Source organism: Citrobacter sp. Cy070, from assembly GCF_030332245.1.
Classification (GTDB): Bacteria; Pseudomonadota; Gammaproteobacteria; order Enterobacterales; family Enterobacteriaceae; genus Citrobacter; species Citrobacter youngae.
This window is the reverse complement of sequence record NZ_JAOWIG010000074.1, coordinates 1-57,671: the sequence shown is the minus strand read 5'-3', so window position 1 is coordinate 57,671 and position 57,671 is coordinate 1. Positions and strand designations below refer to the sequence as shown.

53 protein-coding genes and 5 pseudogenes are annotated in these 57,671 nt (G+C 49.3%); 29 read left to right on the top strand and 29 right to left on the bottom strand.

Going from position 1 to position 57,671, the window contains the following annotated elements; genetic code table 11:
- Positions 1-104: 104 nt before the first annotated feature.
- Positions 105-230: a division septum protein Blr gene (gene blr / locus OGY19_RS14530; protein WP_040233850.1), complete on the bottom strand. Its 126-nt coding sequence runs from the start codon at positions 228-230 to the stop codon at positions 105-107.
- Positions 231-471: 241 nt separating this feature from the next.
- Here blr and OGY19_RS14525 point away from each other — a divergent pair, with 241 nt between their 5' ends.
- Positions 472-1,512 carry an oxidoreductase gene (locus OGY19_RS14525; protein ID WP_048211743.1) on the top strand — a complete coding sequence of 347 codons (1,041 nt, stop codon included), beginning with the start codon at positions 472-474 and terminating at the stop codon, positions 1,510-1,512.
- Positions 1,513-1,602: 90 nt separating this feature from the next.
- Here OGY19_RS14525 and add read toward each other — a convergent pair whose 3' ends face one another.
- The 3 genes and pseudogenes from add to OGY19_RS14510 all read right to left on the bottom strand — a co-directional run.
- Positions 1,603-2,604, bottom strand: a complete 1,002-nt coding sequence (add, locus tag OGY19_RS14520) for an adenosine deaminase (RefSeq protein ID WP_048211742.1) — start codon at positions 2,602-2,604, stop codon at positions 1,603-1,605.
- 100 nt (positions 2,605-2,704) lie between these two features.
- Positions 2,705-3,877, bottom strand: a complete 1,173-nt coding sequence (locus OGY19_RS14515; protein ID WP_101742536.1) for a MalY/PatB family protein — start codon at positions 3,875-3,877, stop codon at positions 2,705-2,707.
- A 10-nt stretch (positions 3,878-3,887) separates the two neighbouring features.
- A pseudogene (locus OGY19_RS14510) lies at positions 3,888-4,355 on the bottom strand (glucose PTS transporter subunit EIIB); the annotation flags it as partial.
- Positions 4,356-4,773: 418 nt separating this feature from the next.
- Between OGY19_RS14510 and OGY19_RS14505 the strand changes: the two are divergent.
- On the top strand, positions 4,774-5,496 hold the full coding sequence (locus tag OGY19_RS14505; protein WP_137348489.1) for a YagK/YfjJ domain-containing protein: 723 nt from the start codon (positions 4,774-4,776) through the stop codon (positions 5,494-5,496).
- 652 nt (positions 5,497-6,148) lie between these two features.
- Complete coding sequence (locus OGY19_RS14500) at positions 6,149-6,889, top strand: GIY-YIG nuclease family protein (protein ID WP_049003480.1); 741 nt, start codon at positions 6,149-6,151, stop codon at positions 6,887-6,889.
- Positions 6,890-7,084: 195 nt separating this feature from the next.
- Here the strand turns inward: OGY19_RS14500 and OGY19_RS14495 are convergent, their stop codons facing one another.
- Entirely contained in the window at positions 7,085-7,699 is a 615-nt protein-coding gene (locus OGY19_RS14495; protein WP_049003478.1) for a recombinase family protein, read from the bottom strand.
- 695 nt (positions 7,700-8,394) lie between these two features.
- Between OGY19_RS14495 and OGY19_RS14485 the strand changes: the two genes are divergently transcribed.
- The 5 genes and pseudogenes from OGY19_RS14485 to OGY19_RS14465 all read left to right on the top strand — a co-directional run bounded on the left by OGY19_RS14485 (position 8,395) and on the right by OGY19_RS14465 (position 12,019).
- Positions 8,395-9,333 carry a cation diffusion facilitator family transporter gene (locus tag OGY19_RS14485; RefSeq protein ID WP_001198019.1) on the top strand — a complete coding sequence of 313 codons (939 nt, stop codon included), beginning with the start codon at positions 8,395-8,397 and terminating at the stop codon, positions 9,331-9,333.
- Positions 9,334-9,450: 117 nt separating this feature from the next.
- Positions 9,451-9,825 carry a cytochrome b562 gene (locus OGY19_RS14480; RefSeq protein ID WP_013096889.1) on the top strand — a complete coding sequence of 125 codons (375 nt, stop codon included), beginning with the start codon at positions 9,451-9,453 and terminating at the stop codon, positions 9,823-9,825.
- 463 nt (positions 9,826-10,288) lie between these two features.
- A pseudogene (locus tag OGY19_RS14475) lies at positions 10,289-10,519 on the top strand (IS3 family transposase); the annotation flags it as partial.
- A 94-nt stretch (positions 10,520-10,613) separates the two neighbouring features.
- Entirely contained in the window at positions 10,614-11,195 is a 582-nt protein-coding gene (locus OGY19_RS14470; RefSeq protein WP_001004932.1) for a cytochrome b/b6 domain-containing protein, read from the top strand.
- Positions 11,196-11,329: 134 nt separating this feature from the next.
- On the top strand, positions 11,330-12,019 hold the full coding sequence (locus tag OGY19_RS14465) for a VIT1/CCC1 transporter family protein (protein WP_000549951.1): 690 nt from the start codon (positions 11,330-11,332) through the stop codon (positions 12,017-12,019).
- A gap of 157 nt (positions 12,020-12,176) precedes the next feature.
- On the opposite strand, the gene OGY19_RS14460 is transcribed toward OGY19_RS14465, so the two are convergent.
- The 5 genes and pseudogenes from OGY19_RS14460 to malX all read right to left on the bottom strand — a co-directional run.
- Entirely contained in the window at positions 12,177-12,773 is a 597-nt protein-coding gene (locus OGY19_RS14460; RefSeq protein WP_016537359.1) for a hypothetical protein, read from the bottom strand.
- Positions 12,757-13,125 (bottom strand): hypothetical protein, encoded by a 369-nt coding sequence (locus tag OGY19_RS14455; RefSeq protein ID WP_023280004.1) that lies wholly within the window; start codon positions 13,123-13,125, stop codon positions 12,757-12,759. Before OGY19_RS14455 ends, OGY19_RS14460 begins: the two co-directional genes overlap by 17 nt.
- Positions 13,115-13,876, bottom strand: a complete 762-nt coding sequence (locus OGY19_RS14450) for a lysozyme inhibitor LprI family protein (protein ID WP_023280005.1) — start codon at positions 13,874-13,876, stop codon at positions 13,115-13,117. The genes OGY19_RS14455 and OGY19_RS14450 overlap by 11 nt, the downstream gene beginning before the upstream one ends.
- 558 nt (positions 13,877-14,434) lie before the next feature.
- On the bottom strand, positions 14,435-16,204 hold the full coding sequence (locus tag OGY19_RS14445; protein ID WP_013096884.1) for a recombinase family protein: 1,770 nt from the start codon (positions 16,202-16,204) through the stop codon (positions 14,435-14,437).
- A gap of 85 nt (positions 16,205-16,289) precedes the next feature.
- Positions 16,290-17,420 (bottom strand): annotated as a pseudogene (malX, locus tag OGY19_RS14440) (PTS maltose transporter subunit IICB); the annotation flags it as partial.
- A gap of 169 nt (positions 17,421-17,589) precedes the next feature.
- Between malX and OGY19_RS14435 the strand changes: the two are divergent.
- Positions 17,590-18,618 (top strand): Mal regulon transcriptional regulator MalI, encoded by a 1,029-nt coding sequence (locus tag OGY19_RS14435; RefSeq protein WP_048211739.1) that lies wholly within the window; start codon positions 17,590-17,592, stop codon positions 18,616-18,618.
- Positions 18,619-18,675: 57 nt separating this feature from the next.
- Here the strand turns inward: OGY19_RS14435 and OGY19_RS14430 are convergent, their stop codons facing one another.
- On the bottom strand, positions 18,676-20,184 hold the full coding sequence (locus tag OGY19_RS14430; protein WP_115602413.1) for a YdgA family protein: 1,509 nt from the start codon (positions 20,182-20,184) through the stop codon (positions 18,676-18,678).
- A gap of 107 nt (positions 20,185-20,291) precedes the next feature.
- A complete protein-coding gene (gene manA / locus OGY19_RS14425; RefSeq protein WP_005121190.1) occupies positions 20,292-21,467 on the bottom strand; it encodes a mannose-6-phosphate isomerase in 1,176 nt (391 codons plus the stop codon).
- 263 nt (positions 21,468-21,730) lie between these two features.
- Here manA and fumB point away from each other — a divergent pair, with 263 nt between their 5' ends.
- Both fumB and fumC read left to right on the top strand, forming a co-directional pair.
- Positions 21,731-23,377, top strand: a complete 1,647-nt coding sequence (gene fumB / locus OGY19_RS14420; RefSeq protein ID WP_048211738.1) for a class I fumarate hydratase — start codon at positions 21,731-21,733, stop codon at positions 23,375-23,377.
- 141 nt (positions 23,378-23,518) lie between these two features.
- Positions 23,519-24,922, top strand: a complete 1,404-nt coding sequence (gene fumC, locus OGY19_RS14415) for a class II fumarate hydratase (RefSeq protein WP_048211737.1) — start codon at positions 23,519-23,521, stop codon at positions 24,920-24,922.
- Here fumC and tus read toward each other — a convergent pair.
- Together tus and rstB are read right to left on the bottom strand one after the other, a co-directional pair.
- Positions 24,919-25,848 (bottom strand): DNA replication terminus site-binding protein, encoded by a 930-nt coding sequence (gene tus, locus OGY19_RS14410; RefSeq protein WP_048211736.1) that lies wholly within the window; start codon positions 25,846-25,848, stop codon positions 24,919-24,921. The two genes, fumC and tus, sit on opposite strands and share 4 nt — an antisense overlap.
- A 73-nt stretch (positions 25,849-25,921) precedes the next feature.
- A complete protein-coding gene (gene rstB, locus OGY19_RS14405; protein ID WP_048211735.1) occupies positions 25,922-27,223 on the bottom strand; it encodes a two-component system sensor histidine kinase RstB in 1,302 nt (433 codons plus the stop codon).
- 334 nt (positions 27,224-27,557) lie between these two features.
- Here rstB and OGY19_RS14395 point away from each other — a divergent pair.
- The 7 genes and pseudogenes from OGY19_RS14395 to OGY19_RS14365 all read left to right on the top strand — a co-directional run.
- Positions 27,558-27,946: pseudogene (locus OGY19_RS14395) on the top strand (DDE-type integrase/transposase/recombinase); the annotation flags it as partial.
- Position 27,947: 1 nt separating this feature from the next.
- Positions 27,948-28,331 carry a hypothetical protein gene (locus OGY19_RS14390; RefSeq protein WP_233471409.1) on the top strand — a complete coding sequence of 128 codons (384 nt, stop codon included), beginning with the start codon at positions 27,948-27,950 and terminating at the stop codon, positions 28,329-28,331.
- 1,367 nt (positions 28,332-29,698) lie between these two features.
- Positions 29,699-30,177: pseudogene (locus tag OGY19_RS14385) on the top strand (transposase); the annotation flags it as partial.
- A gap of 110 nt (positions 30,178-30,287) precedes the next feature.
- Complete coding sequence (locus OGY19_RS14380) at positions 30,288-30,632, top strand: DUF1294 domain-containing protein (RefSeq protein ID WP_061068825.1); 345 nt, start codon at positions 30,288-30,290, stop codon at positions 30,630-30,632.
- A gap of 41 nt (positions 30,633-30,673) precedes the next feature.
- Complete coding sequence (locus tag OGY19_RS14375) at positions 30,674-31,198, top strand: hypothetical protein (protein WP_048211733.1); 525 nt, start codon at positions 30,674-30,676, stop codon at positions 31,196-31,198.
- 45 nt (positions 31,199-31,243) lie between these two features.
- On the top strand, positions 31,244-32,086 hold the full coding sequence (locus tag OGY19_RS14370) for an aminoglycoside phosphotransferase family protein (protein WP_115602080.1): 843 nt from the start codon (positions 31,244-31,246) through the stop codon (positions 32,084-32,086).
- A gap of 121 nt (positions 32,087-32,207) precedes the next feature.
- On the top strand, positions 32,208-33,236 hold the full coding sequence (locus tag OGY19_RS14365; RefSeq protein ID WP_061067865.1) for a HoxN/HupN/NixA family nickel/cobalt transporter: 1,029 nt from the start codon (positions 32,208-32,210) through the stop codon (positions 33,234-33,236).
- 84 nt (positions 33,237-33,320) lie between these two features.
- On the opposite strand, the gene rstA is transcribed toward OGY19_RS14365, so the two are convergent.
- Positions 33,321-34,055: a two-component system response regulator RstA gene (gene rstA, locus OGY19_RS14360; protein ID WP_162926026.1), complete on the bottom strand. Its 735-nt coding sequence runs from the start codon at positions 34,053-34,055 to the stop codon at positions 33,321-33,323.
- Positions 34,056-34,181: 126 nt separating this feature from the next.
- Between rstA and OGY19_RS14355 the strand changes: the two genes are divergently transcribed.
- On the top strand, positions 34,182-34,517 hold the full coding sequence (locus OGY19_RS14355) for a GlpM family protein (RefSeq protein WP_005121178.1): 336 nt from the start codon (positions 34,182-34,184) through the stop codon (positions 34,515-34,517).
- On the opposite strand, the gene folM is transcribed toward OGY19_RS14355, so the two are convergent.
- From folM to ydgH, 3 genes are all read right to left on the bottom strand, one after another.
- Positions 34,514-35,236, bottom strand: coding sequence for a dihydromonapterin reductase (gene folM / locus OGY19_RS14350; RefSeq protein WP_061067866.1), 723 nt, complete (start codon positions 35,234-35,236; stop codon positions 34,514-34,516). The genes OGY19_RS14355 and folM overlap by 4 nt on opposite strands.
- A gap of 37 nt (positions 35,237-35,273) precedes the next feature.
- Positions 35,274-36,656 (bottom strand): amino acid permease, encoded by a 1,383-nt coding sequence (locus OGY19_RS14345; RefSeq protein WP_115602079.1) that lies wholly within the window; start codon positions 36,654-36,656, stop codon positions 35,274-35,276.
- A 187-nt stretch (positions 36,657-36,843) separates the two neighbouring features.
- Entirely contained in the window at positions 36,844-37,788 is a 945-nt protein-coding gene (gene ydgH / locus OGY19_RS14340) for a DUF1471 family protein YdgH (RefSeq protein ID WP_005121175.1), read from the bottom strand.
- A 525-nt stretch (positions 37,789-38,313) separates the two neighbouring features.
- Between ydgH and pntA the strand changes: the two genes are divergently transcribed.
- Together pntA and pntB are read left to right on the top strand one after the other, a co-directional pair.
- The gene (gene pntA / locus OGY19_RS14335; RefSeq protein WP_048212589.1) at positions 38,314-39,843 is read left to right on the top strand and encodes a Re/Si-specific NAD(P)(+) transhydrogenase subunit alpha; all 1,530 of its coding nucleotides are present in this window, start codon (positions 38,314-38,316) and stop codon (positions 39,841-39,843) included.
- A gap of 10 nt (positions 39,844-39,853) precedes the next feature.
- Positions 39,854-41,242: a Re/Si-specific NAD(P)(+) transhydrogenase subunit beta gene (gene pntB, locus OGY19_RS14330; protein WP_005121173.1), complete on the top strand. Its 1,389-nt coding sequence runs from the start codon at positions 39,854-39,856 to the stop codon at positions 41,240-41,242.
- 45 nt (positions 41,243-41,287) lie between these two features.
- On the opposite strand, the gene OGY19_RS14325 is transcribed toward pntB, so the two are convergent.
- Complete coding sequence (locus OGY19_RS14325; RefSeq protein ID WP_048211726.1) at positions 41,288-42,139, bottom strand: aldo/keto reductase; 852 nt, start codon at positions 42,137-42,139, stop codon at positions 41,288-41,290.
- A gap of 262 nt (positions 42,140-42,401) precedes the next feature.
- Between OGY19_RS14325 and OGY19_RS14320 the strand changes: the two genes are divergently transcribed.
- Positions 42,402-43,598 (top strand): multidrug effflux MFS transporter, encoded by a 1,197-nt coding sequence (locus tag OGY19_RS14320; protein WP_115602078.1) that lies wholly within the window; start codon positions 42,402-42,404, stop codon positions 43,596-43,598.
- Positions 43,599-43,629: 31 nt separating this feature from the next.
- Here OGY19_RS14320 and OGY19_RS14315 read toward each other — a convergent pair whose 3' ends face one another.
- Positions 43,630-44,664: an AI-2E family transporter gene (locus OGY19_RS14315; protein ID WP_048211724.1), complete on the bottom strand. Its 1,035-nt coding sequence runs from the start codon at positions 44,662-44,664 to the stop codon at positions 43,630-43,632.
- 130 nt (positions 44,665-44,794) lie between these two features.
- Between OGY19_RS14315 and OGY19_RS24605 the strand changes: the two genes are divergently transcribed.
- The 3 genes from OGY19_RS24605 (at position 44,795) to mdtI (ending at position 45,754) form a co-directional block, all read left to right on the top strand.
- Entirely contained in the window at positions 44,795-44,965 is a 171-nt protein-coding gene (locus tag OGY19_RS24605; protein ID WP_086523670.1) for a protein YdgV, read from the top strand.
- Between the two features lie 107 nt (positions 44,966-45,072).
- Positions 45,073-45,438: a multidrug/spermidine efflux SMR transporter subunit MdtJ gene (mdtJ, locus tag OGY19_RS14310; protein ID WP_161958620.1), complete on the top strand. Its 366-nt coding sequence runs from the start codon at positions 45,073-45,075 to the stop codon at positions 45,436-45,438.
- Complete coding sequence (gene mdtI / locus OGY19_RS14305; RefSeq protein ID WP_040233868.1) at positions 45,425-45,754, top strand: multidrug/spermidine efflux SMR transporter subunit MdtI; 330 nt, start codon at positions 45,425-45,427, stop codon at positions 45,752-45,754. Before mdtJ ends, mdtI begins: the two co-directional genes overlap by 14 nt.
- 34 nt (positions 45,755-45,788) lie before the next feature.
- Here mdtI and OGY19_RS14300 read toward each other — a convergent pair whose 3' ends face one another.
- The 4 genes from OGY19_RS14300 to OGY19_RS14290 all read right to left on the bottom strand — a co-directional run bounded on the left by OGY19_RS14300 (position 45,789) and on the right by OGY19_RS14290 (position 48,946).
- Positions 45,789-46,610 (bottom strand): trypsin-like serine peptidase, encoded by an 822-nt coding sequence (locus tag OGY19_RS14300; RefSeq protein ID WP_048211723.1) that lies wholly within the window; start codon positions 46,608-46,610, stop codon positions 45,789-45,791.
- 100 nt (positions 46,611-46,710) lie between these two features.
- Complete coding sequence (gene ydgU / locus OGY19_RS24600; RefSeq protein WP_049259791.1) at positions 46,711-46,794, bottom strand: small membrane protein YdgU; 84 nt, start codon at positions 46,792-46,794, stop codon at positions 46,711-46,713.
- An 86-nt stretch (positions 46,795-46,880) separates the two neighbouring features.
- Positions 46,881-47,321: an acid resistance repetitive basic protein Asr gene (gene asr / locus OGY19_RS14295; protein WP_048211722.1), complete on the bottom strand. Its 441-nt coding sequence runs from the start codon at positions 47,319-47,321 to the stop codon at positions 46,881-46,883.
- Between the two features lie 137 nt (positions 47,322-47,458).
- Positions 47,459-48,946 (bottom strand): carboxypeptidase M32, encoded by a 1,488-nt coding sequence (locus OGY19_RS14290; RefSeq protein ID WP_286596691.1) that lies wholly within the window; start codon positions 48,944-48,946, stop codon positions 47,459-47,461.
- A gap of 173 nt (positions 48,947-49,119) precedes the next feature.
- On the opposite strand from OGY19_RS14290, the gene OGY19_RS14285 reads away from it, so the two are divergent.
- Entirely contained in the window at positions 49,120-49,806 is a 687-nt protein-coding gene (locus OGY19_RS14285) for a CPBP family intramembrane glutamic endopeptidase (RefSeq protein ID WP_115602076.1), read from the top strand.
- A gap of 35 nt (positions 49,807-49,841) precedes the next feature.
- Here OGY19_RS14285 and ynfM read toward each other — a convergent pair whose 3' ends face one another.
- Positions 49,842-51,095 (bottom strand): multidrug efflux MFS transporter YnfM/SxtP(Kp), encoded by a 1,254-nt coding sequence (gene ynfM / locus OGY19_RS14280; protein WP_048211719.1) that lies wholly within the window; start codon positions 51,093-51,095, stop codon positions 49,842-49,844.
- A 107-nt stretch (positions 51,096-51,202) separates the two neighbouring features.
- On the opposite strand from ynfM, the gene ynfL reads away from it, so the two are divergent.
- From ynfL to bioD, 3 genes are all read left to right on the top strand, one after another.
- On the top strand, positions 51,203-52,102 hold the full coding sequence (ynfL, locus tag OGY19_RS14275; protein WP_115602075.1) for a multidrug efflux transcriptional activator YnfL/SxtR(Kp): 900 nt from the start codon (positions 51,203-51,205) through the stop codon (positions 52,100-52,102).
- Positions 52,103-52,230: 128 nt separating this feature from the next.
- Positions 52,231-53,451 carry a sugar metabolism global transcriptional regulator Mlc gene (gene mlc / locus OGY19_RS14270; RefSeq protein WP_115602074.1) on the top strand — a complete coding sequence of 407 codons (1,221 nt, stop codon included), beginning with the start codon at positions 52,231-52,233 and terminating at the stop codon, positions 53,449-53,451.
- Between the two features lie 124 nt (positions 53,452-53,575).
- A complete protein-coding gene (bioD, locus tag OGY19_RS14265) occupies positions 53,576-54,271 on the top strand; it encodes a dethiobiotin synthase (protein ID WP_005121161.1) in 696 nt (231 codons plus the stop codon).
- Here bioD and clcB read toward each other — a convergent pair.
- The 4 genes from clcB to OGY19_RS14245 all read right to left on the bottom strand — a co-directional run.
- The gene (gene clcB / locus OGY19_RS14260; RefSeq protein ID WP_115602073.1) at positions 54,227-55,516 is read right to left on the bottom strand and encodes a voltage-gated ClC-type chloride channel ClcB; all 1,290 of its coding nucleotides are present in this window, start codon (positions 55,514-55,516) and stop codon (positions 54,227-54,229) included. The genes bioD and clcB overlap by 45 nt on opposite strands.
- Positions 55,517-55,636: 120 nt before the next feature.
- The gene (dmsD, locus tag OGY19_RS14255; RefSeq protein WP_115602072.1) at positions 55,637-56,251 is read right to left on the bottom strand and encodes a Tat proofreading chaperone DmsD; all 615 of its coding nucleotides are present in this window, start codon (positions 56,249-56,251) and stop codon (positions 55,637-55,639) included.
- Between the two features lie 42 nt (positions 56,252-56,293).
- Positions 56,294-57,148, bottom strand: coding sequence for a dimethyl sulfoxide reductase anchor subunit family protein (locus OGY19_RS14250; RefSeq protein WP_048211715.1), 855 nt, complete (start codon positions 57,146-57,148; stop codon positions 56,294-56,296).
- A 1-nt stretch (position 57,149) separates the two neighbouring features.
- The coding region (locus OGY19_RS14245; RefSeq protein WP_286596686.1) for a DMSO/selenate family reductase complex B subunit at positions 57,150-57,671 on the bottom strand (522 nt) is incomplete at its 5' end.

Sequence of the window (57,671 nt, the reverse complement as noted above, 5' to 3'; positions counted from 1 at the left end):
GATGCGGCATAATTCGCTTTTTTTTTGACAAAAAATGATCTTTTACAGCCCTACCCAGCAACCATCGCGGAGTTAACTGCCAGGCTATAACGGGCTGCGTATATTTATTTTTTCTGTACTGCAGCGACGGGTTCCGGTGGTTGGTAGTTGTCAATATGATTGGCAACACCCAACAGGATCACGGAGACCACGAGAACAATCCAACCTGTTAACTCAATAAGACGATTCATTACTGACGACATTTGCTTTGATTTATCCATAAACACAGGTAGCAAATGTTACTTATCAATAAATGATACAGCAAGAGCATTGGGAACGATTTCGATGACTTTTTCGCGGCAAGTTAACTCTAAGTGGCATATGTTTGACTTAAGTTAAGCAACAACCTTTGTAGCGCAAAGGTTATTAAACTATTGTGGCGCTACTATCTATGGTGTGAAATAGGCCAGATCTGAATTGAGAGGCAAAAACATGAGTGACAACATCCGCGTTGGGCTAATCGGTTACGGTTATGCCAGTAAAACTTTCCATGCCCCCCTGATCGTGGGCACTCCGGGTCTGGAACTGGTTGCGGTGTCCAGTAGTGATGAAACAAAAGTGAAGGCGGACTGGCCTTCGGTGGCGGTTGTTACTGAGCCTAAACACCTGTTTAACGATCCGAGTATCGACCTGATTGTGATCCCTACACCCAATGATACACACTTCCCGCTGGCGAAAGCGGCGCTGGAAGCAGGTAAGCATGTGGTTGTTGATAAGCCTTTCACTGTGACACTGTCACAAGCACGCGAGCTGGATGCGCTGGCCAGAAGCGTAGGGCGCCTGCTTTCTGTCTTCCATAACCGTCGCTGGGACAGCGATTTTCTGACGCTGAAAGCCTTGCTGGCTGATGGCGCGTTGGGTGAGGTGGCTTATTTTGAATCTCATTTCGATCGCTTCCGCCCGCAGGTCCGTGACCGCTGGCGTGAACAGGGTGGCCCGGGGAGTGGTATCTGGTATGACTTAGCGCCGCATCTTTTAGATCAGGCAATTAACCTGTTTGGCTTGCCGGTGAGTCTGACGGTCGATCTGGCACAGCTCCGTCCAGGGGCGCAGTCGACAGATTACTTCCATGCCATCCTGACGTATCCGCAGCGTCGGGTGATTCTGCACGGAACGATGCTGGCAGCGGCTGAGTCTGCTCGTTATATCGTTCACGGATCGCGTGGCAGCTATGTGAAATATGGTCTGGACCCACAAGAGGAACGTCTTAAAAATGGTGAGCGGCTGCCACAGGAAGACTGGGGTTATGACATGCGTGATGGTGTACTGACACGCATGGAAGGTGATGAGCAGGTGGAAGAAACCTGGTTAACCGTGCCAGGTAATTATCCGGCTTACTATGCGGGAATCCGTGATGCGCTGAATGGTAACGGCGAGAACCCGGTTCCAGCCAGACAAGCCATTCAAATCATGGAACTGATTGAGTTGGGCATTGAATCGGCGAAACACCGATCGACGCTGTGCCTTGCCTGATAATGCCAATGTCGGATGTCGAGGCATCTTATCTGGCCTACAATGCAATGTAGGCCAGATAAGCGTTAGCGCCATCCGGCAATAAAGCCATTACGCTGCAGCGACTTTCTCACGCAGTGCTTGTTTCTCTTCATTGCTCAGGAACGCCATTTCCAGGCCATTGATTTGCGCCTGGCGAATCTGTTCACGCGTCAATCCTGCAGCCGGAGCGGCTACGGTGTATTCGTGAATAATATCCACACCCTGAACCGCCGGGTCGTCCGTATTCAGACTGGCCAGTACACCGTGTTCAAGGAATGTTTTCAGCGGATGCGTCGTCAGTGAGGCGACGGTACTGGTTTGAATATTCGATGTCAGGCAGGATTCAATGCCGATGCGCTGCTCGGCGAGAAAATCCATCAGGGCGCGATCTTCGACGGCTTTTACGCCGTGGCCAATACGTTCTGCTCCCAGTTCTCTGATAGCTTGCCAGATGCTTTCCGGGCCTGCCGCTTCACCTGCATGAACCGTGATATGCCAGCCAGCGTCGCGTGCACGGTTGAAATGGGACAGGAACAAACTGCCCGGGAAACCGAGTTCATCGCCGGCCAAATCCAGTGCGGTGATGTGATCACGATGCGCTAACAGTGCATCCAGTTCCTGCAAACAGGCAGCTTCGCCGAAAGTACGGCTCATAATTCCAATTAAGCGAGCTTCAACGCCGAACGTTTTACAGCCTTCGCGTACGCCTGCAATAACAGCTTCAACCACACCTGCAACGGGGAGTTGATGGGCCATCGCCATATAGCCTGGGGAAAAACGTAGTTCAACGTAATGCAGACCATTACGTGCGGCATCCTCAATATTCTCAAATGCGACGCGGCGACAGGCATCCAGCGAGGCCAGCACTTTGACACCCCAGTCAAGCTTTGACAAAAAACTGACCAAATCAGGCTCAGTTGACGTTACCTGCACGTGAGGGATCAGCATTTCAAGTGTTTGAGCAGGAAGCGTTAAATTAAACTGACGACCAAGATCCAGGATCGTTTGGGCACGGATGTTCCCATCAAGGTGGCGATGGACGTCGGTTAAAGGAAGGGAAGTATCAATCATGGTCGCACTCATGTTTTTAGGTAAAGTGCGCAGTATTATAAGAATAAATCGGGATAAAAATCTATGTTGCGCAATGATTAATTTCATTGCGCAACTTTAGTTAGCGAAGAGAGCGCAGGGCGTTAATTAATCCCTGAACACCTTTCTCAAGTTTTGAGCGGGGGCATCCGGTATTCAGGCGTACAAAACCGCACCCTTCCTCTCCGTAGGTCGAACCTGGCATGATCGCCACTTTTTGCTGGTGGATAAGCGCATTTTGTAACGCCTGGTCATCAACCCTGAGCGGACGTAAATCTATCCAGGCCAGATAGGTGGATTGCGGGATCTGCCAGTTAAGTTCAGGGAACGCGGTATTAAGTTCATCAGCAACATAATGCAGGTTGCCGACAAGATAATCCCGTAAGGCATCCAACCAGCGCTCACCTTGCTGATAGGCGGCAATATGTGCGGTGAGTGCCAGCACCGCAGGGGAAGACAATCCATCGCGTCCCTTTAGCGCACTGAGATAATCGTTGCGACTATTGGCGTCTTCGATGATCCCATACGCTCCGGTTAATGCCGGGATATTGAAGCTCTTGGAGCCGGAGGTGAGTAGCGCCCAGTCGCCGCGTGCGACATTGATCCACGGGATATGCGGTTGCTCTCCCCAAACCATATCCATATGGATTTCATCGGAAATGACGTTGACACCATGTCGCTGGCATAAGTCAGCCATGGTTTCCAGTTCCTCGTGCGTCCACACTTTGCCCGTTGGATTTTGTGGGCTACACAGCAGAAGAATTTTACTCTCTGGCCGTGAGAGAGCTGCTTCCAGCTTTGCCATGTCGCAATACCAACCGTCGCTCCGCTTTTCCAGACCGACGGGGAGCACTGTGCGCTGGTTGCCCTCGATGGCCTTGTAGAATGCATCGTAAGCTGGCGTATGGACAACTACCGCGTCGCCAGCAGACGACCACTGGCGGATGAGTTCTGAGACCATATAGATAACTGAGGGGCCATATACCAGCGATTGAGGATCGATCCGGGTATTGTGACGAGTTAGAAACCAGTGGCTAATGGCCGCCAAAAACTCGTCATTTTTCCAGCGGCTGTATCCTAATACACCGTGTGACAGGCGCTGTGTCAGCGCCTCCAGAATGCAAGGGGCCGTAGCAAAATCCATATCAGAGATGGTGAACGGCAGCAGATCGGCAGTGCCAAAACGGTCGGCAACGTAATCCCACTGAGTACACCAGGTACCATGCCTGTCCACAACCTTTGAAAAATCAAACATGTCGTTGTCCTCACGCCTGTACGGTGTTCATCAGAACTGCGATTTCGTCTTTCACTGACTGGACCTGCGGGCCAATAACGACCTGAAGGTTATGCTGATTGAGCTGTACCACGCCAATGGCCCGGTTGTCTTTCAGTGCCTGGACATTTACGCGTGACATATCTTTGACCGACAAGCGCAAACGCGTAATGCAGTTATCCAGACTAACGATATTCTCCGCGCCACCCAATGCCGCCAGAATTGCCGGGACATTGTAGCCAGATTTACCGGGTGTGCCTGCCATCACTTTCTCGATATTGCTGGCAATTTCGACATCACGGCCCGGTGTCTTCAGATTAAAGCGGGTGATCGCGAAGCGGAAGATAACGTAGTACACCGCAAACCAGATGGCCGCGACAACAGGGACCAGATACCACTTGGTGGACAACCCGTGCAGGATGCCGAACACCACAAAGTCAATCAGGTTACCGTCGGTGTTCACTGAAGTGTAATGGGTATAATTGATATTTGCCGATGTACACTGTGAACAATCAGGTTACTGCAATGTTGAAAATTACAGCTCCCACTCAACTGTGTATGCCGGAAGGAAGCCAAAGACAAGATTGTAAATCCCTTTGAATTTCTCCGTTGTTACCAACACCCCACACAATCATCATCCCTCTTTTATCAAGGCATGATTTCCGTTGCCCCCTTTCACTCCTTCTGATATGATAATGAGTTATTATAAATATTTCCGTAAACTTTGTTCCGTAGTATTTCTCTCCTCGAAAACATCCCCAACGTCAGATGCAAGGCGGCTTTGCGCTATCGCAAATGCCATCGTTTTACCGTGGTTTTAGGTAGTAACTATGTAGGGGGTGTGATCTCTTTCTGAGTACAAAAAGGTTAATTTAACAATGATGCAACAATCACAAACCCTATTCGAATCGTCGGTTTTATCGGCAACAAGTTTTCGTACCGTCTACCATGAACACGGACGTTACAAAACAATTAATGGCAACTCCTTTGTTCATGATGGCCACGAATACCGTATTAACACCAGAATCGGTTCTGGTGTTCGGCATGACATACTTATGTCAACAATCAACGAACTGAAAGCAATCCAGAAGCGCTACAGTCGAGTGTTCCTTACCCGTTTTGATCTTCACCTCCCTGCGTTGACTTCTGTTGAAGCGGGTAACAAATACATACGCAAACTGTTCAAACGATTACGTGCCCGCCTGGAGTCTGGGAATAACGGCTTATCGAAACCTATCATCGATTTTGCTTACGGTTGGGTTTGCGAGCAGGAAAAGGCATTACAGCCACATTACCATTGCTGGATTGCGCTTCCACATCGTCTGGTAAGATGGTTTGGAACGCCAGAAAGAGGGATCGCTGGTATTATTACTGAGATCTGGATGAAACTGACAGGTGGTGAAGCAACGCTGGTAAACTTGTCTAAAGCTACGAAGGACTATCGCGATCACTACGTCATTCATCTTGACGATCCTTCATCACTCGAAGGTCCGATATTTTGGCTTTCTTACCTGGCAAAAGAACGCGGGAAGTCGCAAACAGGGAAGGGAACGCGCTTGTATTCAACATCAAAGTTGAGTCGTAAAGCACTGGATTCGTAAATATCGCACAGGAAGCCCGTAGTGCGTTTTTCTTTGTAAGTTATACGATTGCATTACCCATGTCATGAAAAGCGCTTAGAATCGCACTCAGGACATTTGAGGGCATGATCAATACATGATTAACTTGTTGCTTCGGTCATGTGTTTGATTACTGAATGATAATTGCTTTGCTTATAGAAGTATACATTACTTCAAAATTCCGAGCGAAGCGAGGGACACGAACGAAGTGAGTGTTAACAGCTAAACTACATAATTATATTATTATATTTTATATATAGAGAAAAATGTAGTTTTTGGGCTGGTTTTTAACCAAATGTAAACTATCCGTCTTCGCTTCGCTTGACGGAACTCGCTTCGCTCGTAATTCAGGGTATTACTTCAACATTTGAAGCGAAGGACACGAACGTAGTGAGTGTGTTATGAATTCACAACCCGCAGAATGTTTTGTTCAATGATCACTGTACGGTCAGAACCGAATAATAAAATGTATTAGCTCAGATTTGCACCGTTGGTAACATTTGTCACAAAGCCGGACCCAATTTGACATTCCGCTCCGAGTCAAGAGCGGACATTACTGACATCAAATTTTGTTAAGCTACAGTGAGGAGTTCAGCATGTATAATGCTTTTACTATTCCATATGGAACCCTAACATGAATCGTTTGACTGAGATTGGTTTTATCAAGGTGGGATTCTGGCAGATTATAGACGGTAGCCTGAAGTACCATCTCGATGACAGATTCACAGATGTTAAGAACAACCTCTATGCATTTGTTTGTGATGGTGAGGTAAAATACGTTGGTAAAACCACTCGTCTACTACGTAACAGGATGTACCATTATTCACGTCCAGGCCCTTCCCAATCTACGAATATAAAAAATAACGCTAACATCATTGAGATGCTATCTAATAATGTTGCCGTTGATATCTTAGTGCTTCCAGATTCGGGACTTATGCACTACGGGCAATTTCACTTAAATCTTGCTGCTGGTCTTGAGGATTCCATCATTAGTGCCATTAACCCTGAATGGAATGGAATTCAGAGGCCAGAACTGAAGAGTGAGGAAGTAATATCAACTGAAGCTGAAATCATCACACATAGCAGTATTAAACAATTCACTTTCAACATGACAGATACGTACTGGCGAAGAGGATTCTTTAATGTGCCGGTAGTAAGTTCTCAAAAGTTTGGTAAAGACGGTGAGAACATCAAGATTGTTCTTCATGATGGCATGTCTTCCATCACGGCAATGATTAACCGAACTGCCAATCAGTCTGGTTCACCCCGCATTATGGGGGGCGTTGAGCTTAGGCAATATTTTCAACTCAATTACACAATTGGTGATGTTGTACCTTTCGAGGTGCTCACACAAAATATGATGAAGCTAAAATGAAAGATTTTTTTCCTTCTTACAGTCGTATCAGCCTGAACGTTCCGCAGGTTGGCCTGCTCGCTGTCAATTAAATACGCAGATTTTATCAAAGTGGATCCGGTAGTAATAAACAACGAACGTCCTCTTCGCTCAGGACGGATGGTCAGATTCGAGTACGTTCTGTCTGCGCATTCATCCGGTCAGAATCGAATATAATTAGCTTACTAACTCCTTCTTGATTCGGTAAAAAGTGGCGCGACTGATATCTGCTGCTTTCATGATGTGGGCTGGTTTAACGTTCTGTGCCAGCATTTCCCGAACCACTTCACGGGCTTGCATATCTTTTTCTTTCCCCGTATACAAACCTGCCTGTTTTGCTTTTGCGATCCCTTGTGCCTGGCGTTTACGCCGGGTTTCATAATCTTGTCGTGCCATTGTCGCGAGGATATCGATCAGCATGGCATTAACTGCTCTCAAAATGCCGCTGGTTAGGTCACTACCAGACATTTCAACCATCTGCCAGCTTGTTGGCAAATCCATTGATACAATAACCAGCCCTTTACTGTTCAGCGTAGCTTTGAGTTCAGCCCATTCTTCATGTTGAAGACGACTGAGACGGTCAATCGCTTCAATAAGAAGCAGATCGCCAGGTTGTGCTTCTTCAAGAAGATGCATTAGTTCCACACGCTCCAGCTTCGCACCGCTGGCATTCTCAATGTATTCTCCGGCTACTTGCCAGTTTTTGCTTTGCGCAAATTCGCGCAGGCTAACTAATGCACGATCAGCATGTTGGCCTTCGGTAGATGCACGGCAGTAGATACGGACATTCATTATGTATTCTCTTTTAAGTATCAAATCAATACCCATATGATACATTACATTGTTTTGTAGTCAATAGGGTTGAATTTGATTGTATTGAGACTTCTTATCATGGTCTTTATCAGGTATACCTAAAAGAGATATTGTTCGGATGGTATTCAGATCTTGCTTGGGGTATACGATTTGGTCAGTTTCTGTAGCTGAAGCACTCCGGTTTCATTTCAGCAGGTCTTAATCAAATTCAGTGTGCCATACATGCGGCACGAAAAAGTCTGGCATCAATGTGACCAGTTCTATCACCCACCACAGTCACTACAGTGGCCACACAGTTGGGGACCCAAAGGATGTTGTTTACCATTTTGCAATGGTTGACAGCTACCCGAAAGCAACTCCTCTTCGAGAGCGCTCAATTCCTCAGTTAATCGGGTTTGCAATTTTAGTTTGTTGAACCCATCCACACTGGGCGTAAGTGTATAGTTGTGATAACTGTCAACTTTTCTTCTCTCTTCTGTTCAGAATAAATTAATGTTCAGGCGTTATGATAAATAGATGTTATCGCCACCATGGCGCGGTCTTTACAGGAATAAATCTCACCATTTTTATATTTTCACCACAGTACCTCAAAATTTCATATACCAAAACTGAACTTGGCCGGGTAGTATTGGCTGCTTAGTATTAACTGTAGATGCTGTTATTAGGAGTTTCAGGTGCAGGTAAACAAACTTACGGATGATATTGATATTAGTTCTCATGAGCGTTTCCTCGCGGCCCGTAAAAGCACATGGGTTAGTGTGCTTGTTAATTGTTTTCTGACATCCGGGCAAGTGATTACTGGCGTATTTTCCGGATCTCAGGGGCTTATTGCGGATGGTATCCATTCTCTGTCTGATTTAGTTTCAGACTTTGTGGTGCTTATTGCTAATCATAAAAGTAAAAAAAATCCCGATGATGACCATCACTACGGGCATCATCGTTATGAAAATGGTGCATCATTAATTCTGGGGACAATTTTATTCATTGTTGGCATCGGGATGTTATGGTCAGCAGCAAATAAAATGCAACAACCAGATGATATTCCTCAGGTACATATTGTTGCTCTGTGGGTGGCCTTAGCCGCACTGGTTATCAAAGAGCTTCTTTTTCGCTATATGCTGGCAGTAGCAACCCGAGTAAAATCCACTATGCTGGTTGCCAATGCCTGGCATGCCCGCTCTGATGCCGCCTCATCTTTGGTGGTGGCTATTGGTATTATTGGTAGTTTATCAGGGTTTAAATTGCTTGATCCGGTAGCTGCACTGGTTGTGGGACTGATTGTGACCAGAATGGGATATTCATTTATGTCAGATTCGCTTCATGACTTGATGGACAGGGCCGTGGATATTGAAACTGAAAATAGTATAAAAACAACATTATTGTCCACGCCTGGGGTCGAAGGCATCCATGACCTCAAGACCAGAAAAATGGGGGACCTTGTTGTGGTTGATGTTCATCTGGAAATTGATGGTGATTTATCAGTGAAAGTAGGACATGACATTGCTGTTTTGGCCAGGAAATCAGTTTTAGATAATCATCATGTTTTAAATGTTATGACACATGTTGACCCTTATTTTAAAGGTGATAATAGTCCTGGTTGCGGGGGCAAATAATCCTGAAAAATAATATGAATGCTGCTGTTTTTTGAGAGGATTGGGAAGGGATTATTTTTTTGCGCAATATTACCCCTTCTGACTGTGAAAACGAGAGTAAACAATATGGAGGCTATTATGAGAAAAATTATGCGTACTGTTGTGATAGGAGCCACCCTTCTTTTATCCCCCTGTGTAATGGCTGGTTCTGACGGTGTTGAACATGCCATGAAGATGATGAATAAAAGCTACCGCGCAGCACTTAAGGAGGAGGACGTTACATCCTTCAGGAAAGATATGCGGGAACTGAAAGCAACAGCAGAGTCCATCCTGAACAGCCCTGTAGAAGGGTATGACAGGGAAACGTATGTTGCAGGCATGTCACTTCTAATTGATGAGGTAACTGCCGTTGAAAGTACCGCTGAGAAGGAAGGTCTTGACGCCGGGAAAATTGCAGCACAGAAACTAGGCAGTCTGATGAGAAAATACCACAATAAACTAGGTGTTGACTGAGACCGGGAATTATTCGGTGAAGGTAGATATGCTGGAAAGATATCCCTGAACTGACATGATACACGTGCCTGTAATCAAGCAGATAGCTATGCACTGGTGAGGAAATTTCACAACGTTATCTTATCTGCAAAATACATATAAAAATGTTGGGGTAACAAACATGCATTATCAATGCTACATATTTTAGTTTGTTGCCTCAACATAAGTTAAGTACCTATTGGTGTTGCGCGGGGTGGATTCAGGGGGCCAAATTATATTTGGTGGTCACGCGTCAGTCTGTGTTTTGTTTGTTGGTCATGATGACCTGCTCCCCGTTGATTAACACACTGATGCCCGTAATGTCTTCATCATCGGTATGAGACCCTCATTAAGATGCTTTTTTCCGGCAAATAAATCATCAGTATCCTCTTCGAGGCTGGAACAGGGATTCTAAGCCATGTGCTTTGCCGTAAGAAGATCATTTCCGACGTCACCTAATGTGGCTTGGTGAATGGATTTTGTCATGGCTGCACTCTTCATCGGTCGTCGGATTAAGTGCCGTACGATCCACGTCGCTTTTGGAATTTCAAGCGTTCAGATATAAGCATTCTGTACAGCATTGCGTTGTTTCGTGGCTATCTGGCGACGATAAGAACCACTCAGGAACCTGAATTTACCTGTCGAGTACTGGGCCTTTGAACATGGTTTGGATATTACTGAGTGCATCTTGGTTTTGAGAAGTTAAGGTTATCATTAATAAAAAGGCATAATATTGAGTGGTCAACCAACCTTAAAAAAGTGGCTAAATTATGAACGAAAATTTACGTAATGCTCTTCCTCACAAAAACACACCATTTCTACGTGTGCTGCATATCATCGTAGCTGTATTGATTTTATTGCAGATTATTAATTCAAACCTTACCGAAAGCGATGCGCTTAGTGACTATACTCTCACTGGGTTCGTAACATGGTTCCATGTTATCACTGGGTTATCACTGATTGTCCTTGGGTTTGTCATGCTTGCATGGATGCTGACACAACGAGGATTTCGTTACTATTTTGCCTGGGTGGTCCTTGATTTTCGAGGTGTGGTTGAAGATATCAAAATGCTGATATCATTCCGTCTTCCTGAAGCTCATGCTGGTGGGATTGCTGCTCTGGTTCAGGGGCTTGGTGTACTTGCACTATTGGGCGTTGCATTATGTGGTGGATTCTGGTTTGCTCTCAATACTGCTCTTGGCACGTCACCTGTGCTGACAGAAACCGTCCTGCATGTGCATAAGTTTCTGACTGTATTTATTGAAACCTATTTCTGGGCACATGGTGCGATGGGGTTGCTGCATATCTTCCTCACCGTTCGTAGCCAAAGGAAAAATCCCGTTACCGAATAGTGCTGTAGGTTTATGATGGATAAGATGCCCTGTAATGGTTGGCTAAAACAGACTATAACCGCGCATTTATCCGTCAATGCATTTTCTATTTATCCGTAATTCCGATGAGTATGCGTATTTGAAGGAAAAAATATATGCATCTTGAACGACATAGTATCGAAAAAGTGGGATGGCTGAGGGCAGCTGTACTGGGGGCAAATGACGGAATTGTTTCGACAGCGAGCCTTGTTCTTGGGGTTGCATCTGCAAATAGCAGTCCTTCCGGTGTTTTACTTGCAGGTGTTGCAGGACTGGTTGCCGGAGCTATGTCAATGGCTACAGGGGAATATGTTTCCGTCTCATCTCAGGCGGATACCGAAAACGCAGCACTTGCCCAGGAAAAAAGGGAGCTGGAAACTGATTATCAGGGAGAGGTGCGGGAACTGACTTCACTTTATATGCAACGTGGACTGGAGCCAGAGCTTGCCCGGCAGGTTGCGGAGCAACTTATGGTCAAAGATGCCCTGGATGCTCATGCCCGTGAAGAACTGGGGTTGACGGATATAAATTCTGCACAGCCCCTACAGGCAGCTGTCTTTTCTGCCCTGAGTTTTTCCGCTGGTGCGGTGTTACCCTTAATCGTGGCATGGCTCTCCCCTCTGAAACTGGCTTTTTTGTTGATAATCCTTTCCACCCTTTTTTCACTGGCGGTCCTTGGCTATATATCTTCGGTTTTGAGTAAAGCCTCTCCTGTCAGGGCGATCATAAGAATTACGTTCTGGAGTACCATGGCTATGCTTTTGTCTATGGGGATTGGTCATTTTGCAGGGCAGGCCCTGCTTTAATGTTATGAAGCACAATTCGTGTACCATCTTACTGGCGATGCTTCGCAAAACAATTTGCAATGCAGCTCCCTTCAAACTCGATTCCTGCTTGCGCCAATACCTGTTGAAGGGGTGATGGAGGGGATTCTCCCCCTCCATTTCAAGGGCAAGGACAACGCTACTTCTGGCAAATTTCCCGGTCGTAAACGCCACCATTGACAACCAAAATTTGTCGTTTCTTCTTTGAAATCATATCAGTCATTATCTTCGAGTCATCAAGAAAGATACCACCAAAGGTTCCAGGTCGTGCATTCTTCCCGGCGATTATAATCAGATCCCCAATATTCAATGCAGCAACTTTATCGTTATTGTAATTCGTATCTTCAAATATGAACTTCAGGCCTTCATCTGAACCGGGAATACCCAATGTTACTACAGGATTTTTTCTGAAAGTAACAGTACCGATACCAGTTATTTTTCCTGTTACCATTAACTGACATTTTTTGAAGTCATTTGTTGCCCTGAATTCATGTTGTTCAAACCGCGCATAAACTTCCCCTGTTGTATACATTCGCGGAAGTATATCGATTATCGATGGTTTGGATGGTTGCTCAGGTTGTTGCTGAGTTACGGTATCAGCATTTACCTTGGCCTTCACTTCGGGGGTTTTAGGCTGATATGGGGGGGGCGTCAGCCCGTAAAGGAGATTGATGCCGTAGGCTATTGCGACGGTTATGACTGCTATTTTAATATAACGTTCATAGGGTGATTTCATTTCGTTCTTCCATAACTTCTATCTTAACAATACGCTCTCCATTACGATATATTTTCAGCTTGTCAGGCGGGGACTTCACTGCATTACGGATTTCGTTCATTGTATCTTTCGATAACATATCACAGCCTTCCATATACATAACCCTACGGGTATCGGTATCTGGTATGTTAGTGAAACTGCTACTGACCCATAAATCGGGTATTTCAATTCCATGTATCAGCTTCATATACACAACGATGAACGCATCTGTCAGGTGAAACCGTCCAACTGTGTATTTTCCGGTATAGGTATTACCAGAAGACGATGCTACCCAATCGTTTTTTAAAACCAAAGTCAGTGCATTATTTTCCATATTCAGACTCCAGTTCACGAATGCGATTGTTCGTCATGTCGGTAAGACATTTCTGTTCATTATTGCAGCCGGATTTGTGCTTTATCCATTCTCTTTGAGAAGGAAGCAATCGTTTTCGGGTTTCAGGGCTAAGGCTTTTCCAGACCGAATTAAGTTTCTCATCGCTTGCTTTATAACTGTGTGTATCGACGTTTGAGGTTACTGCATTGTTTTTGGGAGCTTCGCTACCGCTGCTATAGAAAACGGGTGCACGTACTCCCTGAGCGTAGTCTTTAGCTGCTTTTTCCCCCACGGCTTGCCCATTCGCAGTCAATACCTTTCCGAACTCTGTAGTGTCGAAACTGTAATTGCGGATCTCGCCATTGAAGTCCAGCTTCACGTTAACGGTTGTTGACTTCGAAATGGCAGTCAAGAAATCACCAGCTTCGGACCCGAAGGAACAAGCGACTTCTTTAGAATCACTGACATTAGGGCGTAACCCGTGCATCGTGAATCTGCCGTTATCAGTTGTAGCAGTGATATCTACCAGCGGAACGATTGATGATGATTGCTTTGTCATCGCGAAGCATATTCCCTTCAGATTTACATCCCTGTCCATCCCGAGAAACATCAGTGCGTTTTTGTCGCTGCTGGCGACACCCATTGATTTTGCCTCTGGCAAGAAATACACGGTACTGGAGGCGGTGGTTAAACCTGAAACGAAAACAACACCTGACGCCATGATTTTTAACGTTTTAATAAGAATTGTCATTCTGGATACCTTCTTTCTTTCGCACTCCATCGTGGACAGAGTATTCATTCCGTGAGTCTTGTTTACGAGAAACACTAACCGAAGAATCATGATCTTACATTGATCTATGAAATCTATCAATATCGTATAATTGATCTGTAAAAACGATCGATTAACATGGGGAGAAGAGGGGGAAGATGCGAAGGGTATTGTTTTTAAAGGGTTTTAAAATGGTTCATATGCTTGGTGTTAACGTCGGGCGGCGGGCAGCGGTTAGTCTTGAATACTGCGATTGAAAGACATAACAATCTACTTTGTGCGGGGTTTCCGGCAACCATAGAGGTGTTTCGATAAGGAGCGGTGCAATAAGTACAGTTCGTAGACAGAATGAATACGATGTAATTTTGAACCCTTGCTCTACAACGCTCTGTATCAAGTTTTACGGGGGTTTTATATTGAACGATGCCTGAAGTCTGCTTTAATCGCTCTGACAAGATACAGAGCGATTCATGGCTATATAGCGATGGATTACGCTAACATTTCTGTGGGGCAATTTTACAATGGCACTAACACTTACCTTTATTCCGTCAGTTCATCGATCAGTGTTCGGGGATGATCTAGTCGTTTTTTCGCTTCCGTCATGAACTTGTCTCGGTTGATCAATATGTCAATATGGTCATGCAGTATCAAACCTTCAGATTCAAGAATTTGAATATCGTTGATAGTCTGCGCTTCAACATAAATCTTACCCTTCTTCCAGCCTGAGTTGTTTTCGATAACGATACGCTGTTTATGCTGATCGCGGTATGTGATGGTAAACAAGTTGTGTTTCTTATCTATTCTGGAGCAATCTACGCGCATAATAACGGTCTTAATGTTTGCTCTTATTTTTGTGCGTAAAGGGTTAAGTGCGTCATCAATGTCAAACTTCCTGAACTTGTCCCAACCTTCAGTGTTCATTTGCACGATTGATTCATCGTATAGTCTTTTTTCCACTATCAGACTTTGTTTTTCTTGTTCTAGTTGATCAATTTGCGAAGTGAGGCTATTAATGATCTCAGGGCTTTTAGCTGAACCTATAGCCAATACATAGTTCTCAATTTGCGATTGTATGTCCGCTATTTTCCCTTCTAAACCAGATGGTTGATATTTCGTCTGTAAGAATATTCTATCGGCTATTAGTTGTAAAATCGTCCTTTCAAGGGTGCTTGCCCTGAATCCCCACTTATTACAATCTTGATGTAAATCTCTGGATGCACATTGGTAACGGTAAGCATGTGGATGGTTTTTAAGGGTTGATTTAGCCTTAACCATGTAACATGAGCAGTGCGCACAGTGCAAAATACCAATACCGGAAAGTAATGGTATTTCTGGATTACTCTCGCGATTCGGGGCAAATCCTTTGTTTCCAACTTGGAGCTTTAACGCTTCATATTCATCTTTGCTGATGATCGCAGGGTAATAATCATCCAGAACGTATTCTGCATTGTTTACAGTGATTACTTTTCGTCCATAAATGGCAGGTTCAAGGATTCTGGAACAATGCTGCATATTCCATATACCTTTTGATTTTTTGTTGCCAATAACCGGTCCATCGTAGTTGTTTTTCAGATGTTGAAGGATCATCCGATTTGACCAACCGTCTTGTTTTAACTGGATAATTTTTTTTGCTATGGGGAACAGGACTGGATGCGGATTGACATATCCAGTACTTGAATCTGTCCACCATTTATCCGAGCCTAACTCTTTAATTGCGACTACAGGATCACCTGGTTTCCGTTCCTGGTGACGTCTGATCTTGGACAGAGCACTTGCAATGGTGCGGTGTGATTTGGTTGAACTTTCTTCGTTTGCACGGCTGAACAACATCACGCTAAACATCAGTTGCTGCAATGTCTCGGTGTTTACTTCAGTCTGTCTGTAAACCTGTTTATCAATCCCGGTAATTACCGTGATGCCATTAAGTAATAAGCTGGTGAAAAGGTTAACCGCTTGCATGGCGTTCTGGCGTGAGAAGCGATCAAGGGATTCAATCAAGAGGAAAGACCCCTTTGGGATCAAACCGGATTCAACTTGGTCTATGAAATCCGATAAAGCTCCTTCCTGAACGTTTTTACCCTTGTACGCGGATACCCCTAAATCTTGGTATTCCTCGAAAATCTCCAGATCGTACTCAGTAGCAATCTGTTTTGCCATTTCAGCAATGTAGCTCTTCTGACGCTCAATCGAACTACCTTTACCTTGTCGTTCGCTGGAGTAACGGATATATGAATATAAGCGTGGACGATTCATGGTATTGAATTTCACTGGAAGTACTGTATTTCTTAAGATTGTAACATGTGCAGACATTGGTCATCACCTCCTTGGTAATCCATTGGGGCGACAGGTATAGCTGTTTTTACGCCTCAATTCTTAATGAGGTGTATTTTACTTTAGTGTTACCGATGGTGACGCCAAGCACTGCCATCACAGTGAAGCCAAGACCGGTCAGCAGGGCGTGGATCACATACAGAACTGGGGCAACGAACAGGAATAAGAACTCAAGGGGCTCGGTGGTACCGCCGATCACACAGGCAATAAGACCAGAAATTAATAACCCTTTAATTTTATGACGATTTTCAGGGCGAGCACAGTGGTACATAGCGAGCGCAGCCCCCGGTAAACCACCGAGGAACGCCGGCATTTTGCCCTGCGACAGGAAGCGGGTTGCGCTTTCAGAGAAACCTTGTGTTGTCGGGCAGCTCAGTTGGGCCTGGAAAATAGTCAGTGCGCCGCTCACGCTGTGGCCGCAGACTTCCTGCGTGCCGCCAGCCTCGGTGAAGCGAATGAGCGCCACCAGAATATGATGCAGACCAAACGGCAGCAGCAGACGTTCACCGGTACCAAACAGCATTGGACCAAATTCTCCCGCGCTGTTGATGATGTGGCCGAGCCCGTTAATGCCCATGGCGAAAACCGGCCAAACCAGGGGAATGACCAGGCCGACCAGTCCCATCACCACCGAAGAGATAATTGGCACAAAGCGGGTACCGCCGAAGAAGGCCAAAGCATCCGGCAGACGAATGTTGTGGAAACGTTCATGCAGCATCCAGACGATGATCCCGGCAATAACAGCACCGAGGATCCCGGTGTCGATCGACTGGATCCCCAGGATATTTTGGATGTTATTGGCCTTCAGGATTGCTGCATCAGTGGTAGGTAAAATCCCTTTCGCCGTCAACCAGAAGTTAACGGCAAGGTTCATGACTGCATAACCAACAAACCCGCCAAATGCGGCCACACCTTTGTTCTCGCGCGCCAGACCGAGAGGAATAGCAATACAAAACATCACGGGTAAGAAACTAAAGGCGAAAGAGCCGACTTTACTCATCCAGGTAAAAAGAGCCTGAAGCACCGGGTTACCCAATGCGGGGATCAGCGTTAAGACATCATGACTGCTTAATGAACTGCCGATCCCCAACATGATCCCGCAGAAGGAGAGCAGAGCCACGGGCAACATAAAGGTTTTGCCCAACTGCTGGAAAAATTCCCATAACGTTATTTTTGGTGTGGTTCTCGTCGTCATCTAACGACTCCTCGTGAAAGCTCGGTGACTAATGATGGCGAGAAGATAAAACGTTTTACCTAATTTTAGTGCGGTATAAATCACATTATCGAATGATAATACGGCGTATAACTATAACCGATTGATAAAACGTTTTATCCGTCACGTTATCAGGGAGTTTTCTGTTTTTATGGCTATAGCCAAAAAAATAACCATTCATGATGTTGCGCTGGCTGCCGGGGTTTCGGTCAGTACAGTCTCATTGGTGCTTAGTGGAAAAGGGCGTATCTCATCCGCAACCGGGGAGCGGGTAAACGCAGCCATTGAGCAGTTGGGGTTCGTACGTAATCGTCAGGCATCGGTGCTGCGTGGCGGTCAGAGTGGTGTGGTCGGGCTGATTGTGCGCGATCTGTCTGCGCCATTTTATGCTGAACTGACGGCAGGCCTGACGGAAGCATTAGAAGCACAGGGTCGGATGGTCTTTCTTTTACACGGCGGCAAAGACGGTGAGCAATTGGCTCAGCGTTTTGCGATGCTACTTAATCAGGGCGTGGATGGCGTAGTCATTGCAGGTGCAGCTGATAGCAGTGATGCGCTGCGACAACTGGCTGAAGAAAAAGGGATTCCGGTCGTATTTGCCTCACGAGCCAGTTACCTGGATGACGTCGACACGGTACGACCCGACAACATGCAGGCAGCGCAATTGTTGGTTGAGCATCTCATTCGGCACGGTCACCAGCGAATCGCGTGGCTGGGGGGGCAGAGTTCTTCTTTAACCCGCGCAGAGCGTGTCGGCGGCTATTGTGCGACGCTGCTAAAATATGGTTTACCGTTTCATAGTGATTGGGTTCTGGAGTGTTCATCCAGTCAAAAGCAGGCTGCCGAAGCCGTTGCTGCACTGTTACGCCGCAACCCGACGATCAGCGCCGTAGTGTGTTACAACGAAACCATCGCTGTTGGTGCCTGGTTTGGTTTGATGAGAGCGGGGCGTCAGAGCGGCGAAATTGGCGTCGATCGCTATTTTGAACAGCAAGTCTCACTGGCCGGATTTGCGGATGTGGCGGAAAACGCGCTGGATGACATTCCCATTATCTGGGCCAGTACCCCGGCACGCGAAATGGGTTATACCCTGGCTGAACGTATACTGCAGCGCATTGGTAATGATGACAGCCATTCCCGCAATCTGACGCTTTCCGCCCGACTGGTCACGCAGAAGTAGCTTGGCGAAGATCAAAAGCCCGATAAGCGGTATTATCGGGCCTGGTTCAGAGAAGAATTACTGTTGTGGAACTGCCGGAGCATCCGGTTCGCCAAGGGTCGGCATACCGAACATACCAACAAACTCATCCAGCGGCATCTTCTGCCCGTTGAACGTTACCTGGCCATTGGTGTACTGCAGGCTGGAGCCGATAGTGTTGTCCTGCATCGTGGTAATGCGGAACATCTGCCCCATCGCAGCCATGCCATTGACCTGCTGTTTAGCCAGCTCCGCGGCTTGCTCCTGCTGATAGCCCTCAATTTTGGCTATCTGTGTCATGAACTCAGTCGCCATATCCACAGGAATAGTCAGCTTCGCGTCCAGTGATTTGACTGAACGATCCACTTCCTGAGCCAGCGTTTGTGGCTCTTCTTTGGTCGCGGTTGGATCTTTGAGCAGCAGCGACAGATTAAACGTCGTTTCGCCTTTCGCATTTTTCCAGCTTAACGGCGCAATGGTGATTACTGGTTCACCTTTCATCAGAATGGGCAGCGCATTAAAGAACGCTTCCGTGACTTTCTGCTGATACAGCTCTGGGTTTTGGACGACATCAATCTGCGACATTAGCGCCTTGGTTTGGGCACTGTACTGCTGGCTGAACTGATGCAGGGCTTCACCGTCAATCTGACCCACTTTCAGCGTTAGCTTACCGCTACCCAAATCCTGGCCCTGTAATTTAAGGCTGTTCAGGGTGTAATCCAACTGACTGTTCACGGTTTTTCCGTCGTTAATCAGATCGGATTTACCATCAATTCCCATTCCTTCGAGCACGGCCAGTTCTTTGCCTTCGACCGATATCGACAGCTTATCGAGAGACAGCTTCTGGTCGCCGATGCGTTCACCAAAACTGGCGACACTGCTGGACCCTTCGGTTGTCAGGTTATTAAAGGTAATTTGCACCTTCTGATCGTATTCGTTGACTGCATTAACCTGACCGCTTTGCGCAGTGCCCGTCAGGGAAACCGCGTTGCCGTCTTTATCTGCGGCGAACTGGAATTCCCCACCGCTAAAGGCCACTTTTTCGTCGCCTTTCTCGTAGTTCAACGGTTTAAGGGAAAGATCGGAACGGGTGTCGCCACTATAGCTAATACGGGAGTTGATGACGAAAGGAGACTCGCCTTTGGCTATATCAAACAATGGCTTAGTGACATCGTTATTCACCAGTGTTGTTCTCACCGAAGCCATAGCAGGAATGAGGTTCAATGACTTAAGCTGGGTTAACGGGAAGGGGCCGTGATCCACCGTTTCATCCAAAACGATAGTTTGGCCTGCTTTCAGCCATGCGTTTTCCTGTCCGGCGATGGGCTTCACTACCAGTTGCAGTTGGCTATTGAACACGCCGCGCTGGTAGTTTTGATAACTCAGTTCAATTCCTGCCTCAGGTGAGTAGCGTTTGATCTGATCATTTGCCTGCGTCACCATCTCAGCGAGATGCGTTTCCAGTTTCTTTCCGGTGTACCAGGCGCCGCCCGTCCAGACGATACCCAGCGCAACCACCACACCCGCAGCTACCAGCGATTTTTTCATTTCGATATCCATAAAATAAAACCAGGCGTTTGAAGACGCCTGGAGGAGTGACATGTTTTTAACTCTCTACTAGCTTAGCAAGAGTTGTCAAAAATATCAGTATCTTGCTAGAGCTTGTTGTAAACACGCGCTAAACGGCCGACGCCGCTGACACTTATTGGCGATTCATTCGCACTAATAAATGCGGATTCACCCGGTTTTAGTACCAGACGTTGATCGCCTTTACTCAGTAGCGCTTCACCTTCGATGCAGAACAAAATCGCCGCACTGTGCTGGCTAATTACGGCTTCTCCGGCAGACAGTTCATGCAGGGAGAAGGCGAAATCATCAACCGGGATCGGGAAGTCGAGTTCACCACCGGTTTTGACCGGCGTGGTCAACAGTTGGTTCGCCGGTTTTGCGACAAATTTAACGTTGGCCACCAGCTCCGGAATATCGATATATTTCGGTGTCAGCCCTGCACGCAGCACGTTATCTGAGTTTGCCATGACCTCAAGTGCCACACCTTGCAGATAGGCGTGCGGCGTTTCGGCGAACAGGAACATCGCTTCGCCAGGATTTAGCTTCACCACATTCAGCAGCAGTGGGGAGAAAAGACCGCTGTCGTTCGGGTAGACATCAGCGATAAGGCGAATAGTCTGCCACGGTTCGCCTTGCTGGCTGTTAAGGGCTGATTTCAGTATTGCCAGTGCATGCGATTTTTCCTGGTCCTGCATATTTAACAGGCTGGCGAAAAGGTAGCTCAGGCGTTCGGCACCGGGTTCCTGCAAAAAGTGAGCAATGGCAGGATGTGCGCCCGCAACCGGTTGTAACAACGCAACGATGTCAGAGAACTCGCGAAACGCATTCATCGCCAGGAATGGCGTCAGGGCAAAAACCAGTTCTGGCTTGTGGTTCGGATCTTTGTAGTTACGCTCAGCGGCATCCATCGGGATCCCGGCAGCGTTTTCTTTGGCGAAACCTATCTCAGAGTTGTGTTTGTTTGGATGGACCTGAATAGAAAGGGGTTGAGCGGCGCAGAGCACTTTAAACAGGAAGGGCAGTTCGCCAAAGCGTTTTGCTACCGCATCGCCCAACAGTGCGGATTTATCGTGCTCGATAACATCGCGCAGAGCAACGGGTTGGCCATCGGCCCCTTGAACCTGAGAGCTGCTTTTCGGATGAGCACCCATCCACAGCTCGGCCATTGGCTGCTGGGTTGGGTTGGCAATGCCATAAAGTTCCGTTAACGCAGTTTTACTTCCCCAGGCGTAGTGTTGCACTGAGTTGATCAGTTTTTGCATTATCAATGCCCTGTTTCAATGTTGAAAAATCTCTGGCTATTAAACCAAGAAACCCCGGTCGAAGTAACCTACACGTGCAAAAAGTCGTACTAGTCTCAGTTTTTGTTAAAAAATTGTGTAGGATATGGTGACTCGCTTTTAATACCCTGAGTAATTCTGGTTGCAGAAAGCCATATCTTCTACAACCCGATCTGCGGCAGGGAAGCAGGGCAATGGAACATCTGCCCAGAGAATAACCAGACCGAGCAGTAAGTGAGAGCACAATGTCAAACAAACCCTTTCATTATCAGCATCCTTTTCCCCTCAAAAAGGATGATACCGAATACTATCTGCTGACCAGCGACCATGTTTCCGTTGCCGAATTTGAAGGGCAGGAGATTGTCAAAGTTGCGCCTGAGGCTTTAACTTTGCTGGCTCGCCAGGCGTTTCATGACGCATCGTTTATGCTGCGTCCTGCTCATCAGCAGCAGGTTGCAGACATTCTGCGTGATCCGGATGCCAGCGAAAACGATAAATATGTCGCCCTGCAATTCCTGCGTAACTCTGATATCGCGGCAAAGGGCATTCTGCCGACATGTCAGGACACCGGCACGGCGATTATCGTGGGTAAAAAAGGACAGCGTGTCTGGACTGGCGGCGGTGACGAAGCGGCGCTGGCGCGTGGGGTTTATAACACCTACATCGAAGATAACCTGCGCTATTCACAAAACGCCGCGCTGGATATGTACAAAGAGGTGAACACCGGTACCAATCTGCCAGCACAGATTGACTTGTATACCGTCGACGGCGATGAATATAAATTCCTGTGTATTGCCAAAGGCGGCGGTTCGGCGAACAAAACCTATCTGTACCAGGAAACCAAAGCGCTGCTCACGCCAGGCAAATTAAAAAATTACCTGGTGGAGAAGATGCGTACGCTGGGAACAGCAGCTTGCCCGCCGTACCACATCGCGTTTGTGATCGGTGGAACATCCGCAGAAGCCACGCTGAAAACGGTGAAACTGGCGTCGGCGAAATACTATGATGAGCTGCCGACCGAAGGTAACGAACATGGCCAGGCATTCCGTGATGTGGTGCTGGAAAAAGAGCTGCTGATTGAGGCACAGAATTTAGGGCTGGGCGCGCAGTTTGGCGGAAAGTACTTTGCTCATGATATCCGTGTAATCCGCCTGCCGCGTCACGGCGCGTCGTGTCCGGTCGGTATGGGGGTCTCTTGCTCTGCTGACCGTAATATCAAAGCCAAAATCAACCGTGAAGGGATCTGGATTGAGAAGCTCGAACACAATCCTGGCAAATATATCCCGGAAGAACTGCGTCAGGCAGGCGAAGGCGAAGCCGTGCGTGTCGACCTGAACCGTCCGATGAAGGATATCCTGGCACAGTTGTCGCAATATCCGGTTTCTACCCGCTTGTCGCTGAATGGTACGATCATCGTTGGACGTGACATAGCGCATGCGAAACTGAAAGAACGTCTGGATAACGGCGAAAGTTTGCCGCAGTATGTTAAAGATCACCCAATCTATTACGCCGGACCGGCAAAAACGCCGGAAGGTTATGCATCTGGCTCGCTTGGTCCAACCACTGCCGGACGTATGGACTCGTATGTTGACCAGCTTCAGGCCGCGGGCGGGAGTATGATCATGCTGGCAAAAGGAAACCGCAGTCAGCAGGTTACTGACGCTTGCCATAAACATGGCGGTTTCTACTTAGGCAGCATTGGTGGGCCAGCGGCCGTGCTGGCTCAGGGCAGTATCAAGAGTCTGGAGTGCGTGGAATATCCCGAACTGGGGATGGAAGCCATCTGGAAAATTGAAGTGGAAGATTTCCCGGCGTTTATCCTGGTGGATGACAAAGGGAACGATTTCTTCCAGCAAATTCAGACGTCGCAGTGCGCACGCTGCGTTAAGTAACGTCAGCCGCCCTACGGGGCGGTTTTTTTTACCGCACGAACCACCAAACGACAGTTTTTTCCTCGTTAATACTCATAAGACCAATGCAAGTGGGCAATGTCGAAACATAACCTAATCAATCGTTAATATAAGGAGCAGGTAATGGTAACGGTACGCCGCGAGAATGATTCAATGGGTGCGATCGATGTCCCGGCCGATAAACTCTGGGGCGCGCAAACGCAACGATCGCTGGAGCATTTTCGCATTTCAACAGAGAAAATGCCGGTTTCGCTGATCCACGCGTTGGCGCTGACTAAACGGGCCGCTGCGAAGGTTAACCAGGATTTGGGGTTGCTGGCTGCGGAAAAAGCCTCCGCCATCATGCAGGCTGCAGACGAGGTTCTGGCAGACAAACATCGTGATGAGTTTCCGCTGGCTATCTGGCAGACCGGCTCCGGCACGCAAAGCAATATGAATATGAATGAGGTGCTGGCAAACCGGGCCAGCGAATTGTTGGGCGGCGTGCGGGGGATGGAGCGAAAAATACATCCGAACGATGACGTCAACAAAAGCCAAAGTTCAAATGATGTTTTTCCCACGGCAATGCATGTCGCCGCGCTGTTGGCTTTGCGTGAGCATCTGATCCCTCAACTGAATGTGTTGACCACCACGTTACGTGAAAAATCGCATGCCTTCGCCGACATTGTCAAAATCGGCAGAACCCATTTACAGGATGCGACGCCCCTGACGCTGGGTCAGGAAATCTCAGGCTGGGTGGCCATGCTGGAACATAACCTGAAGCATATTGAACATAGTCTGCCACACGTTGCTGAACTGGCGTTGGGCGGTACGGCGGTAGGGACCGGGCTGAACACCCACCCGGAATATGCCGAGCGGGTTGCGGATGAACTGGCTGTGTTGACCTCTGCACCTTTTGTCACCGCGCCGAATAAATTCGAAGCGCTCGCCACCTGCGATGCCCTGGTTCATGCCCACGGCGCGCTCAAAGGCCTGGCTGCATCGCTGATGAAAATCGCCAATGATGTACGCTGGCTGGCATCCGGTCCGCGCTGCGGCATTGGCGAAATTTCTATTCCTGAAAATGAGCCGGGCAGTTCCATCATGCCGGGTAAGGTTAACCCGACACAATGTGAAGCCCTGACTATGCTGTGCTGTCAGGTTATGGGTAACGATGTTGCCGTTAATATCGGCGGGGCGTCAGGGAATTTTGAACTGAACGTCTATCGCCCGATGGTTATCCACAATTTCCTGCAATCGGTTCGCCTGTTGGCTGATGGTATGGAAAGCTTCAACGAACACTGTGCGACAGGGATCGAGCCAAATCGTGAACGCATTGATCAGCTGCTCAACGAATCACTGATGCTGGTAACCGCGCTAAACACCCATATCGGTTACGATAAAGCGGCTGAGATTGCTAAAAAGGCGCATAAAGAAGGACTGACCTTAAAAGCGTCAGCCCTGGCGCTGGGATATTTAACCGAGGTCGAATTCGACAGTTGGGTCCGCCCGGAACTGATGGTCGGTAGCATGCGACCGGGTCGTTAATCCGCTACATACAGGTGCAGCCGTGGGATAATCAGTCTTAACGGTTGTGCCTGAGGTTTAAAACGGTGCTGAACATTGTCAGCATCGTAGTTCAGTAATCCTCCGATATCCGGCACCGTCATGCCGTTTTCGTTATTTACTAGCGCAATTAATGGCGTCGGGCAGGCATATTGAACCTGTTTTTGCTGCCCTTTGTACCAGACTCGGGCGATGGGTTGTACTTTGACCGGGCGTTTGATCTTCAATTTTGCCTGCTGTGGCAGGGCAGCAATGTCCTGGTATTCATGCTCAAGCCTGGCCTGCCACTCTTCGCGTGTCCACGGATGTACGCTGCGTGGTGATGTCAGGCTCTTTTCCAGTTGTTGCAGTACCTCATCACGTGTCAGGTTCTTAATAATATGCTTGTTGGCCCAGCCAAATCGCAGGGTAGCCGGATTTCTGACGACCGTTAGCGTCCGATAGGCGTTCAACGTAATCAGCCCCGGTAGGTGGCGGTGCACCCATTCAAAACGCGCCGCCGATGGCAGACCAGAATCTACGGTGACAATACGCTCAAAGGTGGTTTTAAGCTGATTAATACGTTGTATTTGCTCTTCCAGCACGACTTGTGTGCCGGTATTCACCTGATAGCAGAGTACCCCCGGCAGGCGGACAGCCGCTTTGCTGCTGCGATTCTCGGACTGCTGTTGAATAAACAGGTGGCGAAAGTGGCGTAGTGCCAGGGTTTCCGCCTCTTTACCCAAGTGCTGTTTAACGTCGATGGTTTCCAGTGGCGCGTGTTCTGCCTCTTTCACCACTTCCGGCAACGAGAACACGCGAGCAATTAGCAGCGCCTGCTGTTGCAATTGCCCAGTGAGGTGTGCCAGTTCTTGTTCCATCTGGCGAAAGGTTCCGTTTAAGCGTTCGACAAGATCATAGCGAGACATAGGCTTACCATTTTAGTTACAACATACTTTTTTATAGCACAAGACACTCAACCTGACCACCGAGCGGTGTAGGTCAGGCAGCTGAAAATTCAGGTATGTTATGCCAGACAGGCCAACTGAAGGAGAAGCGGGCACCACCGAGTTCACTTTCACCACAGACCACAGTACCGCCCATAGCCAGAGCAATGGAGTGGACGATGGCGAGGCCAAGTCCGCAGCCACCTGTCGCCCGGTCACGGCTGGGGTCCAGACGAACGAACGGTTCAAAAATCTGCTCGCGCGCAGCTGGCGCGATGCCGGGTCCATCATCTTCGACGATAAGCGTTGCCTGACTCCCATTGAGTTGCAGGCTGGCTTGCACAGTAGACTGGCAGTAACGCAGAGCGTTGTTTAACAAATTATCCAGCACACGCTCCATCAAACGCATATCCAGTGCGCCGTAGTCTCCGATTTGAAGATGGCGCAGGCGTACCGCACGATCGGGATTGACGCTTTGTACATCTTCCAGATGGGTTGTTAGCCACATAGGCAGGTCCGGAACACTGAGTTTTAGCTCATTTTGCGGCCGATCCAGACGAGCATAGGTGAGCAATTCTTCAATTAACGCTTCCAGTTGACCAATATCGCGGTTTAGCGCCTGCGATTCCTGCTCGGTGAGGTTATCGCTCATTTCCAGGCGGTAACGCAATCGCACCAGCGGTGTGCGAAGCTCATGGGCAATACCGTCAATCAGCTGTTTTTTACTGGCAATCAGGGCATTGATATTGTCTGCCATTTGGTTAAACGCCACGCCCAGACGTTCAAAGCTTGATCCGCTGTCAAAGTGCAACCGCTCATTAAGATGCCCTTCACCAAAACGCTGCGCAGCGGCCTCCAGTCTGAGCATCTCTTGCCAGTGTGGGCGCATCCAGATCAGCACAGGGAAGGCCAATGAAATAGCAATGAAGGCCATCAGCGCGACGTCCAGCAAGCGCATCTGGTGCAGGAAATAGAGATAAGGTACCGGGCCGACGGCTAGTACATAGTGGCTTCGCGGAATTCGTTGAATAAAGGTGTACTGATCGTCGAGCGCAACGATATCACCTTCCCGTAAGCGCTGCATGGTGGGAGCATCCAGATGGTATTTATTCAACGGTTCTACGCGAAGATCAAAAGACAGATTTAAATCCATCTCTTTCAGGGTTTTCCCCCAGTCACGCGGCGGGATTTCGCGTAATTCGCTGCGCATCAGATACAACGAGCTTTTCATCAAGTCGTCGAGCGACTGTCTACCCGCACGTTCTGCGGTGAATTTGTACACCAGGCCAACCAGCAGGGTCATCACCAGAAAACAGACAAACAATAAGAGATAAAACTGCACAAACAGCTTTTTCATGAAAAATCACTCAATGTTCAATATGTTAGCTATTGCGCGTTTCCCTCTGGGGCACCAGGGGACACTGTTGTATCCGCTGATGCGCTGGTTCAGAAAGGCTATTTGATCACCATCAAGCGCGTATATCCAGGCAGAGTACACTGTATAAACCATTTCTGCATTCTCATGACCCATCTGATTTGCAATAAACGCAGAGTTGGCTCCAGCGGAGAGCATCCAGCATGCATAAGTATGCCGGGTTTGCTATGGGCGACGGCGGCGCACGCCAGAACGCCTTATGGTTGTGTTCCAGAGTGAGCTTATCGAATTAGCAGTGAATCGCCACAGGTTTAACAGACACCTCAGAGTCATCCTGCGAGATAGCGGGCAACAATGTGGGATTAACCGGGTCTGGCGGCTGATGAAACGTGCCGGGATAAAGGCTCAGGTCGGGTATCGCAGCCCACGAGCGCGTAAAGGTGAAGTCAGTATCGTGACACCCGACAGGCTCCATCGGCAGTTCAACCCGGAAGCTCCGGATGAACATTGGGTAACGGACATAACCTACATCCGAACCCACGAAGGCTGGCTGTATCTGGCCGTCGTTGTTGACCTGTTCTCGTGCAAAGTTATCGGCTGGTCAATGCAACCCCGGATGACAAAAGATATTGTTCTGAATGCGCTTTGATGGCCGTGTGGCGACGTAATCCCCAAAAACTCCTGGTTCATTCTGACCAAGGTAGTCATGGTTACGGATGCGGTGCTGCTTACGGGGCTGTATAGGGGTATATTCATTGCCACTAATGTTTTTTTACGACGAAAAGATATGATTGATTTGGCGTATTATGTGAATGCTATTAAAAGCGGAAAGGAAGTAATTTGTATTCAAGAATCTTGTGAATGCGATGATTTGGCTGAGGTTGAGACTATAACCATGGAATGGAGACATGATAGTGGTGTGGTAATCCGCTGTACTCATGAACTTGAAGCTACACAACATCCCAATGATGTTTGCCCTGAATGTTGGATTTGTTGGGAAGTGATAGATGCGGCAGGGCAGGAAATCAGGCCAATGAAGAAGAATTTTTATAATGTTTGTCAGGAGTCATTCTGGTTGAGTATGAATTGACAGTCTGTACTACATTTCACTTTTTGCAACACTGCAAGCAATCGCTCCTTTTTATGAGATGACGCTCGCGGCCAAAGCAGGTTAGTGAGAAATAAAATGAGCACAGAAGCGGCTATCAAAATCTTCGATCCCGGGATAGCTAAGCTGGAACCACGAGGCGGTAAGTCGTCCATCCACTGGGATGATAGGTGGACGATCGAAGTGGCGATATTTAGTACAGGCATCTCGCAGTAATAGCTATTGTGAAGCTCATCTGCGGATAGGTTTGATAGTGGAAATGAGTTATCAATGATTTTGACAAAACATCCAGAGGATAAGAATTATCATCTTCGGTAACTGGTTGGATAAAATATTATAATCTTTCTCGGTTAGATAGTGCTTCAACAGGTGATGATTTATAGTCTTATTTAACATGAAATTAACTTTGTATGACGTGTATAATATTTTGATGTGAATAAATTGACCGATATTGCCATTATGAAATTCGCTTAGGTGGGGCGGTTAGTAAAAAACCCGCACCCATAGCTAAAATTACCTAAAAGATAATTGAGTAGAATGTGTTTGCGGTGAATCCCCCTAAGCGGTGGGGCATAAACAGCAAAGTGTAATTAATTTTACATGGTCCAAAATTGGTGCGAGTCACGGAGGCTGTCCAAAGACTCACCGGGAGGCACCCGGCACCATACTCAATTAGCCCCGACTCCCCTGCCGGGGCTTTTTCATACCTGTTTTCTGCAAATTCCATAATTAGCCGTCAACCAGTGAAGAATACTGCTATAGCATTTGCTTACATGACTCTCAATTGCTCTGCATTAACCGCCCATACTGAAAATACTTGGCACACCGAATCCACGTCGGCGAACGATAACGCGTTAAGCGTGTTTCTATTGCTGCCAACATAAACGAGACCGCAAGCCCCAGTGCCTGTATTAATGCTGATAGTAGTATGAGTGAACAGCAGAGTGCGACAATCTACGAAATGATTAAAAGGCCGGGGGATGGACATCATCATCCCCGGTAACCGGTTGGCAAGCTGTTGTTGTTTTCTCCAGATTAGAGAGTGGACTGATAGCTGTGATTACACAATATGATTTAACATGAAATTAACTCATCATTAGTATATCTAATATTTTTATTATGAATATATTGGTAGTCAAAAAATTGAATGCGGCCTGTAAAATAGTGGTTATTGCCCTGCATAGACGTTGAGCAATGATTATTTGGTGATGTTATGCCGAAAATGGACTGGGAAAATCTGGAGCAGGAATTCCAGCGTGCGCAGGTATATTAAAACGCGCAAGAGTGCGCAGAAAAAGAAACCAGAAGCCAGTTGTAGTGGCACAGTAAATTTGGCCACCTGATTAAAAGTGATATTCTCACCACTACCTAAAACAGGTGGCTTAATGAACAAGAAAACTAAGCGTACTTTCACCCCTGAGTTCAGGCTGGCATGTGCACAGCTGATTGTTGATAAGGGCTACTCAATCGACAAGCCAGTGAAGCAATGAATGTCGGTTCTACCACGCTTGAAAGTTGGGTTCGTTAGCTCAGGCGAGAGCGTCAGGAGGAACAGAATACGATATTAAAAAAGGCTACCGCACTCTTGATGTCCGACTCACTGAACGGTTCACGATAGCCGCCAGACTGAGTGACAGCCACACGGTTGTAAGCCTTTGTTCCGCACTGGAAATACACCGTAGCAGTTACCGGTACTGGCGAGAAGGCGAAAACGACGCGATACTGTCAATCCGGCGCGAGTGAGGCTGTACAGCTAAGTACGCCGGCGTGGAACCGGACAGGGGCGCGCACTCTGGCTGAAATGCTGACCCAGAATGGCATTCCGATATTACACTGTATCCACTATTTCTGCATTGCCATCCTCCGCTCGGCGCTTTGGCATGTATGACGTATAATGCGGCTTTGATGCATTCTGATCTATTCCACACAACTAATAAAATGAACCTCAATCGTTTCTGTTACTTGCTACTGATTTTGGCTGCGTCAGGCAGTATATTCACCCCACATCCCTTGGTCATGTGGTGCCTGCTTGTTAATGTTTTGACGCTGGTGATTTACGGCGCAGATAAAATGGCGGCGCGTAAGGCCTGGCGCAGAGTGCCAGAATCCACTTTGCTGGTGTTTGGCGTGGTGGGCGGGTGGCCTGGCGCGATTGCGGGCCAACAACTTTTTCGTCATAAAACACAAAAACAGCCATTCAAAACCTATTTCATAATCAGTATTTTATTGAGTGTTTCAGCGATGGCAGCTGTTTATTGGCTCTTAGCATTTTCATCTTCCTGAGCATCAATCACGAGTATCAAAAACAGCGGAGACAGGATGATATGAAGATCTATATTATCGACCAGAATGGCGATTTAGCCTTACAAAATGGTCGCAGTATTGTTGTTGAGTTTGCTGATGGCAAATCGCTTGAACTGGCTGGTAGCCCACAACCGTTACCGGAGGGAATCCCTGACGGGATCCATATTTGGGGCGGCAGAATTCCGTATCAAACGTCAGAAGAAGTGAAGACCTCGCAACTGGATTTCAAACCGGTAGCGGCCAATGGCATGATTGTTTCACCGCTCCCGATCAAAGAATCTGATTCCTGTGTAACAGAGATGTTTATTGCAGATGATGACGGTTCCCTGCAACCGCTAAAAGGGAGCAGGGTGGTTATTGCGCTTGAAAATGGCAAAACCCTGGAGTTCATGGAACATTATGCCAACAATGGGCTGCTGGTTTGGGGAGGACGAGAGCCCGATTCGCAACTTCCTTTTGAAGAAGTTAAGCAAAGAACCGAGAGTCTTGGAGTGTATCTACTGGCAGGCAACGTTGTTCATGTATTTCCCTATAAAGTGGAGTAACAATATGGTTTATCGCCTCAAGGCTCAATCAAATAAGAGGCCGCATTGGATAAATCTGTAGTCAATGGCTGGCTCAGCCGATGGGGACTCACTCCTGATGGCGAACAGATTGCAACGCACACATCGCAGCTTTTGCCCGTTACCGTTATTAAAAATGGACAAAAAGCGATACTCAAACTCACCACCGATGATAGTGAACGAAATGGCGGCGAGCTGATGGTTTGGTGGAGCGGGAATGGCGCAGCGAGAGTGCTTGCTCATGCTGATGGCGCGATTCTGTTAGAACGAGCGACAGGGTCAAGTTCTTTAGCTGACATGTCCCGCTCTGGCAAAGATGCGCAGGTTTGTCGCATTATTTGCCATACTGCCAGCCGTCTCCATCTCCCGCAAAATACGTCTACACCCGCGCTAACGCCGCTACATCATTGGTTTGGCGATCTTGCCCCTGCGGCGAAAATCTATGGTGGAGTTATGACGCGCTGTGCAGAGATCGCAAACGAATTGTTCTCATCTCCTCAGAATGAGGTCGTATTGCATGGTGACTTACACCACGGCAATGTCCTCGATTTTGGCCCGGCAGGCTGGCTGGCAATTGATCCCAAGGGACTACTGGGTGAGCTAGGGTTTGATTACGCCAATATATTCACGAATCCTGACCTTGCCGATCCCTGTGTTGCTATCGCGACAGACCCAAACATTTTTAAGCAACGCGTGCAACTTGTCGCTGAGATAGCCGGGATTGAACGACAGCGACTGCTGATGTGGATAGCCGCATGGTGTGGTTTATCTTCTGCATGGTTTCTGGAGGATGGGGAAAATGCGGCGATAACCTTGCGTGTCGCGGAGTTAGCGATTGCTGAACTGGACGAAGAGAGCAGGCAACTTTGATCTAAGACACTGGGCTGGTAATTCTTAAACGTTATCATTAGGCTGGTAAACGTTTTATTAATCTATCAGTGAACGGCGGTGATGTTGTGTTGTTTATTACAAAACGAGTGGGCCGGAAATAATGACTTCGTTGTATTCATTAATAAAAAAACGGCCAAACCTCATATTGCTGGTGGTTTTTCTCATCGGAGCAAACATAGTCGCCTGGCTTTGGGCATTAACCGCGTTTAGTCATAATACGTCACTTCTGGCGCTGAGCCTGATCGCGTGGTGTTATGGTTTGCGTCATGCAGTCGATGCCGATCATATTGCTGCCATAGATAGTGCGACGCGAAAGCTCATGCAGCAAAAGAAACGCGCACTGACGACGGGGGCATGGTTTTCTCTGGGACACTCCACCATCGTTGTGCTGGCAAGCATTGGTATTGCTCTGACCACCAGCGTATTTAAGCAACATATGGTATGGTTTCAGAATATTGGTGGAATTATCGGAACCACCGTTTCTGCCGCATTTCTGCTGATTCTGGCTACCATCAACCTCATCATTTTCTGTCAGGTCTGGAAGGCGTTCCGCCATCTGAAACGTACCGGTATTTATGATCTCTCCACGGAAGATGTCACGGTTTCAGGTCCGCTGAATTGGCTATTCCGCTCAGCCTTCAGGTTGGTTGGGAAAGACTGGCACATGTATTTTGTTGGTTTCTTATTTGGCCTGGGCTTTGACACCGCGACTGAAATCTCGTTATTGGGCATATCGGCTTCAAGCGCCTCCAACGGGATGTCTGTCTGGTCCATTTTAGTCTTCCCGGCGCTGTTTACCTGCGGTATGGCGCTGATTGACTGCCTCGACAGTATTCTGATGGTTGAGGCCTACGGTTGGGCATTCAATAAGCCGCAGCGTAAGCTGTATTACAATATGACCATTACCGGAACCTCAGTGATTGTGGCGCTGTTTATCGGTGGACTGGAGGGGTTGGGCCTGCTGTCTGATGCTTTTTCGTTACAGGGCGGGCTGTGGGACACGGTCAGTAACTTAAGTGACCACATGGGCAACGTCGGGTTTGTCATTATTGGCGTTTTTATTGCCTGTTGGATTATTTCCGCGTTGAACTACCGCTGGAAAAAATATGACGGTCTGACGTTCAGTTGAGGTAGAAAATCGGTATGCAACTCAACGTGACGCTGTCACGTTGAGTTGCATTCACGCGATAGGTTATGCGCCTCATCCGGTGGGTTATTTCTGAGATTCGTCGTCCCAGGCGTGCGGCGCGAACAAATAACCTTTGTTGCGTACCGTTTTGATTCGATAGGGTTCAGTCGCGTTATCGAGCAGTTTTTTACGTAACCGGGAAATTGCGACATCGACACTGCGGTCCATACCGTCGTAACTTACGCCGCGCAGATTCTTCAGCAACGCATCACGGTCCATAATCTGCCCGGCATGGGTTGCCAGTTCCCAAAGTAACTCAAAATCCGCCGTAGAGAGGGCGACCAGCTCACCGCCGAGCAGCACAGACCTATTCGTTGGGTCAATGGTCAGTGCGCCAAAACGCAGAGTGGTGTGCGGGGTGATGGTGGCAGCCTGAATCCCTTTAGCCTGGGCTGAATGTTCGTTTTGGCGTAAATGCAGGCGCAGGCGAGCCAGCAGTACTGCCGGTGGTGTGGTTTTCAGGATATAGTCGCAGGCACCCATTTCGAGAGCCAGAATATGGTTCATGTCACTGTCCAGCGAAGTCAGCAGGACAATTGGACCTTGCCAGCGCCCACGCAAATCACGGCAAATAGTCATACCGTCCTTACCTGGAAGCATAATATCTAACAACACCAGATCGGGTTGCACTTGCAGAATTTTCTCTTCGGCCAAATCACCACGAGGTTCAACGATAACCTCAATATCATGCCGGGCCAGATAGGCCGCAATCAGCGAACCTACTTCGGGATCATCTTCAACAAATACGATGGTGTTCATATCATTCATTTTGAATATAAAACGCCAACATACACCGCCATCGTTTTTCCTTCCATTAATCTTTTCTAAACGAGAACGCTTCCGTTATGCTAGAGGCTGATGTTATTGATGTGTTAAGGCAAAACGATGGGGCTCGTAGTAAAAGCGGCGCTGGGTGCGCTGGTAGTGGTGCTGATTGGTTTACTGGCTAAAACAAAGAATTACTATATTGCCGGATTAATTCCGTTGTTCCCAACCTTTGCGTTGATTGCCCACTATATTGTGGCCAGTGAACGTGGGATCGAGGCGCTGCGTACAACGATTGTATTCAGCATGTGGTCGATTATTCCCTATTTTGTCTACCTCATTTCACTGTGGTACTTCACCGGTTTTATGCGTTTACCCGTCGCGCTCATTGGCTCGGTAGTCTGCTGGAGCCTGAGCGCGTGGTTGCTGATCTTTTGTTGGATAAAACTGCACTAGCGCAGGTGGCGACCACCGTCAACGGCAAAGCTACGGCCGGTGACAAAGCAGCTGGTAAACAGGTAGTCTATTAAATCAATGACTTCTTTTTCACCGGGCGCGGTTTTCATCAACGATTTATTCAGCGCCTGCTGACGATATTCTGCATCGTCACCCTCGTTAAACAGGATTAGCGAGGGGGCGATTGCGTTAACTTTCACTTCCGGGGCCAGTTTGCGGGCAAATGAGCGGGTCATATTATCCAGAGCAGCTTTACTGGCAGCATAGGCAATATGCTTGTCGCTGCCACGCTCTACGACGTAATCAGTAAAATGGATAATATCGCTGGCCGCATGCCCATGTCCGCGCAGCAGGCCTTCCAGCGCGTGATTAAGCAGGTAAGGGGTATTCACGTGGATCTGCATCATGCTGGACAGCACCTCAGAAAGCGGCAGCCCCGGTTTTTCGGCAAGCCAGGCGCTGGCATTATGCACAATAGCGCGTAAACCTTCGGTACGGGCTTTCACTTCCCTGGCAAAATCGAGGACGCCTTCGTCGGTCGCGAAGTCAGCCTGAATACATTGTGCCCCCGCCTCTTGCAGGCCATCAATCGCCGGGTAGTGTGTCCGGTAACTGACGATCACCGGCTGCTTTTGATTCAGAAAATGCCACGCGATGGCGAGACCGATACGACGGCCCCCTCCGGTGATAAGTATTGGCAAAGCGGGCTTTTTACCCATCGAGATCTCCATGAGTCGCAAACGATGGGTCAACTATTTAACCCATCAGCATCCAGGTCGCTGGAACAGCTGCTACAAGAAGCAGGCCGATCAAAGCCATTTCCTGGCGTTTTAATACGTTGTCATGCGCGTGAGTTTTGCGGGCATAAAGGAAAACCAGCAACCCCGGAGCATACAGCACCACGGACAACAGCAGGTGCATCGGACCTGACGCGTACAGTAACCATAAGCCATAAATGCATGCACCGACACCAACAGCCTGATGAATTGGGCGGGTCGCTATTTTCAGCAAAAATGCGCCGACGAGGAAATAGGGCACCAGAATCATCTCAGAGGCAATAGTCAGCAGCGTATTGTAGTCAGAACCTGTGAGCCAGATCAGCACCAGACAGACCTGCACGCAGATGTTAGTCAGCCACAGTGATGCAGATGGCGCACCTTGCGCATTCTGACGGGCAAAAATACGCGGGAATGCTTTGTGCGTGGATGCCAGAAACGGGACTTCCGCCGCCATAATCGTCCAGCTCAAATAGGCGCCGCAGACAGAGACAATCAAACCCGCGGCGATAATGATTTCGCCCCATGGCCCCATCATTTTAACCATCAGACCAGCCATTGATGGATTGCGGACCTCAGCCAGTTCCGGGCGTGCGACCACGCCAAGAGAAAGCAGGGTCACCAACAGGTAGACGCCAAGCGCGGCAAGTACTGCCAGCAGTGTCGCGCGCCCAACATCGCGTTTGTTCCTCGCCCGTGCGGACACCACGACAGCGCCTTCCACGCCGATAAACACCCACAGGGTGATAAGCATGGTGTTTTTAACTTGCTCCCAGACAGGAACACCCAGTTTCACACCGGTAAAGTCCAGGCTAAAGGTGTCGAGCTTAAATAACATAAATGCCAGAACGATAAACAGGCCAAGCGGCAGTAGCTTCGCCAGCGTCGCCACCAGATTAATGCTGGCGGCTGTCTGTACACCACGTAACACCAGAAAATGCACGACCCACAGCAGTACCGATGCGCCAACAATAGACTGCCAGGTATTCCCGTCGCCAAACAGACGTAACGCAGGTGTATCGGTAAAGAAGCTAAGTGCGGAAAAGACGATAACCAGATAGGAAACGTTAGCGATAACGGCGCACAGCCAATACCCCCACGCGGAACAGAAACCGATCAGTTCTCCGAAGCCTTCACGCGCGTAGGTAAAGATACCGCCGTCCAGTTCCGGGCGGATACGCGTCAGGATAAGCATGGCAAACGCGAGCAGCAGGATCCCCGCGCCCGTAATCGCCCAACCAATCAATAACGCTGCCGGGCTGGCTACTGCAGCCATATTTTGTGGCAGGCTGAAAACACCGGCGCCAAGCATTGAGCTTAGAACCAGCGCTGTCAGTGCGCTCAGACCCAATTTCTTTTCCATTTGTATCCAGTTACAAAAACGAGAGTGAGAGAATAATTATTTTGGCAAATCGCATAAAAATGGTGAAAGCGACTCAAGGCGCGGGATTTTACGGAGAGAAGACAGCGCATGCAATGGGGATAGGCAGATTTGTGACTAAAAATGCTAAAGGCGGCATAAAGCCGCCTTTTATTGTTACAACTGTCTGTTACTTATACAGGTCGGCGCTGATGGTCATGTTGTTACCACGTTCCGACCACTGGCGGGTAATGTGGTAGTACTTGGCACCTTTTTTCGCTGCACGTTTAGCAACCTGGTAAGAGACTTCGGTCATGTTGCCATAGTTACCGGTGAACTTGATGCTGTCGAACGGCACCATCATCGCGGCGGTAGCTTTGTTCAACTCCTCAACTTTAGTACCGTCAGGCAAGGTGACAGTGTAACGTCCGCCTTTAGTTGACTGAGTTTCGAAGAAACGACCCACTTCGGCACTCGGAGACGCGGTTGTTGCCACGCCTGGGATTTCAACTTTCTTCGCGGCTTCGCCACCGGCTGCTAAAGCGGCACGTCCGGCATCAGAATCGGCAGGGATCGCATCAGGGCTTTGAACAACACGTTTTTTCGCATCTTCTTTGTAGATGAATGCGGTAATACGTTGGTTACCCCCCTGGTTGGCATCAACCTGGCGTACGATATAAAAAGAGTAAGCCCCTTTTTCTTTCGCCACTTTGGTGATGGCATCATTTACTTCAGGCTGGCTGCGGTAGAAACCCTGAACCGTAACGGTATCGAAAGGTTCAATCAGAACAGCCTGGTCTTTCGGTAATTCCATAACGCCGTTGATGACGCGATTTTTGGTGACTTCTGCTTTTTCAGCGTCGGCTTTATAGATATCGGCGACGACGCGCCAGTTACCGCCACTGCCAAAATCTGAGGTATCAACAACATAAAAGGAGGCTGCACCGTCTTTATCTGCACGACGGGATACGGCGTCTACCGCATCACCGATAGCATTAAAACGACCGGTAACCACAATGCGGTCATAGGGTTTCAGGGCAGCTGCTTGCTCCGGCGTCAATTCTGTCGCTGCATTTACAGAAAAAGCAGTCGCAGAAAGAAGAGCGGACGCCAGGAGAGTGTTCTTAAGCTTCATAAAAATAATCCTTCGCCTTGCGCAAACCAGGTACTGGTATTGTTATTGACTAGAAACGTGGCTGATTATTGCATTTAAATTGTGTCAGTGTCTGCGTGATTTTTCACTCATCGTGCCACCCATGCTAACAACATCGATAACATTTAGTGATATGTCTAAAAATTCGGCGTTTGGCGGCTAAAACTGATAAAGCAGTTGAATTTCATAAGTTAATTTAATGTTAATCAATTGTTCTACGGTGGCGCTTAATCATGTTTTGCCGCTTCGCTTGAGCGAATTATCGGCCTTTGCGGGCTATTTAAAGGGCATTATCCCTGCTTGCGAATGAATTCATTCCTGTTTTGCAAATTTCATAATAAATACTGTTTTTTGGCGCTAGATCACAGGCGTCATTTTCAGTAGCTTATACAGAGTTTGTTACTGTTTTATTTTATTGGGGTAACACTGAGCTCTCTCGGGAGTGTGCGCATGCCTCTTGCGAACATTGATAAACCATCATCAAAAATACAGATGGAAGGGAACATTATGCGAATTGGCATACCAAAAGAACGGTTAACCAATGAAACCCGTGTTGCAGCCACACCGAAAACGGTTGAGCAGCTGCTGAAGCTGGGTTTTAGCGTCGCGGTTGAAAGCGGCGCAGGTCAACTGGCTAGTTTTGACGATAAGGCGTTTGTGCAAGCAGGCGCAGAAATTGTTGACGGGAATGCTGTCTGGCAGTCAGAGATTATCCTGAAGGTCAATGCGCCAGAAGCGTTTGAGATTCCGTTGCTTAATTCGGGTACCACGCTGGTGAGTTTTCTCTGGCCTGCGCAGAACCCTGAGCTACTGCAAAAGCTCGCTGAGCGAAATGTGACGGTCATGGCGATGGATTCCGTGCCGCGTATTTCGCGTGCGCAGTCACTGGATGCCTTAAGCTCGATGGCCAACATTGCCGGGTATCGTGCAATTGTTGAAGCGGCACATGAGTTCGGACGGTTCTTTACCGGGCAAATTACCGCGGCGGGTAAAGTTCCACCTGCCAAGGTGATGGTGATCGGTGCTGGCGTGGCGGGATTGGCCGCTATCGGTGCAGCAAACAGCCTCGGGGCGATTGTTCGCGCCTTTGACACGCGCCCGGAAGTAAAAGAACAAGTTCAGAGTATGGGCGCTGAGTTCCTCGAACTGGACTTTAAAGAAGAAGCGGGCAGCGGCGATGGCTACGCCAAAGTGATGTCCGAAGCGTTTATTAAAGCGGAGATGGAGCTGTTCGCCGCTCAGGCAAAAGACGTCGACATCATCGTTACCACCGCGCTGATCCCGGGGAAACCAGCGCCGAAACTGATCACGCGTGAGATGGTTGATTCGATGAAGCCCGGCAGCGTGATTGTCGATCTCGCCGCGCAAAACGGGGGTAACTGCGAGTATACCGTTGCCAATCAGGTGACCACCACCGAGAACGGCGTCAAGGTTATCGGCTATACCGATTTGCCGGGACGTTTGCCGACTCAGTCTTCACAATTGTATGGCACCAACCTTGTAAACCTGCTGAAACTGTTGTGCAAAGAGAAAGACGGCAACATCACCGTTGATTTTGACGATGTGGTGGTGCGCGGCGTGACAGTGGTTCGCGATGGTGAAATTACGTGGCCTGCACCACCCATCCAGGTTTCTGCTCAGCCACAAGCGGCGCCTAAAGCTGCACCTGCACCACAGGAAGAGAAAAAACCTGCATCCCCATGGCGCAAATATGCGCTGATGGCGCTGGTGGTGATTTTGTTTGGCTGGCTAGCCGACGTCGCGCCAAAAGAGTTCCTCGGACACTTTACGGTGTTCGCACTTTCCTGCGTGGTGGGTTACTACGTGGTGTGGAATGTCTCGCATGCGTTGCATACCCCGCTGATGTCCGTGACTAACGCTATCTCCGGGATCATCGTCGTGGGGGCATTATTACAAATTGGCCAGGGCGGCTGGGTGAGTTTCCTGAGTTTTATCGCGGTGCTTATTGCCAGCATTAATATTTTCGGTGGCTTCACCGTGACTCAGCGCATGCTGAAAATGTTCCGGAAAAACTAAGGGGTAACATATGTCTGGAGGATTAGTTACAGCTGCATACATTGTTGCCGCAATCCTGTTTATTTTCAGCCTGGCGGGACTTTCCAAACACGAAACGTCTCAACAGGGTAACAACTACGGCATCGCCGGGATGGCGATTGCGCTGATTGCCACGATTTTTGGCCCGGATACCGGCAACGTCGCCTGGATTCTGGTTGCAATGATCATTGGTGGTGCAATTGGTATTCGTCTGGCGAAAAGAGTCGAGATGACCGAGATGCCGGAGCTGGTGGCGATTCTGCACAGCTTCGTCGGTCTGGCCGCCGTACTGGTTGGTTTCAACAGCTACCTGTATCACGATACCGGTCTGGAACCGATCCTGGTGAACATTCACCTGACTGAAGTGTTCCTCGGCATCTTTATCGGTGCAGTAACCTTCACCGGTTCTATCGTGGCGTTTGGTAAACTGCGCGGCAAGATCTCATCTAAGCCGCTGATGCTGCCGAATCGCCATAAGTTGAACCTGGCGGCACTGGTGGTTTCTTTCCTGCTGCTGGTGGTGTTTGTTCGTACCGAGAGCGTGGGCCTGCAGGTTCTGGCGCTGCTGGTGATGACCATTATCGCACTGGCGTTTGGTTGGCACCTGGTAGCATCCATCGGTGGGGCCGATATGCCGGTCGTCGTCTCTATGCTGAACTCCTATTCAGGATGGGCGGCAGCAGCGGCAGGCTTTATGCTGAGCAACGATCTGCTGATCGTTACGGGTGCGCTGGTCGGTTCCTCGGGTGCGATCCTGTCTTACATTATGTGTAAGGCAATGAACCGTTCTTTCATCAGCGTTATTGCGGGTGGGTTTGGCACCGATGGGTCCTCAACCGGTGATACCGAAGAAGCAGGTGAACATCGCGAGATTAATGCCGAAGATACCGCTGAAATGCTGAAAAACTCTCATTCTGTGATTATCACCCCGGGCTACGGTATGGCGGTGGCGCAGGCGCAGTATCCGGTGGCGGAAATCACTGAGAAACTGCGCGCCCGTGGTATCAAAGTCCGCTTTGGTATTCACCCGGTAGCAGGGCGCTTGCCTGGTCATATGAACGTGCTGTTGGCGGAAGCAAAAGTGCCGTATGACATCGTGTTGGAAATGGATGAAATCAACGATGATTTCGCCGACACCGATACCGTGCTGGTTATTGGCGCCAACGATACGGTGAACCCGGCAGCGCAGGATGATCCGCGCAGCCCGATAGCCGGAATGCCGGTGCTGGAAGTGTGGAAAGCGCAGAATGTTATCGTGTTCAAACGCTCAATGAACACCGGTTATGCAGGCGTGCAGAACCCGCTGTTCTTTAAAGAAAACACCCATATGCTGTTTGGTGATGCCAAAGCCAGCGTGGATGCGATTCTGAAAGCGTTGTAATGCGTTCTTAAAAGTAAGACGGCCTCTGCGGAGGCCGTTTTTTTGTTAAACATCCAGTTTACGCTGGGTTATCCATTCCACGCGCGCCGGATCGCGATGCGAGAAAAATGCGCTGATCCCGGCGTCCATGGCGGCGATTTGCGTCATTTCCTCAGTCGTTAAGGTAAAATCCAGTATCTGAATATTCTCTGTCATACGCGCTTTACGCACGGTTTTCGCCAGAGAAATAATTCCGCGCTGATAAATCCAACGCAGTACTACCTGACCGATGCTTTTCCCGTACTTTTTACCAATCGCGGCCAGTGTCGGATTTTGAAACAGGTCATTGCGCCCCTCGGCGAACGGCGCCCAGGCTTGTGGTTGAATATTGCGGCTCTGCATCCAGGCTACGGCATGCGGTTGCTGGTGGAAGGGATTCACTTCTATCTGATTCACCGCCGGGATGATGCGGTTGAAGGCCATCAAATCTGCCAGACGGTCCGGGTGAAAATTGCTGACGCCAATTGCGCGAATTTTCCCTTCCTCGTAGAGTTCCTCCATCGCACGCCAGGCACCGTGTACGTCGCCATAGGGCTGGTGGATTAAATACAGGTCAAGGTAGTCAAGTTGAAGGCGCTGCAACGAACGCGCAAACTGAGCTTTCGCGCCAGCGTAGCTGGTATCCTGTAACCACAGCTTGGTTGTGATGAAAAGTTCATCGCGGGGTACGCCGCTTTGTTTCAGCGCATTGCCGACCTGAGTTTCATTCAGATAGGAGGCGGCGGTATCGATCAGGCGATATCCTGTTTCGATGGCATCCCGCACGGCTTGCTCACACTCGTTCGCTTCGGTCATTTGGTATACACCAAAACCGAGCAGAGGCATCTCAACACCGTTATTTAAGACCGTTGTATTCATGGAACGCTCCTGAACATCATTTTTTGCATTGCCAGCAGATTAGCAAGAATCTGTTCACACCATTAGTCGGTTAAATCAGCATAGACCTATGAGCTAAATTCATTTTTAGCAGGCTAAAATGCGAAGGTTGTCGCATGTGTTAGCGGGGAGAGGGCGTTACTCATGATTGGCGTTCATAAACTTATGCTTCTTCGGCTATCTAATCACTGTCATTCACCCCGTATATACTGCCACCTGACTTTTCCTAAGATAACAGGACGCTATGCGTACACGTGAACAGTGCTTGCCGGCTGCTACTGCAAGCCAGACCGGTCTCTCTTTTATTCTCATCCTCAGCGGCCTGATGGCCTTTACTTCACTTTCAACCGATATCTACCTCCCGGCGATGCCGACCATGGCGGGGGATTTAAATGGCAATGTGGAGCTTACTGTTACCGGTTTTTTGGTGGGGTTTGCTATTGCGCAGCTGATCTGGGGACCGATCAGCGATCATCTGGGCAGACGTACACCGTTGTTCATCGGCATGGTGCTGTTTATCATCGGTTCTGCGGGGTGTGCGCTGTCCACGGATATCACGCAAATTGTTTTCTGGCGGGTCTTTCAGGCGCTGGGGGCCTGTACCGGACCGATGCTGGCGCGTGCCATGATTCGTGATCTCTTTGCTCGTACTCGTGCGGCGCAAATGTTGTCAACCCTGGTACTGGTTATGGCGATTGCCCCCATCGCAGGGCCATTGATTGGCGGGCAAATTATTCGACTGAGCACCTGGCACTCTATTTTTTGGTTACTGGTGGCCATTGGCGTGCTGATGTTTATCTCGTTGCTGTGGTTACCGGAAACACTCCCTGAAGAAAGACGCGTAAAAGCCTCACTGGCAGGCGCATTCCGGCATTACCGCGCGCTATTAACCAATGGTCGATTTATGCGCTACACCCTGAGTCTGACCTTTTATTACGTGGGTGCGTATGCGTTTATTACCGGTTCGCCATTTGTTTACATTCGCTATTACCATGTCGATCCGCAGCATTATGGCTGGTTATTTGCGTTAAATATTGTCGGCGTTATGGCGATGAGTGCGGTCAACCGCCGGCTGGTGCAACGGCACGCGTTAGAACAGTTGCTTAAGTACGCGACAATGTTGGCGGCACTGGCTGCTGTTGCATTGGCACTGCTGGTTCAGCTGGAAATAGGGGGGGTTATTGCCATTATCATCACTGTGTTTCTGCTATTTTCGATGAATGGGATCATTGCAGCAACGTCGACGGCCGCCGCGCTGGATGCGGCCCCCAATATCGCCGGGTCAGCTTCGGCGCTGATTGGTTCATTACAGTATGGCAGTGGCATCATCTCATCGTTACTGCTGGCGAGATTGAGTGACGGCACCCCCTGGACCATGGCCTGGATTATTGCGCTATTCACACTGATGAGCGCCGCACTGGTGTTCCGAGACAAACAGTAGTTGAACAGCTCCGCGATAGCGGGGCATACGCTTATTCTTTGTTAAGATCGCTCAGCAGGACGGCAATGCTTTGACCACCATTTGTTTGCTCAAGGGCAATCTTTACAATGATGGTCAGCGGTACTGAAAGCAGCATCCCAACGGGACCGAGCAGCCAGCCCCAAAAAATCAGCGACAGGAATACCACCAGCGTAGAAAGTCCTAGCCCACGCCCCATGATGCGGGGTTCGAGGATATTGCCGAATACCAGGTTAATCACCAGATAACCTGCCAGCACGAGCAACGCGTCGTAAAAACCGCTGAATACCAGCACCTGAGCAATAGGGGGAATCGCTGCCAATACCGAACCGATGTTAGGAATATAATTCAGGGCAAAGGCCAGTAGTCCCCAGACAAACGCGAAGCGGACATCCAGTGCGGCAAGCATGCCCCAGGCGACCAGGCCGGTGACGATGCTGATGGCGGTTTTTAGTACCAGATAGTGTGAGACACTGTCGATAGCGCGTTGGATCGCGGCCATTCCCTCAAGAGGGCGGCTCATCATTTGTTTGAGTTTTCCGGGGAGTTGCGGTACTTCCAGCAGCATAAAAACCACGGTCAGCAACAGTAGAAATATCGAGGACATCGCATTAGAGAGTTGCGTCAATAAATTGGTGACCAGCGTCATCGCAGCGTTCGGATCGACATATTTCACCAACTCGTCTACGGAAACGCCGATCCCCGCACGTTGTAGCCACGGTTCGATATTTTTCAGTGGGATAACCAATGACGAACGATACTGCGGCAATGTCCGTGCCAGCTCATTTAAGGATGTACCTAAATAAGCCAGAAGCAGCACCATTAGCATGACAATAATAACAACCAGCAATGACACGGCAAATACACGCGGTATGCGGAGCTTAACCATGCGCTGTACTACGGGATTAAGCACGACGGCGATAAATAACGCCAGAATAAACGGTACGATGATATCGGCGGCAAATCGGATACCGGTTAAAATGATAACCAACATGCCGAGCATAATAACTATTTTTAGGCCGTTAAGCGTGATGATCGGTTTTGCCATGTGAATCCCTGAGTTTTTTATCAATATAATAATGTGATCTGCCTCGAGCCGTTATAACAAAAATCAAACGAGTCGGGTAAAGAAGTGAAAAGATTTTGAGTTCGCATTGAACCTATGATACAAATCACCTGTGTTTAACTACCGAGGACAATTATCATCCGCGATGATGAGAAGCAACACTGCGGATAATTGTAATATTATGGACAATACGTTCAGGATGTTTTTGCGTTTACCTACACTTCTTCGTACCTCCTCCACTTTCTTGCTTGCGGGTGAGCAACACTGGCGCAACGCGCTTTAGTCCCTTCTTCTGCCTGAGCTGGCGTTATGCGCTGAGCTATCTGATTCTATTTTTTGGTTTACTGCATGCAGTAGGCCCAAAGGACTATATTCTCAAGCAGGAGAAGCATCATGTTTTACTGGATATTATTAGGTCTGGCCATTGCGGCTGAAATTACCGGTACGCTGTCAATGAAATGGGCCAGCGTAGGCCATGGTAATGCGGGCTTTATTTTAATGCTGGTAATGATCGCCTTATCGTATATTTTTCTCAGTTTTGCCGTTAAAAAAATCGCCCTTGGTGTGGCCTATGCCTTATGGGAAGGTATCGGAATTTTATTTATTACGCTGTTTAGCGTGTTGTTATTCGACGAAACCTTGACCACGATGAAAGTTGCTGGACTGGTCTCGCTGGTGTTAGGCATTGTGTTGATCAAATCGGGTACCCGCAAGCCGGCAAAAGCGAGGAGGGAGGTGACCCATGCAGCAGTTTGAGTGGGTTCACGGCGCGTGGCTTGGAATGGCCATCGTTCTTGAAATCGTTGCTAACGTCTTCTTAAAATTTTCCGATGGTTTCCGCCGTAAGGCTTATGGCGTGTTGTCGCTGGTGGCGGTGTTAGCGGCCTTTAGTGCGCTGTCCCAGGCGGTAAAAGGGATCGACCTTTCTGTCGCCTACGCGCTGTGGGGAGGATTCGGGATCGCCGCAACGTTGGCCGCAGGATGGGTGCTTTTTGGTCAGCGCCTGAATAACAAAGGCTGGATTGGCGTCGCCTTGCTGCTGGCCGGAATGATAATGATCAAACTTGCCTAATCTACGTGCTGCCCGCAAACGTGGGCAGCATGCGTCATCCCTTCGCCAGTGCTTCGAGTTTATCGCGAAAACCCGTCACAGAAATGGCGCGATTATCTGCCCGCCAGCGATCTTTTGCTGCTGGAGCGGAGCTTTGCACACCAATCAATTGCCAGCCTGAATCTGTCTTTAACATCAATGGGGAGCCGCTGTCGCCAGGGAGCGTATCGCACTGATGCGACAAGACTGTATTTTGCGCCCAGCCAGTTACCACGCAATCCTGATGCGTGTACAGGTCATCCAGGTGATCTTCCGGGTACCCCGATTGAGTCACTTTACGGTCAGCAGCTTTTAGCGCAGCGGTTAACGCGGCTTTATCACCGTCAAATAACGGTAGCGGCGTGATCCCGGAGGGGGGATAACGTAACACTACCAGACCAAAATCCCACGGAGCTGCAGAAGGTGGGACAATCCAGCCGTCACCATCTGCTTTTAAACGCTTGCCGAGAGAGGGATCAACCCGTCCTTCAATGCCGTGGATTTCATAGCGCCAGATACCCTTTTTCGACACAAAACGTAGCGCGACGGCTTTATCCGGCTTGCCTTTTGGTGGGGTGAGTAAGCAGTGCCCGGCGGTCAGGGCCAGGTGAGGTGAAATGAGCGTAGCCGTACACAGGTTACCGCTGGCGGTTTCCAGTTGCCCGATAGCGTCCCACGGTGATTGTGTAGGGTCAGTCACCCTCACACGATCATCATGACCAAAAAACAGCGTTTTTATGTTATCGGCTTCAGCAATGGTCGTTGCAGGCTGCTCCGCATGTGCAACGACAGGAAATAGACAAATTGAACCCAGTAATACCGCAATGGTTTTATGCATATCACACTCTGGTGGGGAATTATGATTATTAACAGCAAACCCTCAGTTAATACTATAGACGGGACGGCGGGAAAGTGGGAGTAAAATCAGATAACTACACTCAGGAAAGATAAAAATGCATGGCGATAAGAGCGCAAATTATCAGGGTAATAAGAATGAACTCAAAGCGGTAATGTGACACCATTTTACCCTCCGAAAGGCGGCGCTAAATCAGACTGATTTAGCGCCGTATGCTATGGCATGGGGGATGCCATGGTTACTACAGATGTTTTATGCAGCCGGCTGAGCAGCTGGTTTAGCGGTTTCGTGTTTTACTGCTTTTTTGGTGTGTTTTTTAGCGGCCTGAGCTTTCTGCTCTGCGGCTGGTTTGGTTGCAGCTGGTTTAGTTGCTGCTTTTTTGGTGTGTTTTTTGGCTGCCTGAGCTTTCTGCTCTGCAGCTGGCTTGGTTGCTGCTTTTTTGGTGTGTTTCTTCGCAGCCTGAGCTTTCTGTTCTACAGCCGGTTTAGCTGCGGATTTTTTAGCGTGCTTTTTGGCAGCCTGCGCTTTCTGCGGAGCTGCTTTGTGCTGTTTTTTATGATGAGTGGTTTTTGCCGGTGCGGCTTTCGTGGTCGCAGCAGCAGTCGGAGCGGTAGTAGCAGTTGTTTCAGCAGCAAATGCAGCGGAAGACAGACCCATAGCAGCGGCAACAACCAGAGCTAATACTTTTTTCATTCTCATACCCTCGATTTGGTTTTTCATTCAACCCCACTGCGGGGCCGTTGAAATAACTATATCGCTGTAATCTCTGGGCTTCCGTGAGTCATTGGTTTCGACGTGTAACCGTTTGTACAATGACTCACGGTTTACGATTACAGATAGCGGGCTTCCAGATGGGCGCGGAAATAGCGGCTGCTCAGCGGCTCTCCGGTTGCCTGGGTAATGAGCTGCTCGGTCGTGAAACGACTGCCATGTTGCCAGATATTCTGGCGCAACCAGTCAAACAAGGCGCTAAAATCTCCTTGCGCAATGGAGTGGTTTAAGCCTGGCAAGGCACGGTTAGCTGCACTGAAAAGCTGGGCTGCATACATCGCCCCCAATGTGTACGAAGGGAAGTAGCCAAAACCGCCATCGGTCCAGTGGATATCCTGCATACAGCCGTTACGGTAGTTCCCGATCGTAGAGAGCCCTAACCAGGCCTGCATTTTTTCATTCCACAAGGCAGGAATGTCATCGACCTCAATGTCGCCGTTAATCAACGCGCGCTCGATTTCATAACGCAGGATCACGTGAGCAGGATAGCTAACCTCGTCAGCGTCAACGCGGATATAGCCCGGTTTGACCTGCTGGTTCCAGGCGATGAAATTGCTTTCCTCAAAGGCGGGTTGATTGCCAAAATGTCGGGTTACTGCGGGAATTAACCGTTTCAGAAACGACGGGCTGCGGCCTAATTGCATTTCAAAGAACAGGCTCTGAGATTCATGGATAGCGGTTGATCGTGCCAGGGCAATAGGTTGTCCTGACCAGTTCTGAGGTAGATTTTGCTCATAACGCGCATGACCTGTCTCATGAATGACGCCAAATAACGCGCTGAGCAGTTCGTTTTCATCGTAGCGGGTGGTAATCCGAACATCTTGCGGTACGCCGCCGCAGAACGGATGTGCACTGATGTCCAGGCGTCCCGCGGTAAAATCAAAACCTAACTGCGCCATGGTTTCAAGGCCCAGCTCACGCTGAACTGCAGTCGGGAAGGGACCAGTGGGGGCGATAAGCGATTGTTGTGATTGTTTTGCCACTACCTTATTGAGCAATTCGGGTAGCCAGCTCTTGATGTCGGCAAAGAGAATATCCAGCCGGGCGCTGGTCATCTCTGGTTCAAAGACATCCAGTAATGCGTCGTAGGGCGAACATCCTTTCGCTTCTGCACGCAGTCGGGCTTCTTCGCGGCTGTACTTAACCACCTCTTTCAGGTTTTCAGCAAACCCTTCCCAGTCATTGGCCGGGCGTTGGCTGCGCCAGGCATGTTCGCAACGACTGCCCGCCAGTGATTTCGCTTCTACCAGTGATTCGGGTAGTAAGGACGCTTGATGATGTAGCCGTGACATTTCGCGCAGATTGGCCTGCTCGACATCGTTCAGGTCTTCCTGCTGCGCGGCGGCGATCCACTTTGCCACATTGGCACCGGTTAACAGTTGATGTTCAAGCACGCTCAGTTCAGCCAGCGCTTCACCCCGGGCTTTGCTACCGCCAGGCGGCATCATGGTAAACATGTCCCAACTGGCTATTGCCGAGAGGTGGGAGAAGCGAGAGAGGCGCTGGAACGTACGGGTGAGTTGATGGTAATTATCGCTGTTACTCATTTTTTGTTCTCGTTCTGTTGGACCAGATTTCAGAGTCTAACGCGATTTCGCAAATTAACCCATTCATCATAGGCATGGGAATTTTGGTAGCTTGTCAATGATAATGATACTTTTTATCATGGTTGTGTGTTGTTCAGATAACGAGAACATTTCATTTTATCCAAGGAGCAGGTGTGCAACAGGAAGTCAGTAACGAATATATCGCAAGGACAAAAGCGGTGGCTGGCTGTTTCTCTATGTTTTTGTTGATGTTCGGCCTCACATTTTCCCCATTATTTTTCCCTGCCAGTCACGACTTGCTCGCCAAAGGATTACTTTTCCCGCTGCTGTTTACACTGGAATTCGTCGTCCTGGTGCCGTTGTATTACGTTTTCTTTAGAAAAAGAGACGGTCTCGGCAAAGGAACATTCAACGCCAGGTGGTTTGCCATATTGTTTGTTGCGCTGCTGATTGTGCAGCTGGTCCTGCCCTGGGTATTGGGGATCAGAAAGACCGAAGAATGGGTGACAAGCCAGGTCTCACTGAACAGCTACGCGCTTTGGTTATCCAGTGTAACGCTGATATTTATTGCACCCGTGTATGAAGAAATCATCTTCAGGGGCTGCCTGTTCAATGCCTTTCAGTACTGGTTCAATAATAAAACAAGATTGTCGTCAGTGGTGGTGTCGGCTATTTTCGCCGTGATGCATACACAGTATGTGGATCTGAGAACGTTATTGATGTTGTTTATTGTGTCCCAGGTTTTGATCCTGGCGAGGCTGAAAAGTAACGGTTTACTGATGCCGATTTTGCTACATATTTTGATGAACGGTACGGTAATTGCTCTGCAGATTAGCGCCCAGACGTTTATGTTATCGTGAGACGTTTATGATGCCCGGTTTTCGGGCATCATTGATTATGCGTGCAGACGGTGGTGCAATCGGGCACCAACCAATAGCGCCAGCACCAGCATCAGTGCGATAAACCCGCCCACGCCGTTCCAGCCATAGCTATGCCAGAAAACACCCCCTAGTGTACCGGCAATGCTTGAGCCCAGGTAATAGCTGAACAGGTACAGTGAAGAGGCCTGGCCTTTAGCGCGTTTGGCTCGCGGCCCGATCCAACTACTTGCCACGGAATGCGCCGCAAAAAAGCCGGCTGAAAAGAGCAACATACCGGCAAAAATCAGCCATAACGAGGTAAACAGAGTCATTATTAGCCCGAACAACATCACGCCCGTCGAGAACAACATTACCGGGCCGCGCCCATAACGGGTGGTCATGGAACCGGCTTTTGGTGAGCTCCAGGTGCCGGTAAGATAAGCCACAGACAACAAACCGACGACAGCCTGGCTCAGCGCCCAGGGCGACAGCATCAGACGGTAGCCGATGTAGTTAAACAGTGTGACAAACGACCCCATCAGCAAGAACCCTTCTGCGAACAACAGTGGAAGTCCTCTGTCACGCCAGTGCAAACGGAAGTTGATAAATAACGTTTTAGGCCGTAACGATGTCGGTCTGAAGTGCCGTGATTCCGGTAAGATCTTCCAGAACATTAGCGCGGAGGCGAGGGCAAAGCAGCCAATAGCCGCCAGCGCGATTCGCCAGTTAAAAAAGTCAGTAAACACGCCGCTAATCAAACGACCACTCATACCACCAATCGAGTTTCCGCTGATGTATAAGCCCATTGAAAATGCAACAAAACTTGGGTGAATTTCCTCACTCAAATAGGTCATTCCCACGGCCGCCACGCCGCTCAGTGACAGTCCGATCAGCGCACGCATGATTAAAATACCGTGCCAACTGGTCATCATTGTTGAAAGGAGCGTACAACAAGAGGCGAGCAGCAGCGCGGTAACCATCACCGGCTTGCGGCCAATAGCATCTGAAAGTGGGCCGGTAAACAGTAACCCTATCGCCAGCATCGCTGTTGAAATGGAGAGCGAAATACTACTGCTGGCAGGCGATACGCCAAACTCGTGCGAAAGCACAGGCAGTATGGGTTGTACGCAATAGAGGAGGGCAAAAGTCGCCAGTCCGGCGGAAAACAGCGCCAGCGTGACGCGCATAAATGGGGATGTTCCGCGTTTGATAAAACCATCCGGCGGGGTAACTATCTGTTCATCAACATCGCTTGTTGGCGCGGTATCGACAGTTGTTGTACGGCTCACTTGAAATCCTTGCTCATCCAATTACGTCTACAGGACCAGCCTTAAGAGTATGAAAATCACAATATTCTGTCTAATATATTAATAATCTCAAATAATATTTTAAAGATATGAATATCGAACTGCGTCATTTACGTTACTTTGTGGCAGTTGCGGAAGAGCTGCATTTTGGTCGTGCAGCGGCACGACTGAGTATTTCGCAACCTCCGTTGAGTCAGCAGATCCAGATTCTTGAGCAGCAGGTGGGTGCACGGCTACTGGCGCGGACTAACCGCAGCGTGGCGCTTACCGCTGCCGGAAAACAGTTTCTGGCGGACAGTCGGCAAATCCTGGGTCTGGTAAATGAGGCTGCCGCCCGTGCTGAGCGATTACACCTGGGGGAGTCTGGAGAACTTCGCATCGGTTTTACGTCATCAGCTCCGTTTATTAAGGCCGTGTCCGATACGCTGTCTCTTTTTCGCCAATGCTATCCTGCGGTGCATATGCAAACCCGTGAAATGAATACGCGCGAGCAAATTGCCCCGCTCAACGAGGGAACACTGGATTTAGGGCTCCTGCGCAATACGCAACTACCGGACACGCTGGCGCGGGAGGTCATTTTGCATGAGCCGCTGATGGCGATGATCCCACGCGCACATCCTCTGGCGCAAAAGCCGGTGGTGACGCTGGCGGAGCTGGCAAACGAACCGTTTGTCTTTTTTGATCCGCATGTTGGAACGGGGTTGTATGACGATATTCTCGGCCTGATGCGCCGTTATGATCTGAAACCAACCATCGCCCAGGAGGTCGGTGAGGCGATGACCATCATTGGACTGGTGGCCGCAGGGTTGGGGGTTTCCATTTTGCCCGCCTCTTTTAAACGGGTGCAATTGTATGAAATGTGTTGGATCCCTATTGCCGAAGACGATGCGGTCTCCGAAATGTGGTTGGTGTGGCCGAAGCATCATGAACAAAGCCACGCAGCGCAGCGTTTTCGCCAGCAGCTTTTAGCCGCAGCGCAGCGCGGTTAATTTAGTTTAAAAATGGTAGAAAATGTGCAGTAAATCACAAGGCTAAGCAAAAAGTTGACGGAAACCATTGAAGTGCTTCACCATAGTCTACAGATTATTTCGGAGCGCGAAAATAAAGGGAGTAAGTGGTGGTTGCTGATAGTCAGCCTGGGCATATCGATCAAATTAAGCAGACCAATGCGGGCGCGGTTTATCGTCTGATTGATCAGCTGGGACCGGTATCGCGTATTGATCTCTCTCGCCTGGCACAATTGGCGCCTGCCAGTATTACCAAAATTGTCCGAGAAATGCTGGAAGCGCATTTGGTGCAGGAGCTGGAAATAAAAGAAGCCGGTAACCGCGGACGTCCGGCGGTTGGGCTGGTTGTCGAAACAGAAGCCTGGCATTACCTTTCTATTCGTATTAGTCGTGGCGAGATTTTCCTGGCGCTGCGCGATCTGAGCAGCAAACTGGTGGTCGAGGATTGTCTTGAAATGGCGCTGGTCAGCGAGATATCGTTACTGGAACGGGTTGTTGCGCAAGTCGATCAGTTTTTTATTCGTCACCAGCAAAAACTCGAACGCCTAACTTCCATCGCGATTACCTTACCCGGCATTATTGATACAGAGAACGGTATCGTACATCGTATGCCGTTCTATGATGACGTCAAAGAGATGCCGCTCGGCGAAACGCTGGAGCGGCATACCGGCGTGCCGGTATACATTCAGCACGATATCAGCGCATGGACCATGGCCGAGGCGCTGTTTGGTGCATCACGCGGGGCGCGTGATGTTATTCAGGTAGTCATCGATCACAACGTGGGTGCAGGGGTGATCACTGATGGTCATTTACTGCATGCAGGCAGCAGCAGCCTGGTCGAAATAGGTCATACGCAGGTGGACCCTTACGGCAAACGGTGCTACTGCGGTAATCATGGGTGTCTGGAAACGATCGCCAGCGTCGACAGCGTGCTGGAACTGGCGCAGGTGCGACTGAAGCAGTCAATGAGCTCCTCTCTGCACGGACAACCGTTGACGGTAGACGCACTGTGTCAGGCGGCCATGCAGGGCGATTTATTGGCGAAAGATATTATTAACGGCGTTGGGACACATGTCGGTCGTATCCTGGCCATCATGGTGAATTTGTTCAACCCGCAAAAGATATTGATAGGATCTCCACTCAGTAAAGCTGCTGACATTTTGTTCCCGACGATTGCTGACAGCATTCGTCAACAGGCGCTTCCGGCCTACAGCCAGCACATTGTTGTCGAAAGTACGCAATTTTCTAATCAGGGGACGATGGCGGGGGCCGCTCTCGTTAAAGACGCGATGTATAACGGTTCTTTGTTGATTCGTCTATTACAGGGTTAACATTTTTTAACTGTTGTACGAAAAATTGCGCTATCTCAAGCTGGTTCTGGCCGTCATACTTTAGACTTTCTCCACTGTTTTATTTTCCTGACTTATATTTTCAGAGCATACGGTGGAGTTAGTGATGCTGAAGCGTTTCTTTATTACAGGTACAGACACTTCTGTTGGGAAGACCGTGGTTTCCCGCGCATTACTACAAGCGTTGGCGTCAGGGGGTAAACGTGTGGCGGGTTACAAACCCGTCGCCAAAGGCAGCAAAGAGACCCCGGAGGGTATGCGCAATAAAGATGCACTGGTGCTGCAAAGTGTGTCATCCATCGAACTGCCGTACGAGGCGATTAACCCTATCGCGCTGAGCGAAGACGAAAGCAGCGTGGCGCATAGTGGTCCGGTTAACTACACCCTGTTATCCAATGGACTTGCAAGCCTGAGTGAGAAGGTTGATCACGTTGTTGTTGAAGGTACAGGTGGCTGGCGTAGTCTGATGAACGATCTGCGTCCGTTATCGGAGTGGGTAGTACAGGAGCAACTCCCGGTTCTGATGGTGGTGGGCATTCAGGAAGGCTGTATTAACCATGCCATTCTCACCGCCCAGGCGATTGCCAGTGACGGGCTGCCGTTGATTGGCTGGGTAGCGAACCGTATTAACCCCGGATTGGCGCATTATGCCGAAATCATCGACGTGCTAAGCAAAAAATTACCGGCACCGTTGATGGGTGAATTGCCTTATTTGCCACGTGCCGAGCAGCGCGAGCTTTCTCAGTATATTCGTCTATCAATGCTCGGCAGCGTGTTGTCTGTAGATAGAGTCATGGCGTAACGTTCGCGACAGCACTGACGACACGACGCAAGCCATCAACAGGCCGGGGAGCAGTCGATACTCCCCGGTCATTTCACAGACCATCAATGTCGACATAATGGGGGCATGGGTCGTCGCCGCCAGCAGTGTGGCCATTCCTGTTAAGCCCAACAGTACCGCTATTTCATCCGCCCCCGGAAGCCAGAACCCCCATACCCGACCCAGTAACATACCGATCGACAAACCGACGAACAACGTTGGTGTAAACACGCCGCCGGGGGCTCCTGAACCGCTACTGGCGAGTACGGCCAGCAATTTGCAAATGAAAATTCCGCTGATGACGGCGAGCAAAGGCGGAGAGAGTAAATACGACTGTACCACGCTGTAGCCGTTGCCCCAGACCGCAGGTGTGAGTAGCGACAACAGGCCAACGATCAACCCGCCCAGGGCTAACTGGCCTGGTGGTGCGAGTTTTAAGCGCAAAAAGCCGTTGTGGCTGGTGGTCATAAGCCACATAAAAAGAGGTCCGCAGAGACCGGCTAACAGACCCGTGCTGATAATCATCACATATTCCAGCACATGCAGTTCACGTGTCAGATGAACGGTATACAGTAGCGCGTTGCTGTTGCTAAGCGCATTGGTGGTTAACAATGCGACGACGGCGGAGACAACCACCGGCCCTAATGAGGCGAGGATCAACGTGCCAAACAGCACTTCGGCAATAAATAAGCTACCCGCCAACGGAGCGTGATACGCACCGGCCATACCAGCAGCAGCCCCGCAGGCAATCCATAATTTCCATTCCGAACGCGGTGTGAAGCGTTGTGCGAAGCATGAGGCCGCCAATGCGGCCAATAAAATCATTGCTCCTTCACGACCAATGGCGCTACCGCTCGCCACGACGACCAAAGAGGCCAGTGATTTCACCAGACTTGCGCTGACGTCGAACTGCCCGTCAGTCTGCAGGGCTTCCATATAATCTGTGGGGGCCTGTGGGCGTAAACGATTAAATTTTTGCCAGCCCCAGAGCAAGAGTCCTGCCGCCAGACCACCGAGCGCAGGTGTCAGCATGCGTCTGAACGGCGGCAGATTTGTCGCGGCATTGACCAGACTTCCCGTATCGTTACTCAGGAACAGCCATTCAAGCAATTGCATCGCATGACGAAATCCTGCAACGGCCAGGGCTGCAAGGATACCAATCATCGCGGCGATCAGCAGACGCCGAAACAGAGTGCGTAGGTCAGGATAAGCATGTAAACGATGCATGGGTTGCCAGACAGGAATATTCAGACGGCTTATTTTGCGGGTAATTAGCCGCAGAAGCAAAAGCTCAGCGTGCGAAACTTAGCGGGAAATGGGCAGGAACTGTCCTGCCCGTGGGTGACATTAACGAAACAATGGTTTATCTGCCACCGGAACTAATAACTGCGACTGCCATTGTGCCAGCGTCAGGCGTGCCAGTTTACCCAACCCCTGGTAGAACGGATGGTCCGCCTTCTCGATAAAAACATCGAGAAAGCGAGCCGACCACGGCAGTAGATGCCAGGCCAGCAATTGCTCACATTCGGTGTGGCGGCCATTTTCGGCAAGCCAGGCGGTTAGCAGTAACAGCGAACCAAAGTGATCTTCTGGCTCATTCTGTTGCAGCGCAAACTGAATGCCGTTGTCGCGCATCCATTGACGTAATGCCAGCGTGGAATCACCAAACAACACGTTTTCGCGATCCAGCCAGACCGAACCCCAGGGCGGGGATGGCAAAGCGTAGGGGCCGATAAACAAACGTTGCCAGGCTTGTGGGAGCGTTTCATCGCTATCTGTCTGCATTTGTGCAGCCAGTGGCGACAGCGCAGCTTCCGGCAGCGGCCACTGTGCTTGCCAGCCATCAGCTTTTAACGCACTGACCATCGCAGATGCTTCAGCGCTATCTGGCGCATAGAAGAACAACGCGCCCAGAACGCGCGCTGCGGTTGAAAAGTTGTCACATTGTGAAAAATGGGTCATGCAAACAATCCTGAACAGTGCGGGTTGCCCCGCACCCGAGAGTTAACCTGCAACAGCCATTCCGACTGTCATATGCAAACCATAAAACAAACCACGACCAATGATTTCACCGGCCAGGACTAAAATTAAACCTAACGCCAGCCCAGCGGCATGCGGGTTTTTACGGCGGATAAGCGGGCATATCCAGCACCCAAGACCTGCGGCCAGCAAGACGATGCGCCACACCTGTAAGCGGCCGTAGTCAGGTACCAGCGCATTGGCGAATTGCACCGAACTGTGGATTGTGCCGAGGGAAAGTCCCTGCAGGACAATCACACCTGCACTCACCAGTAACGCCAGCACGCTTATTCCCGCGAACACGTTGGCATTAAAAGGAACACCAGCAGCACGCAACAGCAGGGCGGCAAAGAGTGGCCCGCTCAGAAGCATGGTCATGAAAAAGGCCACCGTAGTGTAACCATTATACCAGGTCGGTACGGTATCTATCTGGTAAACGTTGGTCATCGCCCAGACAAACACCACGCCCAGCAACATGCTTACCAGCAGCCATATTTTACCTAATGCAGCAGGCATTTTACCGAGAAAAGCGACCAGCCACCATAAACCACCGACGGCAAAAAACAGCGAACCGCTGGCGATTTCATTACTTAGCGCTGATTCACCGACTCTGTTCAGTGAGTTAAATGCGCGTAACGGAGACCCCAAATGCATAACCGAGGCCAGGAATGCGATTCCCATTACCAGCCAAAGAAAAAACATACTGCGAACAATGCGCTGCCTTACAACATCGTCTTTGGCGGCAACCCAACCCAGCCCACTGACGATTAGCGCGCCTGCCACGCATTGGCCCAGAACCGTGAACAGTACCAGCGGCCATTCATGCCATCCACTTCCCATTTTAGACCTCCTTCGGATTAGCCAGATAACCCGTGGTATCCCCGGTCGGGCGGCTATTGGCATTTGGTTTGATGACGATGCTCGGTTTGGTAAAGTGCGCACCAGGGAGCGGCGCTACCGCGGCCAGGGTGCCGTGTTTTTTACGCAGTTCCTCTATCGGGCCGAAGTCCAGCGCACGCAGCGGGCAGGATTCGACACAGATGGGTTTCTTACCCTCAGCAACGCGTTCATGACAGCCATCGCACTTGGTCATGTGTCCTTTGGCGGCATTGTATTGCGGCGCGCCATACGGGCAGGCCATGTGGCAATAGCGACAGCCAATGCACACATCTTCATCCACGACCACAAAACCATCTTCACGTTTGTGCATCGCGCCGCTTGGACACACCTTGGTACAGGCCGGGTCTTCACAGTGGTTGCACGCAATGGAGAGGTAGTAGGCGAAAACGTTCTGGTGCCAGACACCGTTATCTTCCTGCCAGTCACCGCCGGCGTATTCGTAAATACGGCGGAAACTGACGTC

Coding starts and splice junctions, on each gene's coding strand:
- blr (WP_040233850.1), bottom strand. CDS start 230: ATGAATCGTCTTATTGAGTTAACAGGTTGGATTGTTCTCGTGGTCTCC.
- OGY19_RS14525 (WP_048211743.1), top strand. CDS start 472: ATGAGTGACAACATCCGCGTTGGGCTAATCGGTTACGGTTATGCCAGT.
- add (WP_048211742.1), bottom strand. CDS start 2,604: ATGATTGATACTTCCCTTCCTTTAACCGACGTCCATCGCCACCTTGAT.
- OGY19_RS14515 (WP_101742536.1), bottom strand. CDS start 3,877: ATGTTTGATTTTTCAAAGGTTGTGGACAGGCATGGTACCTGGTGTACT.
- OGY19_RS14505 (WP_137348489.1), top strand. CDS start 4,774: ATGATGCAACAATCACAAACCCTATTCGAATCGTCGGTTTTATCGGCA.
- OGY19_RS14500 (WP_049003480.1), top strand. CDS start 6,149: ATGAATCGTTTGACTGAGATTGGTTTTATCAAGGTGGGATTCTGGCAG.
- OGY19_RS14495 (WP_049003478.1), bottom strand. CDS start 7,699: ATGAATGTCCGTATCTACTGCCGTGCATCTACCGAAGGCCAACATGCT.
- OGY19_RS14480 (WP_013096889.1), top strand. CDS start 9,451: ATGAGAAAAATTATGCGTACTGTTGTGATAGGAGCCACCCTTCTTTTA.
- OGY19_RS14470 (WP_001004932.1), top strand. CDS start 10,614: ATGAACGAAAATTTACGTAATGCTCTTCCTCACAAAAACACACCATTT.
- OGY19_RS14465 (WP_000549951.1), top strand. CDS start 11,330: ATGCATCTTGAACGACATAGTATCGAAAAAGTGGGATGGCTGAGGGCA.
- OGY19_RS14460 (WP_016537359.1), bottom strand. CDS start 12,773: ATGAAATCACCCTATGAACGTTATATTAAAATAGCAGTCATAACCGTC.
- OGY19_RS14455 (WP_023280004.1), bottom strand. CDS start 13,125: ATGGAAAATAATGCACTGACTTTGGTTTTAAAAAACGATTGGGTAGCA.
- OGY19_RS14450 (WP_023280005.1), bottom strand. CDS start 13,876: ATGACAATTCTTATTAAAACGTTAAAAATCATGGCGTCAGGTGTTGTT.
- OGY19_RS14445 (WP_013096884.1), bottom strand. CDS start 16,204: ATGTCTGCACATGTTACAATCTTAAGAAATACAGTACTTCCAGTGAAA.
- OGY19_RS14435 (WP_048211739.1), top strand. CDS start 17,590: ATGGCTATAGCCAAAAAAATAACCATTCATGATGTTGCGCTGGCTGCC.
- OGY19_RS14430 (WP_115602413.1), bottom strand. CDS start 20,184: ATGAAAAAATCGCTGGTAGCTGCGGGTGTGGTGGTTGCGCTGGGTATC.
- manA (WP_005121190.1), bottom strand. CDS start 21,467: ATGCAAAAACTGATCAACTCAGTGCAACACTACGCCTGGGGAAGTAAA.
- fumB (WP_048211738.1), top strand. CDS start 21,731: ATGTCAAACAAACCCTTTCATTATCAGCATCCTTTTCCCCTCAAAAAG.
- fumC (WP_048211737.1), top strand. CDS start 23,519: ATGGTAACGGTACGCCGCGAGAATGATTCAATGGGTGCGATCGATGTC.
- tus (WP_048211736.1), bottom strand. CDS start 25,848: ATGTCTCGCTATGATCTTGTCGAACGCTTAAACGGAACCTTTCGCCAG.
- rstB (WP_048211735.1), bottom strand. CDS start 27,223: ATGAAAAAGCTGTTTGTGCAGTTTTATCTCTTATTGTTTGTCTGTTTT.
- OGY19_RS14390 (WP_233471409.1), top strand. CDS start 27,948: ATGGTTACGGATGCGGTGCTGCTTACGGGGCTGTATAGGGGTATATTC.
- OGY19_RS14380 (WP_061068825.1), top strand. CDS start 30,288: ATGAACCTCAATCGTTTCTGTTACTTGCTACTGATTTTGGCTGCGTCA.
- OGY19_RS14375 (WP_048211733.1), top strand. CDS start 30,674: ATGAAGATCTATATTATCGACCAGAATGGCGATTTAGCCTTACAAAAT.
- OGY19_RS14365 (WP_061067865.1), top strand. CDS start 32,208: ATGACTTCGTTGTATTCATTAATAAAAAAACGGCCAAACCTCATATTG.
- rstA (WP_162926026.1), bottom strand. CDS start 34,055: ATGAACACCATCGTATTTGTTGAAGATGATCCCGAAGTAGGTTCGCTG.
- OGY19_RS14355 (WP_005121178.1), top strand. CDS start 34,182: ATGGGGCTCGTAGTAAAAGCGGCGCTGGGTGCGCTGGTAGTGGTGCTG.
- folM (WP_061067866.1), bottom strand. CDS start 35,236: ATGGGTAAAAAGCCCGCTTTGCCAATACTTATCACCGGAGGGGGCCGT.
- OGY19_RS14345 (WP_115602079.1), bottom strand. CDS start 36,656: ATGGAAAAGAAATTGGGTCTGAGCGCACTGACAGCGCTGGTTCTAAGC.
- ydgH (WP_005121175.1), bottom strand. CDS start 37,788: ATGAAGCTTAAGAACACTCTCCTGGCGTCCGCTCTTCTTTCTGCGACT.
- pntA (WP_048212589.1), top strand. CDS start 38,314: ATGCGAATTGGCATACCAAAAGAACGGTTAACCAATGAAACCCGTGTT.
- pntB (WP_005121173.1), top strand. CDS start 39,854: ATGTCTGGAGGATTAGTTACAGCTGCATACATTGTTGCCGCAATCCTG.
- OGY19_RS14325 (WP_048211726.1), bottom strand. CDS start 42,139: ATGAATACAACGGTCTTAAATAACGGTGTTGAGATGCCTCTGCTCGGT.
- OGY19_RS14320 (WP_115602078.1), top strand. CDS start 42,402: ATGCGTACACGTGAACAGTGCTTGCCGGCTGCTACTGCAAGCCAGACC.
- OGY19_RS14315 (WP_048211724.1), bottom strand. CDS start 44,664: ATGGCAAAACCGATCATCACGCTTAACGGCCTAAAAATAGTTATTATG.
- mdtI (WP_040233868.1), top strand. CDS start 45,425: ATGCAGCAGTTTGAGTGGGTTCACGGCGCGTGGCTTGGAATGGCCATC.
- OGY19_RS14300 (WP_048211723.1), bottom strand. CDS start 46,610: ATGCATAAAACCATTGCGGTATTACTGGGTTCAATTTGTCTATTTCCT.
- ydgU (WP_049259791.1), bottom strand. CDS start 46,794: ATGGTGTCACATTACCGCTTTGAGTTCATTCTTATTACCCTGATAATT.
- asr (WP_048211722.1), bottom strand. CDS start 47,321: ATGAAAAAAGTATTAGCTCTGGTTGTTGCCGCTGCTATGGGTCTGTCT.
- OGY19_RS14290 (WP_286596691.1), bottom strand. CDS start 48,946: ATGAGTAACAGCGATAATTACCATCAACTCACCCGTACGTTCCAGCGC.
- ynfL (WP_115602075.1), top strand. CDS start 51,203: ATGAATATCGAACTGCGTCATTTACGTTACTTTGTGGCAGTTGCGGAA.
- bioD (WP_005121161.1), top strand. CDS start 53,576: ATGCTGAAGCGTTTCTTTATTACAGGTACAGACACTTCTGTTGGGAAG.
- clcB (WP_115602073.1), bottom strand. CDS start 55,516: ATGCATCGTTTACATGCTTATCCTGACCTACGCACTCTGTTTCGGCGT.
- dmsD (WP_115602072.1), bottom strand. CDS start 56,251: ATGACCCATTTTTCACAATGTGACAACTTTTCAACCGCAGCGCGCGTT.
- OGY19_RS14250 (WP_048211715.1), bottom strand. CDS start 57,148: ATGGGAAGTGGATGGCATGAATGGCCGCTGGTACTGTTCACGGTTCTG.